Here is a 56,658-nt window from a genome sequence, read left to right as displayed (position 1 = left end):
CCTCCGGGCTGCCCATCTTCCTCGGCAACCTGGAGGAGTGCACCCGCGCGACGGAGCGGATGTACGGCACCGACGTGTGGCGCGAGGGCGACGTCTGGGTGCTCAACGACTCGTACATCGGCGGCACCCACCTCAACGACGTCACCGTCTACGCGCCGATCCACGTCCGCGGGGAACTCGTCGGCTTCGCCGCCTCCCGCGCCCACTGGATCGACATGGGTTCGAAGGACCCGGGCGGGTCCATGGACTCCACGACGATCTATCAGGAGGGCCTGCGCATGGGCCCGTTGAAGATCTACGAGGCCGGGGAACCCTGCGTCCTCACACAGGACCTGATCGCCCGCCAGGTCCGCTTCCCGCAGCCCACGCTCGGCGACATGCGGGCGCAGGTCGCCTGCGCGCTGACCGGCGCCCGCCGGCTCGCCGAGATCGTCGAACGGTGGGGCACGGAGACGCTCCTCGCCGCCCGTGACGCCATCTTCGCGCAGACGGAGCGGCGGGAGCGGGAACAGATCGCCGCCATCCCGGACGGCGTGTACGAGGCGACCGGGCAGCTCGACAACGACGGCATCGACCTCGACACCCCGCTCCCCGTGACCGTGCGCGTGACGATCGACGGCGACCGGATGACGATGGACGTCACGGAGTGCGCGGACCAGGCGACCGGCCCGGTCAACTGCGGCGCCGCGCAGACCGTGGCCGCCTGCCGCGTCGGGTACAAGCTGCTCGTCAGCGGTGAAGTACCCCTCAACGGCGGCTCGTTCAAGCCGCTCGACGTCCTGACCCGGCCCGGCTCGATGCTCGCCGCGATCGAACCCGCCGCCTGCCAGTACTACTACTCGCACCTCGGGCTCGTCATCGACCTCGTCGTGCGCGCCCTGGCCCCGGCCGTGCCGGAGCGGGCCGCGGCGGCCTCGTACGGCGACTCGATGATCGTGCAGTTCACGGGCCTCGACCCGCGCACGGGCAAGCTCTTCGTCTCCCAGGAGGCGACGGTCGGCGGCTGGGGAGCCTGGGCGGCCGGGGACGGCGAGTCCTGCCTCATCAACAACGTCAACGGCTCGCTCCGGGACATGCCGGTGGAGGTCCTGGAGACCCTCTTCCCGGTACGCGTCGAGGAGTACGCGGTACGGGAGGACTCGGCGGGCGCCGGGCGGACCCGGGGCGGCAACGGCGTGGTGCGCCAGTACCGGTTCACCGCCGACCAGGACCTCTCCCTGTGGTGGGAGCGTTCGGTGACCCCGGCGTGGGGACTGTTCGGCGGCGAGGCCGGGGCCGCACCCCGGGTGACGCTCAACCCGGGCCGGACGGATGCCCGTTCCCTGCTCAAGGTGAACGCCCTGCCGGTGCGCGAGGGCGATGTGCTGCGCTGCGAGAGCGGCGGAGGCGGCGGCTACGGCCCCGCAGCCGAGCGGGCCGCCGATGCGGTCGCCGAGGACGTCCGGCAGGGCATGCTGAGCCCCGGGCGCGCCGCCGCCGACTACCCGTCCGCGCCGTCCCGTTGACCGGTTCCGGCCCCCGGTTCCGACCGTGGTCCGGACGCCGGCTCCGACCGTGGTCCGGACCCCGCTCGCGGTCCCTCTGATCCGCCGGTCTCCGGCTCGTCGAGCAGCACCCGGCAGGCCAGGTGCAGCGGCAGCCGGAGACCGGGATCGTCGGGATCGCACCCCAGCGCCCGCAGCCGTTCGAGCCGGGCGGCCACGGTGTTGCGGTGCACCCCGAGGCGGGCCGCCGCGACGGACGGCGCCCCGCCGACATCGAGCAGCACCGCCAGGGTCCGCAACAGGGCCCCGCCCCGGTCCACGGCCAGCAGCGGCGCGAGCAGCAGGGCGGCCGGACCGCGCAGGGCCTCCCGGGGCAGCGCGGCGAGCAGCCGGGCCGGCCCCACCCGGTCGGCACGGACGACGCCGCCGAGCGGCACGACGGCGACCGCCGCCACCGCCTCCGCGAGCGCCCCGCCCAGCCCGTCGAGCCCGGCCACCGGACCCGCCACCGCCCCCGCGACCGGGGGCAGCCTGCCGGGCTCGGCGGACGCGGCCCGCAGCCGGCGCTCGGCGCGGGCGACGGGGTCCTGGTGCGCGTCCCCCGAAGCGTCGACGGCCTCCCAGGACACCCACACACCGTCGTACCGCACGAGCGGACCACCGCCGACGCCCGCGCGCGCCCAGCGGGCGGTGAGCAGCTGCCCCACGGCCGGTTCGGCCGCGTCCCCGGGCCGCAGGGCGTACACGACGAAGGGCCCGCGCAGCGGCCAGCCGAGAGCGACCGCCCCGGCGATCAGCGGATCGTGCCCCGTCGGCTCCCCGCCGTCGTCCACGGCACCGGGCCCGTCCTGGCGGGCGACCCCGCCGGAACGGTCGAGGAGTTCCCGCAGCAGGCCCGCCGCATGCCGCTCGGCGCGCTCGGCGGCGAGCCGTTCACCCGCCGCCCAGGCGGTCAGCGGCGCCACGGCGAGCCCCAGCACCTCCCGCACGGTCCCCTCCCAGCCGGCCGCCCGCGCACGGAACCGCGCCGTCAGCACCGCCAAGCGCTCCCCGCCGGGCCCCGGGACGTCGACCGTCACCGCCAGGGCGGTCCCTGCCGGGTCGTCGAGGGCGGCGGCACGACCCGCGACGAGCTCGCCCGACGGGGCGGTGAGCGCCACGGACGTGGACGGCAGGACGGCGTGGAGCGCGGAGAGGAGCCGTACCGGACGGGTGCCGGCCTCCGCGATCCTGCGCGCCGCGCCCGCGACGAGGGCGGTGCGGCCCGCCTCGGGCCGGGCGACGGCCGAGGCGATCCGGACCGCCGCGTCCAGCGCGTCCCCGGCCACGACGAGGAGCGGGACGCCGAGCCGGCCCGCCAGCTCGGCGACCGAGTCAGGATGACCCGCCTCGCGCGAGACGACCACACACGCGGCCGCGTGCTCCCAGGCCTTCCGCAGCGCCATCTCCACGGTCCAGGCGGCAGCGGCGGTCCCGGCGGTGAGGACGACGGCGGTACGGGGCTGCACCCGGTCCAGGGCGGCGAGCCGGTCGACGATGCGCACGGCCACGATCTCGGCGGCGCCGTCACCGGCCCCGTACACCTCGACGTCCCCGAGAGGACCGTCCTGGAGGAGCTCGGCCAGCGTGAGCGGACGGACCGCGGCGGCCGGTCCGCCCGTACGGGAACCGTCGTCGCCGCTCATCGGCCGCCTCCGCTTCCCGTACGGGCCAGCGCCCGCCCCTCAGGGGTGTACCAGGCTTCCGGAGCGTCGATGACGACGATTTCCACGGCCATGCCGGGCACCGCGCGCTCGACGTCCAGGACCCCTCTGTCGGTGGCGGAGAGCATCAGGATCTGATCGGGCAGGGCCGCGACCTGAGCACCGTCGGCGAGCGCCAGCAGGACCTCGTTGTGCGCTTCGAGCCGGAACCGGCGGCGCAGCCCCTCGTCCTCGTCGACGAGGACGCTCGTCGGCCGGGACGGCAGGGAGGCCCCGTAGGGGAGGGAAGCTCCGTAAGGGAGGGAAGCTCCGTACGAGGGGGACACCCCGTAAGGGTCCGCGTCCAGGCTCCCGTACGCGCCGGCCGACTGCTCCACCGCGACGATCCGCCCCTGGCACAGGCGCCGGGGCCGCCAGGCGGCGAACCGCGTACGGCCGGTGTCCGTGCCGGCGGCGACGGCCCGGCCGACGGTCCCGGGGACCAGGCACGCCGCCAGACGGGCGCCGTCCATCGGGTACGCGGCGACCACCGCCCAGCCGCCGGACGCGGACACCAGGGGACGGATCAGGTCCTCGACCTGACCGCGCCCGGACTCCAGAGTGACGACGTCACCGCCGGGGGTGGCCAGGGCGAGCGGGGCCGGGGCGGCGCCCGCGAGGGTGAACAGCGTCTGCTCCAGGAGGGGCAGCACCCGCCCGCAGCCGTCGCCGTCGACGAGCGGGAGGCCGCAGCGGGCCGCGGCCGCGAAGGCGATGAGCGCGTTCTCCGCCGCGGTGTTGAGCGGCACGACGGCCTCGGCCCGCCGCCCGACGAGACGCTCGACGGCCCGCACGGCCCTGACCGGTTCGTCGCCGAGAGGCAGCTGCTCGGCGAGGGCGGCCGAGGCACCGGCCAGCGTCACGGCCACACAGAGCCCCACGGAGTCCAGCTGCTCCGGGGAGAGCAGAGGGACCGGGCCGTGCGCGGCGAGTTCGGCGGCGGCCCAGTCCAGGGCCACGCGGTAGGCGGACTCCTCGGTCCCCGCGGCGAGCACCCGCGCACCGACGGCCAGGTGCTCCAGTTCCTCGGCCCCCAACAGGCGCACCGGCCCTCCGCCGACGGCACCGGGGCGACGCGCGGTCATCGGACGGCCCCCGCGACCGGCTCACCGGCCGCGCGCACGGTCACCCTGTGCACCCCGGCCGGCAGATAGGCGACGGGAGCGTGGGCGAGGCCCTCGACCCGTACGGAGTCGGGGGCGGCCCCGGCCGCGACACAGCGCGACAGGGCGTGGTCGCGGGCGGCGGCGAGCAGCTGGTCGAGCTCGGCGCGGCCCGCCGCCGAGACCACCTGCTCCAGCTCGACCCGGCACTCGGCGCGGGCCGCGTACCGGGCGGCGTCCGTGAGCCGCGCCGCCTGGGTGGCGGCGTCGGCGGGCGGTGCGCCCACGGACTCGGCGGCGCCGCCGGTGTACAGCGTCGCGGAGCCGGGAAGCCGCTCCCGCAGACGCGCCGCCTGTGCGGCGACCGAACCGGCCGTGCTCTCCCCGACGACCTCCACGATGTCGGGGGCGCCGAGCGCGAGCCGCACACCGAGGGGGCCGGGCACGGGGACGCGGGTGCGTTCGGGCTCCCCGTCGCGCACGACGAGGCAGCGGACGGAGCGGGCACCCGCGTCGATGACGACCGCATGGCCGAGCCCGGCGGGGGCGGGACCGGCGGGGGCGAGGCGGGAAGGGGCGGGACCGGCGGGGCCGAGGCGGGAAGGGGTGAGGCCGGCAGAAGCATGGCCGGCAGGAGTGAGGCCGGCAGGCGTGGAACCGGCAGGGGTGAAACCGGCGCGGGCGAGGGCGCCGCGCGCGCCGCAGGCCGCGGCGGGGGCCGTGGCGATCACCGGGTGGCGGCGGAAGTACTCCGCCGAGACCAGCCCGCCGTCGTCGCGGGCGAAGAAGAGCGGGGCGGACACGCCCGCCGAGCGCAGAGCCGTCCGGCAGTCGGCGACGAGCTCCTCGGCCCAGCCGCCGAGGGCCGCGTTGACGACGGTGGCGTTCTCGCGTTCGCGCAGCCCCGCCGAGCCGATCTCGTACGAGAGGCTGAGCGTCGCTCCGGGGACGGCGGCGGCGAGGACGGCCGCCGCTTCGAGCTCCGGCTCGGGCCGGGCAGGAGCTCCCGCCGCGCACACCGCGAACACCGACAGGCCGGCGTCCCGCGCGCGGGCGGCGAACGCGGCGACGGCGGCGCGGTCGAGCGGGGCGAGCGGCCGGCCGGTGACGGCGCTGCCGCCGACGACGACGGCGGTCATCGCCCCGACGGCCGCACGGGCCGCCTCGGGCCAGTCGGCGAGCGGGGCGAGAGCCGGGTGGCACGCGGGGGCGATCCGCAGGACGGCGACCGGCCGTGGCCGCGGGGGCCGGCGCGCGAGGTCGGTGACGACGGCGACGGCCCCGACGGGGCCCGGGAACGGTCCGAGGGCGGCGAGCACGCGACGGAGGCAGACGGCCGTCCGAGGGGCGCTGTCGACGACGGCCTCGGCGACGACGCGGCCGGTGGCGTCGGCGAGCGCCGCCGTGGTGGTGGCGCGGCCCACGTCGATTCCGATCCTCACGCCCCCATCCTTCCACCGGCCGCGATCACGGCGACTCGGGACCACGACGCACCCGCCTGCCCGCCCGCTCCGGTCCCCGGCCCTGGCCCCGACCCCGGTGTCCGCTACTCCAGGTCCTTGCCCTCGGTCTCCGGCAGCGGGGCCGCGCACAGCAGGGCCACGACGAGGAAGGCCATGATGAAGAGGATCGTGGACGAGTAGCCGGTGGCCCGCGCGAGCAGGTAGCCGACCACGGACGGGGCGAGCGAGGTGGCGCCGAGCTGCGCAGCGGTCGCCCACGAGTAGCCCGTCGCCCGCAGGGCCGTCGGATAGAACTCGCCGTTCCACGTGTTCCAGACGCCCCACGCACCCAGGCAGAAGAACGACAGCGCGAAGTTCGCCACGTACAGGGTGGTCAGGGTGTCGGCGTACGCGAAGGCCACGCCGGAGACGGCGGCGAGGGCGAGGTACGGCAGGAAGACCTTCCGGCGGCCGTATCGCCCGGTGAGGAGGGATGCCGAGACATAGCCGGGGATCATGAAGACGGCGCTCAGGGCCACGAACCCCAGGCTCGCCGACATGCTGAGGCCCTTCTCCTGGAGGAGCGTGGGCAGCCAGGTCTGGAGCCCCCAGTACCCCCAGTTGAAGGTGAAGTTCACGACGAGCATCAGCACCGTGATGCGCAGCAGACGCCCCCGCAGGAGGTCCAGCGGCTGTCCCGGCCGCTCCTTCCCGCCCGTGTGGGAGGTGGCGAAGACGGTCCCCTCGGGCACGTCCGCGCCGAGCCGGCGCAGCACCGCGGCGGCCTCCTCGTGCCGGCCGCGTTCGGCGAGCCAGTACGGGGACTCGGGAACCCAGGCGCGGATCGCGAGGACCCAGACACCCGCGAGACCGCTCGCGATCGCCACGACGTGCCAGCCGAGCCCGCCCACGAACCGCGTGACCGCGACGGCGAGCAGAACGCCGATCGGCCAGCCGATGGACAGGTAGACGGCGGCCCGGCCGCGCAGCCGCGAGGGCAGCAGCTCCAGGAAGTAGGGAAAGGTCACCGTGTAGATGCCGGCCAGGGCGAGACCCGAGAGGAAACGGGTCATCATCAGCACCGTGAAGGTCGGCGAGAAGGCGCTGGCCAGCGCGATCACGCCGTAGGCGGCCAGCGACCACAGACAGACCGCGCGCCGCCCGATCCGGTCGGAGACGGGCCCCCAGACGAGACTGCCGGGGATCATGCCGAGGGCGACGGCGGACAGTGCCCAGCCGATGGCGCCTTCGTCGATGCCGAAGTCGGTCCCCAGGTCCCCGGAGACGTAGACGAGGGCGAGCTGCTCCCAGGACTCGATGACGAAGGCCATGAAGAGGGCCACGGCGGCCAGCAGGTGCGCCTTGCGGAACGGCATGTCGTCGAACCAGGACCCGACGGTCCGCGCGGGCTCGACACCTCTGACGGGACCCTCTCCGGCCCCCGGTACTGCTTCTCGTACGGCGCTCATCGACTGTCCTTCCGGGCCCCGAAACAGGCTACGCGTCCCTCGACCTGAGGGGTGGCGGCACCTTAGACACCCGACGCCCCGGCGAACTGTGCTCCCCGCACGGACATCGGCCGGGCGGCTGTGCCCCGTGCACAGCCCCGGCCCGCCCTCACGCGCTGCACCGCCGGGCGGCGCTCGGCCGCGGACCGTGCGGAGCCCCCGGCGGGAGTCGGGTCGACGGCCCGGGGACCGGACCGGGACCGGGGACGGTGCGGCGACGGCGGGAGACACGGGTCAGCCGGTGCGGCGACGGCGGGCCAGAGCCGTCCCACCCAGAGTGACGGCGACGAACCCCAGCAACAGCGCCACATAGGCCCCGCCGAGACCGTTGCCGGTCCCGAGGCCCCCGTCGGCGGTGGCCGCGACCAGCCCGCCGAGGGCCAGGCCGATCGCCCCCGCCGCCACCGCGGTCAGGGCTCCGCGCGGCCCACGGGCGATGCCGGCACGACCGGCCGGGCGGGTCAGCGCCAGGACCGCGATGACCACACCGGCCAGCGCCACCAGACCGCCCGTGGTGGCTCCGGCCCGCCCGAGGCCGAAGTCGTAGACGCTGGCGGCGACGGGCCGGGTCGCGGCGTCCGCCGCCGCTGGTGCGGCAAGGCCGAGGCCTCCGAGCACGGCGGCCGCGGCGGGGACGAACAGACGACGAACAGACATGGGACGGCTCCTTCTCTTCCTGTGACGGGACGGAGCCCGATCCTGTCGCCCTCACCTCCTCCGGTCGTCTCGCGGACGCGGACACTTCGCCCTACCGCGAACGCGGCAGGCACCGCGCACGTACCGCGTGCGCGGTAGCCGGCCGCTCGTCCGCGAGCGGGATCCCACCGTCCGCGGATCTGGCTAGGGTGCGCTCATGAGCAAGGGGCGGGTCGGGGTTCCGGCCGAGGTCAGAGACCGGCTGATCGCCGTCGGAGTGGCGGCGGCGCTGCTGGTCACCGGGGGGTCCGGGCAGCACGCCGCCACGGGCCTCGATCTGTTCGGCTACGGGCTGCTGGCGGCCGGCGGTCTCGCACTGGCCGCCGGCCGTCGGGCTCCGGTCCCCGTCCTGGCCGTCACCGGCGTGTGCGCGGTGGGCTACCAGGCGGCAGGCTTCGACGTGCCCGCCGTCGCGTTCCTGTTCGCGGTGTACGCGGCCATGAGGGCGGGACACCGCGCGGTCACGGTGGTGGCGAGCGTGACCGTGCTGACCGCGCTTCCCGTCGCGGCCCTGCTCTCGGGGCTGCACGACACGGGCGAGGCGTTCGCGCAGGCCCGGGGTGCCCTGGAGATCGCCTGGCTGATCGCCGCAGGCGCCGCCGGCGAAGCACTGCGGCAGGCCGAGCGACGGGCGGACGAGGCGGAACGCACCCGTGAGGAGACCGCGCGGCGCCGGGCCGACGAGGAGCGGCTGCACATCGCGCGGGAGCTGCACGATTCGCTCACCCACCAGATCTCGGTCATCAAGGTGCAGTCCGAGGCCGCCGTCCACGTGGCCCACAAGCGGGGAGAACAGGTTCCGGATGCCCTGCTGGCGATCCGGGAGGCCGGCCGCGAGGCCGCCCGGGAGCTCCGAGCGACCCTGGAGGCGCTCCGCGACGACGACACGAGCCCTCCGCACGGACTCGACCACATCCCGGAACTGGTGGAACGGGCCGGGAGAGCCGGCCTCACGGCCACCCTGACGATCGAAGGCCCCCGGCGCGAGGTCCCGGCCACCGTGGGGCGGACCGTCTACCGGATCGTCCAGGAGTCGCTCACCAACGTCGCCCGTCACGCCGACGCCACCGCGGCGTCGGTCCGCATCGGCTACCGCCCGGACGCCGTCACCCTCCACGTCGACGACGACGGCAAGGCCACGCCGGACACCGCCCCGGTTCCCGGCATCGGACTGCTCGGGATGCGCGAACGCGTCACCGCCCTCGGGGGCCGTCTCCGGGCGGCACCACGCAGCGGGGGCGGCTTCACGGTCGAGGCCGTACTCCCGGCACTCCCAGAACTCGCCGAACGCCCAGAACCGGCCGTACTCCCAGAACCGGCCGAACGCCCAGAACCGGCCGTGCCCCCAGAACCGGCCGTGCCCCCAGAACCGGCCGTACTCCCCGAACCCTCCATGGAACGAACCCCGTGATCCGTGTCCTCCTGGTCGACGACCAGCCCCTCATCCGCAGTGGATTCCGCGCGCTCCTCGACCTCGAAGCCGACATCGAGGTCGTGGCCGAGGCCGCCGACGGGAGGGCGGGGCTGGCTCTGGCCAGGGAGCACGAGCCCGACATCGCGCTCATCGACATTCAGATGCCGGTCATGGACGGCATCGAGACCACCCGGCGCATCGCCGCGGACCCGGCGCTGGCCGGCGTGCGCGTCGTCATCCTCACCAACTACGGCCTCGACGAGTACGTCTTCCACGCCCTGCGCGCCGGTGCCACGGGCTTCCTCGTCAAGGACATCGTGCCGGAGGACTTCCTCCATGCCGTACGCGTCGCCGCGCGGGGCGACGCCCTGCTCGCACCGTCGATCACCCGCAAACTCATCAACCGGTACGTCGCCCAGCCGCTGCCCGACGACACCGGCCCGGCCCTGGAGGAACTGACCGGCCGCGAACGCGAGGCCGTCGTCCTGGTCGCGCACGGCCTCTCCAACGACGAGATCGCGGACCGCATGGTGATCAGCCCGTCGACCGCGAAGACCCACATCAACCGGGCCATGACCAAACTCCACGCCCGCGACCGCGCCCAACTCGTCGTCCTGGCCTACGAATCCGGCCTGGTGAAGGTCAGGGCCTGAGGAGGGCAGCTGCCTCGCGAGCGGCGTCGATGGCGCCGGCGCGGGCGGCCTGCCGGTCGTCGTCGCCGCGGGCGTAGGCCACGGAGATCACCATGTTGCTGCGGCGGAAGACGACCTGTGCGGTGATGTTCTTGCCGGGGACGGGCGGCCGGAAACGGAGAAAGGCCTCGTCGCCGAGGCCGATCAGGTCCTCAGGGGTGCCCTTCTCCCAGCCGGGCTCACCGTCGGTGCGCTGCTCGCGCATGTCCTCCTCGGCCAGCTCGACATCGAGCCGACTGGCGAGGAGATGAACGTTGGCCCGGTACTTCCCCTTCTCGCGCGGCGCGGCCCACGTGCAGGACGCCGTGTCCTCGCGCCCGCCGTACGCCTCGGGCACGAGCCGGTGGATCGTCTCGGGGGTGACGAGCCCGCAGTACGCCCGCGGATCGGCCGCGAACTCGCCCTCCTGCTCACCGTCCCACCACCGCCAAGCCCAGAACGCGGCCAGGGTGACGACGATCAGCGCGACAACCGACGCGAGGGCGAGACGCGAGGGCGCGGCGGACGAGGAGGGTATGGTCACCGCCGCAGCATAGGGCCACCACCGGGCCCGTCCCGCGTCCCCGCCACCTCCCGGTTCTTACGCGGGGGACCCCGGCCTCACGACAGGGCCTGCCCGCGTCGGCGGTCGAGATCGCGCTGCATGCGGGCGGAGTCACGCGCGTACGTGCGGTGCAGCAGGGTCAGGAACGCCCCGTTGACCAGCATCAGGACGACCAGGACCCACAGGAAGACGGGGCGCAGCCCGATCGCGTCGCCGAGGAAGCCGGCGCCGAGGCCGAACAGGGCCCAGGCGATCGCCTCGAAGACGGAGACGTAGAGGGTGAAGGCCGCGGGACGTAGTTCGGGCGGGACCACGGCCATGATCATCGGCCGGTTGATGCCGGGGTTGACGCCCTGGGCCACGCCCATCAGTCCGAAGAACAGCGCGTACGGACCGATGCCGCCGTAGTGGAACTGGGTACCGAAGAACGCGAGGACGGCGAAGAGGATCTGGGCCGCCTGGAGCACGGCGGGCAGGCCGTGGCGCGGGCTGAGGCGGGCGGCCCGGTCGGCGGCGAGACCGCCGAGGACCGTTCCGGCGAAGTAGCCGATGCCGACGGGCATCAGGATCACCGACGCGGTCTGGGTGGTGAAGCCGTAGACCTCGACGAGGAACACCACGGCGAAGGAGAACACGAGCAGGTGCCCCGAGAGGAGCCGGGAGACCAGGAGGACCACCAGGGTGGGGATCTTGAAGAGGGAGGCGACCTGGCGTCGGTTCACCAGGCCGGAGGCGTCCCGGGCTGCGCGGTCGAGGTCCGCGAGCTGTGCCTCGGAGGCGCCCTGGCCGGGGTCGCGCAGGTACCGCCACAGCACGAGGCCGAAGAGGATGCTGAACCCGCCGATCGCCCAGAGGCCCCAGCGCCAGCCGTCCTCGAAGCCCGCGAGCTGGCCCTTGAGCGTGCCGAAGACCGAGGACGCGAGCGCGGTCGCGCCGAACAGCATCCCGATGGCCCGGCCCCGGGACGAGCTCTCGAAGAGGTCGCCGACGATGGTGGTGATGATCGGGTGGGCTCCGGCGTAGCCCGCGGCGAGCAGCGTCGAGAACAGCAGAAGCTGGGTGAAGTTCTGGGCGAAGCCCGCGGCCACGCCCCAGACGCCCCACATGCCCGCGCAGAGGACGAGCACCGTCTTGCGGGACCAGCGGTGGGCGGCCCACACCCACAGGGGTGCGGTGATCACGCCGATCAGCTTGCCCGCGGCGGTCAGGATGCCGAGGGCGCCGAGCGAGAGGCCGAGGGCCTGCCGGATCACCGGGAAGAGCCCGCCGATCACGCCGGCCTCGGTGTTGTCGACGACCATGGCGCCGCCCAGGAGCGACAGTTGTCGCCACCGGCCGGGGACGGGGGCGGCCCGGGTCTGTCTTCTCGTGTCGGGATCGTGGATAAGCTCGGGCATGGCGCCTCGCTTCCTCTGCGTGTGTGGTCTCTTCGCTGGAGATGCACGGGGAAAGGGGAAAGGGGTGTGTCGGCCGGTGACGGGGCGGCAACCCCGGCACCGGCCACTTCGGCAGTGGCTCAGAGCGCGGCGAGTTCCTCGGCGACCGCCCTGAGTGCTTCGCGGGGTATGGCCCCGGCCGCCACCGCCGCGACGTCGATCAACGGCATGGGCCCCAGGAACTGGAGCAGTTCGGAGTCGAACAGGCTGGGCAGATGCCGGCGCAGTACGACGGAGGCGACCGGGTCGGACATCAGCGTCCGCATCGGTGTCCGGACCGACACCCGCCCGACCGGGAACTCGTCGAGCCGCGGCAGCGGCAGCGCGGCCCGCCGGGCCTGGTCGCGCTGAGCCCGGACGAGGAGATGAGCTTCGGTCACCGGGCCTTCGGCCGGCAGCCCCAGGCGTTCGTACTGACTCGGCGGAGCCTCCGTGCCTCGCATCAACTCCACCAGCAGCGTCGCGAGCCGGAGCTCCGCCTCGTCGTCGACGAGCGGGTCGAGCTGCTCGGGGTCGTTCTCCAGATCGAAGAGCAGGCTGCCGTGGTGGTACGGATTGACGAAGGTGCGGCCCGGCACCCGCAGGGTGCGGACGCCCTTGGTGAAGCCGAACGGCTCAGCGAGCTCCACGTCGGCGAGTTCGGCGGGGGTGAAGCGGCCGCGCATGTGGGTGGGCATCAACGTGTGCTCTTCCAGCGGGGCGTTGTCCGGGGAGACGGGGGCGCGCATGTAGACGTACCGGCCGTCGGTGATGTTCACGTGCCCGCCGTGGATGCCGAAGAGGCCGGCCTCGCGTACGGGGTCGTCCGCGGCGGCGACGGGTAGCGGTGCGCCCTGCATGTCGACCGGGCGCTCGACGCCGAAGTACTCCAGGAGCGTGGGAGCGAGGTCGATGGTCTGTACGAGGGTCTCGCGCCGCTCGCCCGCGCCGCCGGAGCGCGGGTCCCAGACGAACAGCGGCAGATGGACCAGCTCGTTGTACCAGGGCTGGACGGCCTTGCCCCACCAGCCCTTCTCGCCGAGCAGCAGCCCGTGGTCGGTGTTGACGATCAGGAGCGTGTCGTCCCAGAGCCCGTGCTCGTCCATGGCGTCGAGGACCCGGCCCAGCGAGTGGTCGCACATGGAGAGCAGGGCGGCGTACTCGTAACCGGCGTGGGCGACCTGCTCGTCCGTCTCCACCACCTGCTTGTAGTCGGGCCAGTCGAAGTGCGGCCCGTCGTACGCGTGCGGGTAGAGGTCCTTGAACCGCTGGTGGCTGAAGAACGGCTCGTGCGGGTCGAAGGTCTCGATCTGGACGAACCAGCGATCCGCGTCCTTGTTGGTGTGGATGAACTCCAGGCCGGCGTCGAAGGTGAGCGTCTGCGGATGCCGGTCCTCGGTCGCCATGTGCGGCCGGTTCACCCAGTCCTGCCGGTAGACGGCCGAACGCATCCGCTTCAGGTCCTCGGGCATCTGCGGATCGGCCACCTGCCCCTTCCACGGATCACCCTCCTGCCCGCGGAAGAACTCCCAGGAGTTGTAGCGGCCGTGGTAGGTGGCGCCGCCGTCCTCCCAGTAGTGCGGGTGGTCGCTGGCCAGATGCGTGTACACACCGCTCTGCTTGAGCAGTTCGGGCATCGAGTCGTCGAAGGGCTCCAGCGGTCCCCAGCTGCGGTGCAGGAAGTTGTAGCGCCCCGTGTGCAGTTCGCGGCGGGCCGGCATGCACGGCATCGATCCCGCGTACGCCCTGTCGAAAGTGACTGTCCGCTCGGCGAGGCGCGCGAAGTTCGGGGCATGCGTCCAGTCGGATCCGTACGGCGGCAGCATGCGCCTGTTGAGGCTGTCGAACATGACCATGATGGCCTTCATGCGGAAGAGTCCCTCCTGTCGGGGTCCGGCGTACCGTGCTGTTCGAGGCGGTGCCGTATTCCCTCCAGCCAGGCCACCCAGCTGTCGACCGCCGACGCTCCGTACGCGTGCAGGTCGTCGAAGATCTCCTGGGCCAGAGCCGGGTCCAGCTCGGGCAACGGATCCTCGAACCGCAGGGTGCGGTCGCGGTCGCGGTTGCGGGCGATCTGGGCGCGCCGGTAGGCGAGTTCGGTGTCGATCAGCCCGATCGCGGCCTGCCGGTCCAGCGGGGCGGTGAAGGCGAACCGGGCCAGGAAGTCAGGGTCCTGGAACCGGCTGGTCGGCTCGTACGGCGAACGCACCCACTCCCACAACACCTCCTTCCCGCGCGGGGCGAGGCGGTAGACCTTCGCGTCCGGCCGCCCCTCCCGGGGGTCGACCTCGAAGGCCACCCACTCGTCGTCCGCCATCCGCCCGAGCAGCCGGTAGATCTGGCTGTGATGGGCCCGCGACCGCAGGAACTGGCCCTCCGTCTCCACCCACCGCCCCAGATCGAAGCCGCTCCGCGGCCGCGCCGAGATCAACGCGAGCAACACGTACTCGAACTTCACCGCCCCACCACCCCTATGTGCACTGTCATCTATGTGTTCAGTGTTGTAGGTGCTGTACGGGGGGCGTCAATGGATCCGGTACGCGCTTATCAGGGCCGTATCACGCCGTTCATGATCGGCCGCCCGCCGTGCCCGCGCCGACTGATCTTCGACCGGACAGCGGTAACGCGTCCGCCCGCCCGGTCTCCGAGAGACCGGGCGGGCGGTGCAGTGACGCGCGGTGCGGCGTTACCGCGTTACGGCTTCGGCAGGGTGCAGCCCGGGCGGTTCAGGTCGATCACGTTGCCCGCGCCGACGCACGGGACGATCGTGTACGTCTCCTGGGCGTAGTTGATGCCCTGGCGGACGGTCACGGTGCCGTTCTCGTCGATCTCGCACGGGTTGTTCACGGTGCAGCTCTCACCGCTCTCGTTGCCCGTGTTGTTGACGGCGACGACCTTGCCGGTGGTCGTGTCGATGACCGGCGAGCCGGAGGTGCCGCCGATGGTGTTGCAGGAGGAGGTGTAGCGGACCGAGTCCTTCCAGGTCCAGTCGCCCTCCTTCATGCGGTAGACGAAGCCGTCGACATTGCAGCTGTAGATCCGCTTCCAGTACCCGGACACCACCTTGATCGACGAACCCTGCGTCGGGCGGACGTCGTTGAGGGTGAGGGCGCCTATGCCGTACAGGCTCTGGATCTGCGCGTAGGTCTTGGTCACCTGGTAGATCGAGATGTCCGTGTCGGTCATCGTGCCGTACGCGATCTTGCTGGCGCGCAGCGTCGCGACCTTGGTGCCGGCCGAGTTGAGCAGCGAGAACGAGCGGGTGGAGCGCACGTCCTTGACGACCTCGCCGGCCCCCGGCATGCCGGTCTCCAGACAGTGCCCGTTGGAGAGGACGAGCGCGGGGTCGTTCGGCTGGGAGCTCGGCATGCGGACGAGCGAGCCGGAGCAGTTGCTGAGCGCGACCGTGCCGGCGAAGTCGACGGCGACGGCCGCCGTGGCCCGGTCCTTGGCCGCGGGAGCCTGCGGCGGCGCGGCCGCCATGGCCGGGACCGCGGCCGCTCCGGTCAGGAGCAGCGCGAGCAGGGCGCCGACGAGAGGCTTCTTCATGTGGGGGTTCCCCTCTGATGACGTGCAACCGAAGATCCTCCGGTTGTCATGTGCATTCTTAGAACCTCGGCATCAACCCACAAGAGGGCGTACGGAAATGAGCCACCGTCAGTTCGGCCCCACCCGTCCGGCGGTCAGAGCCCCGACATGCCCGCGGCCGACCGGAACTCCCGCCGCCGACGCCCCACCGGCCGGCAGCCGTTCGTCATGCTGCCGGGCGGGTCGACGCCGTAGGCCGGGGCGGCTGGCGCCGTCCCGGCCTACGGGGAACTCGGGGAACTCGGGGAGGTCAGAGTTGCTCGTCCTCCGGGATGCTGACCAGCCAGCGGGTGTCCCGCCGGGGGCGCAGGTACAGGGCCCAGTAGAGGGTGGCGGCGGCCGTGATGCCGCCGGTCCATGCCAGGTACTTGGTGTCCTGCATGTACAGGACGTACGCGAGGACGCCGATGAGCAGGAGCGGCACGGCCGGCCACAGCGGCATGCGCCAGGCCGCGATCTCGCGGTGCGCGCCCCGGCGGCTGAACAGGGCGGCCACCGCGACCAGCAGGTACATGCCGGTGACGGAGACGCCGGTGACGCCGTACAGGGTGTCGAGGTTCACGAAGCACAGGGCCGCGCCCGGGACGCCGACGGCCAGGGTGGCCACCCACGGGGAGCCGAAGCGGCCGAGCCGGGACAGGGCGTTGTTGACGGGCTCCGGCCAGGCCTTGTCGCGGGCGGAGGCGAACAGGACGCGGGAGTTCTGGATGACCATGACGATGCCCGCGTTGATGATCGCCAGGGCGACGCAGAGGCTGATGAAGGTGCCGACGGCCGAGTTGGACCACGTGGCGATCATGCCGCTGATGTCTCCGCCGGTGAGCGTCTCCAGGTCGCCGGCGCCGAGGGTGATCGCGACGACGGGCACCAGGATCACGGCGGTGGAGATGGCGAGCGTGGCGAGCACGGTGCGGGCCACCGTGCGGCGCGGGTTCTCCAGCTCCTCGGAGAGGTAGACGGCCGTCGAGAAGCCCTGGGTGACGAAGAGGGCGATGGCGAGGCCGGATACGACCATGGCGCCGGTGACGAGCGAGTGTCCGCCGCCGGCGGACGCGACCTGGCCGTGGACCAGGGCGCCGACACCCCGCTGGGAGTGGGAGAAGCCGAGGATCGCGACGATGCCGGCGGCGACGACCTCCAGGACGAGGAAGATGCCGGTGATCCAGGCGTTGGCCCGCAGGTCGAGCAGACCGGCGAGGGTGGCGAGGACCATGACGCCGGCACCGGCCAGCGGGGCCGGGAGGTGTACGAGCGGCGCGAGGTAGTCGGCGGTCCCCATGGCGATCACCGGTGGCACGATCATCACGACCAGCAGGGACAGCACGAAGACCAGCCAGCCGGCCAGGCGGCCCGCGAGGGTGGAGACGATGGCGTACTCGCCGCCCGCGCTCGGGATCAGGGTGCCGAGCTCGGAGTAGCAGAACGCCACGCCGATACAGAGCAGCGAGCCGATGGCGATGGTCAGGGCCGCGTACGTGCCGACGCCGTCGAACAGGTCAGGGACGACCACGAAGAGGGTCGAGGCGGGTGTCACGCACGACAGCGTGAGCAGGGTGCCGCCCACGACACCGATGGAGCGCTTGAGCTTCTGCGGCACGGGGCCGGTCTGGGGGGCCAACGCGTGCGGTGCGCTGAGGGTGTCCGTCATCAGGCGGTTCCGATCGGTGCGAGCGGTGTATCTGAACGGGAGCGGTATCGCCTCCGAGGCGTCCGGTGTCAGTGGGGTCCGTGGCTCCCGGCCTGAATGGAAGCTCGGGCGGAATCGCAGGTCAATGCCCCTCCCGCTGCGGAATCCGTCGTTCCAGGACGCCGGAACGAGGCCCGGGGGCGCTAGGAACGCGATAAGACGCCGTAAACACTCCGTGCGGGAACCGCAGCGGTCCGACCAGGACTTTTCCCGCGCTTTACCCCCCGCACCCCCGCACGCCCGCACGGCCCGCCGGTCGGGCGGGCCGCGCGGGCGTGCGGGGGAGAGGGGGCCGGTCACTCCGGACGGCTGAAGCGGCGGGCGGCCCACAGCAGGGTCAGCCCTCCGACGGCGAGGAGCAGCCCGGCCTCCAGGAGCAGCGGGGGCTGCCGACCCGCCCATTCGATGCCGCCGGCGGCCGCCTGGTCCGGGACCCGCAGGGCGATGCAGCGCCGCAGCAGGTCCACCCCGTACGCGAGCGGATCGACGGTCGCCAGGCCGCGCGCCCAGCCCGGCATGGACTCCAGCGGGAAGAAGGCGCCGGAGAGGAACAGCAGGGGCATCATCAGCAGGCTGAGGAGTGTGTGGAACAGCTCGGGGCTGCGCAGCGTCACCGACAGCGCCAGGGTCATGCTGGTGAGGGCGAACGAGGCCAGGAGCATGCCGCCGAGGAGCAGCAGCAGGAGCACCGGGTCGTACGGCAGGCCGACCGCGCCGGCCAGGCTGAGCAGGACGGCGCCCTGCACCGCGGCGACGAGCGTGCCGCCGGCGCAGCTGCCCAGGAGCAGGGTGGAGCGGCTGACGGGGGCCATCAGGAGCTCGCGCAGGTAGCCGCTCTGCCGGTCGGTGATCAGCCGGATCCCCACCATGATGGCCGGGGTCTGCACCGTCATCATGAGCATGCCGGGGAAGAGGTACGTCTGGTAGCCGGTGCCCAGTGAGGCGGCGGGGATGAGGGCGGCGAGCCCGCCGCCGAGCGCGAAGAGGTAGAGCACCGGCTGGAGCAGGACCAGCACGGTGTGGGAGCGCTGACGGGCCAGGCGCAGCAGATCGCGGTGGACCAGGGCGTGGATCGCCCGCAGTTCGTGCCGCAGCCGGGACGCCCGCCCCCGCTCGGTGGCCTCGGGCGCCTGGAGGGTGAGGGCGGTCATCGGCCGCCTCCGATCGCGGCGGGGGCGGTGGTGATGCTGCGGCCGGTGTGGTGGAAGAAGACGTCGTCGAGCGTGGGCGGGGTGGCGGAGGCGGCGTGCACCGCGATGCCGTGCGCCTCCAGTGCCGCGCACAGGCGCGGGATCCACGCGCTGCCGTCGGGCACCCGCAGCCACGTGCCGTCGGCGTCCACCGTGACGGGGCGGTCCGGCGGCGCAGCCTGGGCGACGACTTTCCGCGCCCGCCCGTCGTCGCTGGTGCGCAACACCACCCGGTCGTCTCCGACCTCCGCCTTGAGCCCGTGCGGCGTGCCCTGCGCGACCAGACGGCCCCCGTCGATGATCGCGATCCGGTCGCAGTTCTCCGCCTCCTCCAGGTAGTGGGTGGTGACGAAGAGGGTGCTGCCGAGCCGGTCGCGCAGGGCCCGCAGGTGCTCCCAGATCTCGGCGCGCGCGTGCGGGTCGAGCCCGGTCGTCGGCTCGTCCAGGAACAGCACGCTCGGGGAGTGCAGCAACTGGCGGGCGATCTCCAGGCGTCGCCGCATGCCGCCCGACAGGGCGCGTACGGGAAACCGCCGCCGGTCGGTCAGTCCGGCGGGTTCGAGCACCTCGGCGGTCCGCCTGCGCACGTCGCGGCGGGGCAGCCCGTACAGGCGGGCGTGGATGCGCAGGTTCTGCTCGACGGTCAGGTCCGGGTCGAGGGCACTGTGCTGGAACAGGATGCCGACCTGGCGCCGCACGTCGTGCGGTCGGGTGGCCACGTCGAAGCCGGCCACGGTGGCGTGACCGGAGGTGGGGCGGGCGAGGGCGCACAGGAGGGCGATGGTGGTGGACTTGCCTGCGCCGTTGGGGCCGAGGAAGGCGAAGGCCTCACCCCGGCGCACGTCGAGGTCGAGGCCGCGGACCGCGTCGACGGTGGTGCCGTCCGGGCCCGGGTAGCTCTTCACCAGACCGCGCGTGCTGATCGCGTATCCGGGGTCGGGGCCGGGGCCGGGGCCAGGGTCGTGGTCGTGGTCGTGCGGAGATTCCCCCGCGCCGGGGACGGTGACCTCGGCGGTCAGGAGGGCGGCTGCGGCGAGTGCGTCGTCACCTGCGGATGGCTGCATGGGGTCCCGTCCTCTTCCTCGTCCACGTCCTCTTCCGCGTCGTCCGCACGGAGCCGGAGCCCGCTCCGGCCGGCGGCTGCTCGCGGCAACCACCGGCCGGGGGGTGCTTCGGTGTTACGCGCAGCTGATACCGATACAGATGGTGTTGGCGAGCGTCAGCAGGCCGACGCACGCGCACGTTCCGCTGAACGAGTCGCCGTCGACGCCGACCGGGTCGGTCTCCGGAAGGGCGTGCAGGTGGGCCAGCAGCTCGAGGTCCTGGTACTCCATGACAATCTCCTTCACTCGTGTGACACGTGGCGGCAGGGACTCCTGCCGCTCAGACCGGCTGCTGGACCATCCAGTGCCGGGGCTCTGTGTGGCGGACCCTCAGGAGGAACGCCAGGATTCCCGCCGATCCGTCGCTCCAGCTCGTCGAGACGTCCCCGTACTCGTTGGGGAAGACGACGTGGCTGCCGCGGTGGGACCGTTCGGAGACGAGGAGGCGGGCCAGCTCCTCGGCCCGCGCCCGGTGGGCGGGGTCGCCGGTGGCGTCGGCCATGTCGAGGAGGAAGTCGCCGTTGCCCGCCAGTCCGTGGCATTGCGTGACGGCGGCGCGGGAGGCGCGCTCGACCACGGCTCGGGTGCCACCGACGGCGAGGTCGCGGAACCGTTCGTCGCCGGTCGCCCGCCACAGCCGGACGAGGAACGAGCCGATGCCGGCGGAGCCGTGGCACCAGTACGGTGCCGTCGGCACGTCCGTGGCCTGGGCCGGCCACTGGGCCGCGTCGCCGACGGTGACGGCGTGCGTCACGAGGAGCTCGCCCGCCGCCAGGGCCAGTTCCCGGTGCTCCGGGTTCTTGGTGACGGCGGCGGCCTCCAAGAGGAAGCAGCCGATGCCGGCGGTGCCGTGGGCGAAGCCCAGGTAGCGCTTGCCGGCCTCCTCGACCACGGCCTCGGCGGGCACCGGCCAGCTCGCCCCGGACTGCTCGCGCCGGGCTGCGGCGGTCAGCCGGTCGGCGGCATCGGCGACCCGCTCGGCGAAGCGCGGATCGCCGGTGCGGTGCCACAGGTGGGCAGCGGCCATTCCGCTGCCCGCCGAGCCATGGGTGATGTCGTGGCTGGGCGTCGACTCCTGCGGTGCGAGGGCCAGGGCCAGGGCGTGGTCGATGAGCGCCCGTTCGTCGACGGCGCGCCCGGCCTCGTACAGTGCCCAAGCCGTGCCGCGGCCGCCGAAGTGCAGGCCGGGCCGTGTGGAGCGGGTGTCGGTGCGGTCCGCGATCCAGCGGCCCGCGGTGGCGATCAGCTCCGGGAGGCGGGGGTCGTCGGTGAGCTCGAAGTAGCGTGTCAGGACGGACAGCACACCGGCCGCGCCCTGCTGCACGATGCAGGCGTCGGTCTCCCCGGCCTTGACGGACACGGGCCACAGCCGCAGGTCGTCGTCGGGTGTCATGGAGTCGACGAGGTGCTCCACGATGCCGGCCACGGCGACGTCGATCGGGTCGGTGCCGGTGCCGGTGCGGGTGTCGGTACCCGTACCCGTATCCGTATCCGTATCCGTATCCGTGTCGGTGGCTTCGGTGGCTTCGGTGCCCGTCGGGCCGGTGCGAGCCGCGGCCGTACGAGCAGCCTCGCCACGTCCCCTCTCGGTGCCACTCCCCGTACGGCTCTCCCGGAGCGCGTCCCGCGCCCGGGCCGGGTCCCAGCGCGCGGCGGGGTCGTCCTTCATCAGCCCGAGGATCATCGCGCGCAGGCCGTCCGGCAGCTCCAGGGGGGCGGCGCAGGCGTCCAGCCACTCACCGAGCCGGTCCTCCGCGGGCCGGGTGGCGGGCTTCTCCTCCAGCAGGGCCGGCACCTTGCCGGTCAGGACGAAGCACAGCGTCGCGCCGAGGCTGTAGTAGTCGCCGGTCGGGGAGACGGGCGCGTCCACCAGGCGCTCGGGGGGACTGAAGCCGGGCGTGCCGACGCGGGTCGGGAGGGCGACGTCGTCGGCGAGGACGGCGAGCTCCAGGTCGATGAGGCGCAGTGCGCCGTCGGGGCGGACCATCACGTTGGCGGGGGTGAAGTCGCGCAGCACGCAGCCTCGGGCGTGGGCCGCCTCGACGAGGTCCACCAGGCGTCCGGCCTGGGCCGGCGCGTCGGTGCGGTAGCGTGCGGCGCCGGTGTCGCGGAAGTGCTCGGCGACCCAGTTGCGCAGGGGGATCCCCGGCACTTCCTCCTGGGCCAGGAACAGGTGTCCGCCGTGCTCGAACATCGCGAGCGGCTCCGGTGCGAGCCGCGTGCCCTTGAGCTTCTCCAGGGTTCGGGCCTCGGTGCGCAGCCAGTCGCGGACGTCGTTGCCGGAGGCGTCGGCCTCCACGTGGGGCCGGGTCTCCTTGATGACGACCGGGGCGCCGGTCTCGACGTCGGTGCCTCGGTAGACGCCCCCCTTGTTGGTGTGCCGGATCGCCTCCCGCACCGAGAACCGGCCGCCGAGCAGGACCGGGCGCCGCGGCGTCTCCGACCTGGGGGGTGCGACGGGCACGGAGTCGGGGAAGGGGCTGACCGCCCACGCCGGCGGCGCGTACCGGCCGGTCCGCTTGTCCTCCACGGGGTTGCCGTCGGGGTCCTCGATGTACCAGACCATCAGCCCCTCGTCCGAGAGGCGCCGCCGCCCGACGAAGGCGCCGTAGCGGTAGTGCACCAGGCTGTTGGGGGCGTACGGCTGGTCGGACAGGATGCGGGGTCCCGCCAGCCCCTCGGTCGCCGTGTGGAGGTCCTGCGCGAGGCGGGCCGCGTCGGCGTCGGAGGCCGGGTAGACCGTGATGAACTTGCCTGAGCTTCCGCGGGGCGTGGCACGGGTGTTGAGGGCGCTCACCTGCTCCAGCGAGCGGGCGAACTTGAACGCCGAGCCGTCCTTGAGCAGGACGTCCAGGGCCTTCTCGAGCACCGCCGGGGCGGAGGCGGCCGTCGCCGACACGTGCAGCTTCCAGCCCTGGTCCGGCCCGGTCCCGGAGCGGGGCGCCACCCGGCACCAGCTCTCGTTCGACTCGGTGGCCCAGCGCTCGCCCGCCCCCTTGGCGCGGAGTGTGCCATGGAGCAGGGCTTCCAGCTCGGACTCGGTGACTTGGGTCGTCATGCCCATCCCTCTCAACGGGTGAGAACCGCTGGGAGGGAGCGTGCCCAGACGTCATAGTCCGATGAACACACACGCCGCCGGATTCACTTGCTTTGGCGAGCGCACGGGTCCGTTGTGCCACCTTGTCGCGCGACCGCGCGGAGAAGGCGTACGGCCGCGCAATACGGGGCGCATTCGTGTCGGCGGACGGCACGATCACCTACCTGAGCACGGACGGGGTCGCGGCTCAGGTGGCGGAGGCCCGGAAGAGGGTGGCCGGCGGTGCCGGCACCGCTTGCGTCATCGGATTCCGTGACCACCACAAGCGGTGCGTCCAGACCACCCGGGACCGTGGCTTGAAGGCGTACGCGATCAGTGGGGCGGTGCACCGGCGAAGAGGATGGCCAGTCCCGCGTCGAGTTCGGCGGCGGCCGCGAGGAGACCGTTCATGACTCTTCCGGATCTCGCCGGGTGGCGTCGGCCGTGCGGGCGTCCAGTGGGACGCCGCCGATGCGGTAGCCGCGTTCGTCGAGCAGGTGGCCGCTGAGCTTCAGCGGCCAGAGGGCCACGGCTCGGTCGGTGATGTCAAGGCCGGGGGCGCGCTGGGCGATTCGTACCTCGAAGCGCTGGGCGTCGGCGAGGGACTTCACCCAGGCCACGACGAGGACGTTGTTCCGGCCGGTGAGACCGGCGCACAGTCGTACCTCGCGGGCGCCGGTGACGGCGCGGGAGACGCTCTCCAACTCCGCTGCGGCAGCCCTCCCCCAGAGGATCACCGTGACCGGCCACTCCGACAAGGGGCGGGCGACCTCGCAACGGGGCTGGAGCATCCCGGCGGCGAAGAGCCGGCCGAGTCGGCGACGGACGGTGTCCGGGCTCGTTCCGCAGGCGTCGGCGAGGGCGCGGTAGGTGGCGCGGCCGTTCATGGACAGGGCTCTGACGAGGGCGTGGTCCAGGTCGGTGAGGGGGAAGACGGGGGTGTCGGTGCGGGGAGTGCCGGTGTCGGCGAGGCGGGCGATCTGGGTGCGGTCGAGGGCGCGCAGCCGCCAGCGGCTGCCCTCGGTGTAGACGGTGCTCGCGAGGTGGGTCCGGGTGGCGACGATGCCCTGCATCGCGCCGATGCCGCGAGTCACCCAGTGGGTGAGCGCGGCGAGGTCTGTGGCCATCACCGTGAGCAGGAGGTCGCGGTCTCCGCTGACGTGTTCGACGGCGGTGACGTGGGGCAGCTCGGCCAGGGCCCGGGCGACGGTCAGCAGGCTGCCGCTGGCGCAGTCCACCTCGACGACGGCGAGCAGCCCCTGTCCGCTCGCGGCGAGGGAGGGGGATGGGGAGCAGCTGATCCAGGCGGCGCCGGCTTCGGTGAGCCGGTGCCAGCGGCGGGCCACGGTGACGGCGTCGAGTCCGAGTACCGCGCCGATCTCGTTCCAGCCGGCGCGGGGGGCGATCTGCAGCGCGTGCACCAGGGCCTGGTCGACGTCGTCGAGTGCCCGTACCGCCCCGTGCGCGGAATTCCGTACTGGTCCGTGGCCAGAATCCTGCGTCATTCGATGCCCCTTGCGCGTTTCCTGCGATTCGGGTCGGTTGGGCGGGCCAGGACTTCAGTCTTTCCGCACCGATGGCCGGAACCGTATCAGGAGGTTGACGCAGCATGTCCGTACTGGAACGCGCCAGGGAACTCCAGCCCGATCTCGTGCGGCTCCGCCGCTCGCTGCACCGGCAGCCGGAGCTCGGCCTCCGGCTGCCGCGTACGCAGGAGAAGGTCCTCGCCGCGCTCGACGGTCTCCCCCTCGAGATCACGCTGGGCCGGGAGCTGACCTCGGTCACGGCCGTGCTGCGCGGCGGCCGTCCCGGCGGGGCGGTGCTGTTGCGGGGTGACATGGACGCACTGCCGGTGGACGAGCTGACGGGCGTGGAGTACGCCTCCGAGCTGCCGGGACGGATGCACGGCTGCGGGCACGACCTGCACACCGCCGGACTCGTCGGCGCGGCGACGCTGCTCGCGGATCGCCGGGAGAGCCTCCAGGGCGACGTGGTGTTCATGTTCCAGCCGGGCGAGGAGGGGCACAACGGTGCAGGCGCGATGATCGACGAGGGTGTCCTGGGCGCGGCGGGCAAGCCGCTCGACGCGGCCTTCGCCCTGCACGTCTCGGCCAATCGGCTGCCCGGCGGCTGGATCGCGTCCCGGCCCGGCACGGTCATGACGGCATCCGACGTCCTGCGGGTGACGGTTCGCGGCGAGGGCGGGCACGGTTCGGCTCCGCACCACGCCAAGGACCCCGTGCCGGCCGTCTGCGAGATGGTGACCGCGCTGCAGAACTGGGTGACGCGCACCTTCGACATCTTCGACCCGGTGGTGGTCACCGTCGGGCGGCTGCACGCCGGCACGCAGCAGAACGTCATCCCGGACACGGCCGAGTTCGAGGCGACCGTACGCAGTTACTCGGAGGCCAACCACGAGCGGCTCGCCGCGGGGCTGCCGCGCCTGGTGCGCGGGATCGCGGCCGCACACGGCCTGGACGTGGAGGTGGAGTACGAGATGCTCTATCCGGTCACCGTCAACGAGCCGGCCGCGACGGCGTTCGCGCTGGACACGGCGCGCGAGCTGTTCGGCCCGGGAGAGGTGTGGGAGGCGCCGCAGCCGGCCAGCGGTTCGGAGGACTTCTCCCTCGTACTGAACAAAGTGCCCGGCGCGATGCTGCTGGTCGGCGCGGCGCCCGAAGGCGTGGACGTAGCGAAGGCGCCCCAGAACCACTCCCCGCGGGCGGTCTTCGACGACCGGGTGCTCCACCGCCAGGCGGCACTGCTCAGCGAGCTCGCGGAGCAGCGGCTCGCCGCTGGGGCGTCGGCATGACGGCCCCGCGCGGGACGGGCGAGGCGGCGGCGCCCCGGGTGACCGCCGTGGTGGGCCTGCTCGTCGTGTTCGAGCTGGTCAGCGGCTTCCTCCAGGGTTCGGCGCCGGCGCTGGTGCCGGCGGTTCAGGACTGGCAGTCCATCAGCGCGTCCCAGGCGCAGTGGTACATGGCGGTGCAGTTCCTGTCGGCCGCGGTCGCGGTGCCGGTGTTCGGGCGGCTCGGAGACCTGTACGGGCACCGTCGGCTCACCCGGGTCGCGCTGGTCTGCGTCGCGGCGGGCACCGTCCTGGTGGCTCTCGCACCGAACCTGACGGTGCTGCTGGTGGGCCGTGCCTTGATGGGCCCGCTGGCGGCGCTGTTGCCGCTGGAGATCGGGCTCGTACGGGACCGGCTCGACCTGGAGGGCGGGCGACGGGCGGTGGGGCTGCTTGTCGGCGCGCTCACCCTCGGCTCGCTCCTCGGGCATGCTCTGGTGGGCCCCCTGCTCGCCCTCACCGGTGGCATCCGGCTCACGCTCTCGGTCCTCGCCGCGCTCGCGTGTGCCTGCCTGGCCCTGTCGTACTGCGCCATCCCGGAGTCCCGGACGCTTGCGCCGGGCCGGATGGACTGGTCGGGGGCGCTGCTGCTCGGCCTCTCGCTGCTGCTGCTCCTCGGCACGACGGCGCGCGGCGCGACCTGGGGCTGGACCTCTCCGCTCACCCTGGGCGGTATCGCGCTCTCCCTGGCCCTGCTGGCCTGGTGGGTCCGGCTCGAACGGGACCGACCGCACGCCCTGGTCGACGTCCGGGCGGTGGCCCGCCGCCAGTCCGCGCCTTACTACGTCTCAGGCTTCCTTTTCGGCGCGGTGATGCTGGGCGGGCAGGCGGTCGGCATCTCGTATCTGGCCGCGTCCACGGCCGACGAGGGGTACGGGTTCGGGCTCACCACCTGGGAGATCAGCGCATGGGGCGCGGTGCCGCATGTGCTGGCGTTCACCGGGGCGAGCCTCGTCGCCCGGGTGGCGGCCCGCACCGGCTACCGCCGGATGCTGCTGCTCTCCTTCGCACTGATGGCGGCGGGGAACGTGGGGCTGATCGCCACGCACGCCGCGCTGCCACTGTTCGCCCTGGCGTCCGCCGTCGCCGGCTTCGGCATGGGCCTGGCCCTGGGCGGCCTGCCCACCCTGATCGTGGAACGCAGCGCCACGGACCGTACGGCGAGTGCTACCGCCGTCTACAACAACCTGAAGACCCTGGGCGGCAGTGTCGCGGGCGCGGGCTCGGCGGTCGTCCTCGGCTCGCTCGTCGTCGGGGGTACGGAGGTCCCGGCGCTCTCCGCTTATCTGACGATCTGGGGGCTGAGCGCGCTGCTGTGCGTGGGCGCTCTGATCCTCCAGATGCTGACCGGTCGTGAGGCGCATGCTCCGGGTGCGACGGGGAGTCCGGCTCCGGCGCGCGTATGACGGGCGGTACGGCCACGCCGGGCCTCGGTCGGACGGTTTGAACGCGACGTTCCGCCGCGGTACCGCACTCGACGGGCAGATCGCCGCCGCGCGCCGTGAACTCTCCGGCGCTGAAACGGTGTTCGGCTTCGGCCCGGCGATGGGCAGCGAGGACTTCTCCCTGCCGGCACCCGACGGCGTCCCGCGCCACTACGGGTACGTCACCTCGACCCCGGCCGACGTGTGGGAGGCGGTCCCGGCACGGACCTGGCCGAGAGGATCGGCGAGGTGCCGGGGAAGACGACGGGGGAGGCGTAGTGGACGATCACCAAGTCGAGCGCGGGGAAGCGCACGCGGCGGGGGTAGCCGTCGGGGACGCCGGAGACGATGGTCGGGGCGACGGCTTCCGGCACGATCTGGCGGTCGCCGATCGCACCGCCGCAGCGGATCATCTCGCCGAGGCGGGCCAGGTCGCGGGCGGTGGCGCTGAATCCGCCGCAGGAGACCTCGGAGCCCTCCGTGCCGAGGAGGTAGTACGCGTCCTCCTCGGTCGCCGATGCAGGACCAGACCATCTCGGACAGCAGGGCCGAGGTGGTGGTGCCGGTGACACGGCGCAGGGCCTCGACGTTGTCGTTCTCGTAGCGGAAACCGGTTCCCGGCGTGCCGGTCGCCTGTGCGGTGGCGAGGACAGCGAAGGAGCGCTGGGCTTCGAGTGCCTTGTCGTACGGGCGGCCCGCGTAACTCATCTGCGTGCCCATGTGGAGGAGGTGGTCGACCTGGGCTTCGCCGAAGGCGGTGCCGGCGAGCTCGGGGACGTACGTGTCGACCCCCGTGAGCGTGCGGGTCTGACCTCGTGGTCTCGTGAACGCGAGGCCGTCGAGGGCGCCGGTCGGCGCGGCGGGCAGTGCGGCGCCGCCTGAGCCTCGCCAGACATGGCGGCTCGGAATGAGTTCTCGACCCGAGTGGTATGCCGTCGGGCCCAGGCGGGATCCGTGTAGCCCCGCGCCCACACGAGGTCGGCCAAGGAGGGAATGCCTGCCACGCGCCCGCTCCGCTTTTTCGGTCGTGCGCCGACTGGGCTCGTTACCGTACATCTTGTCCGGTAGCTCGACCAGGCGTGACAAGGGGGAACGCGTCAGGGCGCACGGGGAAGGCGCGGCTCAGGGAGTGAGGTCGAGGGCTCCGGGGGCGTCGGACGGGGCGAGTCCGGTGGCCCAGACGCGGCCGTACACCGAGAGGTCGCGCAGGTGGGCGGTGATCTCGGCGGCGCTGTAGCCGGTGTCGTTCTCGACCCACCAGGTCAGCAGGCCGATGAGTTCACCGGTCCAGGCCCGGGCGACGACGTCGAGGGGGATCCTCGGTGTCACCGCGAGCTGCTCGGCCCGTGCGCGGAAGGCCGCTTCGGCGTGCGCGCGGATGAGGTCGGTGAACTCGCGCAGGGCCCGGCCGTCGCCCTCGCCTCGAAGGACTACCTGGTAGACGGGTTTCTCCTGCTCGGCGTGTTCGAAGATGTACTTCACCGGCAGTCCGGTGAAGCCCTCGGCGTGCGCCTGTCGGACCGCCGGCAGGAGGCGGTCCCGGTCCTCGGCGAGGTCGCGGACGATGCCGACCAGGAGGTCCTCCTTGTCGCGGTAGTGAGCGTAGAAGGTTGCCCGGCCGACGTCGGCACGTTCGGTGATCTCCTCGACCGTGATCGCGTGGAACCCCTTCTCCAGGACCAGTTCGACCAGGGCCTGGCGCAGTGCGGCCCGCGTCCTGCGGACGCGGCGGTCTCCCGCGGGCTTCATGTCCACTTCGTTTCCTTCTCGTCCGAACCGTTGACCTGACCCTAACGCTGCCTTTACGTTTCCGCACACCAAGCTTGCTACCGGACAGACTGTTCGGAAACTCTGGAGGTGCGATGAACTTCGGGCGGTACGTACGCCGGACTGCCGGCCACCAACCCGATGCCGAGGCGGTGGTCTGCGGACCCGTGAGGCTGACGTACGCGGAACTCGACGAACACAGCGACCGGCTCGCGACGGCCCTGCGCGCGCTCGGCCTGAGCCGGGGCGACCGGGTGGCGACCCTCGCGGGCAACCGCGCGGAACTGGTCGTCACGGAAGTCGCCCTCTACAAGGCCGGCTTGGCCCGGGCGCCGATCAACGCCAGGCTCGGAGCCGCCGAGGTGGCTCACCTGCTCGCCGAGTCCGACGCCAGGCTCCTGCTGGCGGACGCGGCCCATCTGGACATCGCCCGCTCCGCCGTGCCCGGCACGGCAGTGAGAACCGTCCTCGGCTACGACGGCCCGAGCGATCTCGGCCCGGGGTATGCCGAGACCCTCGCGGGCATCGAGCCGGAACCCGTCGAGACGGAGTGCGGCGAGGGTGACATCGCCGTCCTGCACTTCACCTCGGGGTCCACCGGCAAGCTCAAGGCGGCAGTCCAGACCTACGGCAACCGGCTCGCCCTGATGCGCAAGTCGGCGATGAGCGCCGACACCCGGGTGGGCCCCGGAGACCGGCAGATCCTGGCCGGGCCGGTCACCCACGCCTCCGGCATGCCGCTGATGGGCATCTTCTTCGCCGGCGGCTGTGCGATCGTGCTGCCCCGCTGGGACGCCGAGGAGTTCCTCGCCACCGTTCAGCGCGAGCGCGCCACCCATGCCTTCGTCGTGCCGACGATGGTCAACACCGTCCTCGCGTTGCCCAACGCCCGCGACTACGACCTCTCCACCCTCCGCCAGCTGATCTACGGCGCCGCGCCGATGTCACCGGCCCGGATCAGGGCCGCCTGGGACCTCTTCGGCCCTGTCCTGTCCCAGGGATACGGGTGTGGCGAGACCACCTCCGGCGTGCTCTTCCTCTCCACGGAGGACCACCGGCGGGGGATCGAGGGCGAGGACGAGGAGCTGCTGCTGTCCTGCGGCCGTCCGCTCGCCGAGGCCGAGGTCGCCATCGTCGACGACAGCGGACAGCCCGTCGCCGACGGAGAGATCGGAGAGATCGCCGTCCGCGGCCCCGATGTCGTCCCCGGCTACCACAACGAGCCGAACCTCACCGCGGAGATCTTCCGGGACGGCTGGTTCCTCACCGGCGACCTTGCCCGCCGCCGTTCCGACGGCTACGTCTTCATCGTCGACCGCAAGAAGGACATGATCGTCTCCGGCGGGTTCAACATCTACGCCGTCGAGGTGGAGTCCGTCCTGCACCAGCACCCCGGCGTCTACGAGGCCGCCGTCGTCGGCGTCCCGGACGAGCAGTGGGGCGAGGCCGTCAAGGCGGTCGTCGTGACGCGCGACGGAGCCACCCTCACCGAGGCCGACCTCATCGACTTCTGCGCCGAGCACCTGGCCCGCATGAAGAAGCCCCGCTCGGTCGACTTCGCCGCGGCCCTGCCCCACAACCCCAACGGCAAGATCGACCGCCGCGCCATCCGCGACCGCTACTGGGCGGGCGCCGAGCGCCACGTCAACTGAACAGGACCCCTGGCATGCCTTTCACCCTCGAACCCTCCTACGACGACAATCCGCGCCTCCAGGACCTCGTCGTCCGACTGCGCGCCTACCTCCGCGACGAGCTCATCCCGTACGAGCGCGAGCACGGCATCACCCCGGAGACCAAGCTCGACCGCACCACCCTCGAACACGTCTGGAAGCGCAGCGCGGAACTCGGCTTCTACGGCATCAGCCTGCCCCCCGAACTCGGCGGCCAAGGCCTGAGCTTCTACGAACTGTGCGCCCTGAAGGAGGAGATGACCGCCTCCGGTGCCGCGCTCTCCCACTCGGTCCTCGGCGACATGGGCGGTCCGCTGCGTGTCGGCGCGATCGTGAAGTACGCCACCGAGCAGCAGCGGGACCGCTATCTGATGCCCGTCGTCCGAGGCGAGCGGGCCTGCTGCTTCTCCATCACGGAGGAGGACGCGGGCTCCGACGTACGCCGCATGACGACCACCGCCACCCCGGACGGGGACACCTACGTCCTCAACGGCAAGAAGGTATTCAGCTCGGCCGCCCCCTTCGCGGACTTCGCGATCGTCGTCGCCCGCATGGCCGGCACCGAGGAGGCGTACAGCGCGTTCCTCGTCGACCTGGACACCCCCGGCTGCACGGTTCTCGAAGGCGAAGTGCCCATGTCCGGGCAGCAGATGGAGGGCGACCTCGTCTTCGAGAACTGCCGGATCCCCGCCGGCAACCTCCTCGGTGAGGTCGGTCAGGGCCTGCGCATCGGCATCGGCCGCATCACCCTCAACCGCCTGCTGCACTGCCCGTCCCTCATCGGCGCCGCCCGCCGCGCCTGGGACCTGTCGGTCGAGTACGCCACGAACCGCGTCGTCTTCGGCCAGCCGCTCCTCGCCCATCAGGCCATCCACCACAAGATCGCCGAGATGGCCACCGAGATCTACGCCGCCCGCGCGATGGTGATGAACACCGCAGCGAAGGCCGACCGGGGCGACAACGTCTCCGTCGAGGCCAACATGTGCAAGCTCTTCACCTCCGAGGCGTCGTTCCGCGTCGCCGACCAGGCGGTCCAGATCCATGGCAAGGCCGGGCTCACCCGAGGCCACGAGGTCGAGCAGATCTTCCGCAGCCTGCGGATGTTCCGGATCGTCACCGGAACCACCGAGATCCACAAGAACGCCATCGCCAAGGGCCTGATCTGACCGACCCCTTGGCGCCCAGGGCGGTGCCGCGGGCCCCCGCTTCGGCGAGCGGGTCCGCGGCCACGGGGACAACCGCCCACCTGTACGAACCCCTGCTCCACCCGCATCCGCAGGAGTCGCCCCATGGCACCCCGTACCGCCGCCGCGCAGTCCCGGCACATCGCCGCCCCGGCACCCGACCGCCGCAGAGCCTGGCTGATCATGGCGATGATCGTGGCCTTCATGGTCATCAACTACGCCGACAAATCGGTCCTCGGCCTCGCCGCCGTCCCGATCATGGAGGAACTCGAGCTCAGCAACAGCACCTACGGCCTGATCTCCAGCTCCTTCTTCTTCCTCTTCAGCGTCTCGGGACTCCTCGTCGGATTCGTCTCCACCCGGATCTCCAGCAGGGTGCTGTTGCTCGTCATGACCGTGTTGTGGGCCGTGGCCCAGCTCCCGGTACTCGTGGTGGCCACGGTCCCGACCCTGATGGCCGGCCGCATCCTGCTCGGCGCCGCCGAGGGACCGGCCGCGTCCATGTCCATGCACGCTCTCTACAAGTGGTTCCCGCCGGAGCGCCGCGCCCTGCCCTCGGCCCTCCAGATCGGCGGGGCGGCCCTGGGCACACTCATCGCGGCGCCCGTGGTCACCTGGCTGATCGACGGCTTCGGCTGGCGCTCCGCGTACGCCGTCCTGGCGGTCGTCAGCGCCTGCTGGGCGCTGGTGTGGTGGCGCGTCGGCCACGACGGTCCGTACGACCACAAGCACATGGCCGCCGGATCCGGCGGGCTCCGGCTGCCGTACCGCAAGATCCTGCTGACGGGCACCGTGCTCGGCAGCATCGCCAGCGCTTTCGGAGCGGCGTGGGCGCTGTCCCTCAGCCACGCCTGGCTGCCCGCCTACTTCAGGACGCAGATGGACATGTCGGCGGCGGCCTCCGCGACCGCCATCAGTGTCATGTCCGGCTTCGGACTGGTGCTGCTGCTGGCGGTCTCCCCGTTCGTGGACGCGTTGAAATCCCGTGGTGTGAGCAGCCGTTGGTCCAGCGGGGCGGCGCAGAGCATCGCCGTGTGCGTGGCCGGGTGCGCGATGACGGCGTTCCCGTTCGTCGACGCGTCCGGCCCCCGGCTGGTGCTGATCGCGGTGGCCTTCGGCGGTACCGCGATCGCCGTTCCCCTCCACTACATGACGACCGCGGAGGTCGTCCCTCCTGCCCAGCGCGGAGCCGTCTTCGGCATCGTCGCCGGTATCGGCACCTTGCCGGGACTCGTGGCGCCGTTCCTGGCCGGCCACCTCATCGACACGGCCGGCACCCCGGCCGCCGGCTACACCACCGCCTTCCTCGTCGCAGGCGCGGTGATGCTCGCGGCCGGCGTCTTCGCCCTGGCGGCCATCCGCCCGGACCGGGACGCCGTACGCCTGGGGCTCGGCGCCGGGCCGCAGTCGTTTGGATAGGCCGCCTCGCCCGCCCACAAGTTCAGCAATCACCTCAGGCGACAGCCACCGCCCAGGTGGCGCCGGGTTGTCACTGTCTGTGATGTGTCACAGAGGGCGGCGACATAGCGCGGTAGCGTCGAACGCAAGCGCCGGCAGGCTCCTTGCGGGAAGCGGAAGGCGCGGGCTGCCACTCGCTTCTCCCTGATTCTCCCCAGCGCTTATCGGAGGCCAAAAGCCCTGTTCAGGGGCGTGCCAGGGGCAGGGCGAGGAGATCACCCGGATCGCTTCTCCCCAGGGACTCCCCAGAGGCCGAAATGGGCGGTTCGTGCAGCAGGTGCAGAAGCAAACCGCGTGCGTGGCGCAAGTGGGGTCGATCGCTCCCTAGAGCCAGTCCCGCCGCTTGAAAATCACGTACAAACCGGTGCAAACAAGACCCATCAAGCCGATCGCGAACGGATAGCCGCCCGTCCAGTGCAACTCCGGCATGGAGTCGAAGTTCATGCCGTAGATGGTCCCAACGAGCGTGGGTGCAAAGAGAATTGCGGCCCAGGCCGAGATCTTCTTGATCTCCTCGTTCTGTTCGAAGCCGGCTTCCGCCAACGCGCGCATTTCCGCGTTCTGTTGTTGGGTGACCAGGGTCGCGTTGACCGTGAGGATGTCCGTCAGGGCCTGGCGGAAGCCGTCCACGCGTTCGCTGGTGTGGGTGACGTGGTCGGCGACGTCGCGGAGGTAGCGCTGGAGTTCCTCGTCCGTGCCGTACTTGGCGAAGCCCGCCATCAGGCCGTGGAGCATGCCCACCAGGGGGCGGGTGGCTCGTTGGAACTCGACCATTTCGCGGGAGAGTTCGTAGATGCGGCGGGAGACCGCCGGGTCGCCGCCGAAGACCTCCGTCTCGATCTCGTCGATGTCGTTCTGGACGCCCGCCACCACCGGGGCGTAGCCGTCGACCACCGCGTCGAGGATCGCGTACAGGACCGCTTCCGGGCCGAGGGCGAGGAGGTCCGGGTCCTCCTCCATGCGGCGGCGGACCGTGGAGAGGTCCGGGGCCGCGCCGTGGCGGACCGTGATGAGGAAGTCCGGGCCCACGAAGATGTGGAGTTCGCCGAATTCGACCTCCTCCTGGGCGTCCAGGTAGCGCGCGGCCCGCAGGACGACGAAGAGGGTGTCGCCGTACCGTTCCAGCTTGGGGCGCTGGTGGGCTTCCAGGGCGTCTTCCACGGCCAGTTCGTGGAGGTCGAACTCCGCTGCCAGGGAGTGGAGTTCCGCCTCCGTCGGGCGTTGCAGGCCGATCCACGCCATGCCGTCGGGGTGCTCGCGCAGCTGGCGGAACGTGTCCGCGAGCGTGGCGGGGGAGGAGACCCGCCGGCCGTCGCGGTAGAGGGTCGCCTGCACCACGCTCGGCTGGTCGGTGGCGCGCGGCGCCGACTCGGGCTCCAGCGGCGGTTCCGGATGGCGGCGCCAGGCCGCGCGGGGACGGCGGTCGGACACGGGCCTTCGCCTCCTATGAGTCGTGTGTGCCGTGGTGGTGGTGGTGGGCGAGTGTGGGGGAGAGTCTGCGGGGCTTTCGGCATGATATATGGCGGTTGTCGGTGCGGCTCGGGCTGTACTTCGGTATTGCGGACCGAATCTGTCCGCAAGGCCCAGTAGTTTCCTCGTATGGCCTCCACGACGAAGCACCCGGTCCTCTCCTCCCGCGCGCTGAACCGCGCCACCCTCGACCGTCAGCTCCTCCTCCGCCGTGCCCCGCTCGGCGTCGAGGACGCCGTGGACCGCCTGCTCGGCCTCCAGGCGCAGAACACCAAGCCCCCGTACTACGCGCTCGCCGCCCGCCTAGACGGGTTCGCGCCCGAGCAGCTGTCCGCGCTCATGGAGTCCCACGCCGTCGCCCGCATCGTGACCATGCGCTCCACCGTGCACACCCACACGGCCCGGGACGCCGTCGCCCTGCGCCGGCTCGTGCAGCCCGGGGCCATCGACCGGGAGCTCGCCATCTTCGTCGGCCGCGGGGGGCTCGACGGCGTCGACCTGGAGCGGCTCGCCGTGCTCTCCCGCGAGCTCGTCGAGGAGCGGCCCCGTACCCCCAAGCAGCTCCGCGACGAGCTCCTCAAGGAGTGGCCCCACGCCGACCCGCAGTCCCTCTCCCTCGCCGCCCGCTGTCTCCTCCCCCTCGTCCAGGCCACCCCGCGCGGCCTGTGGGGCCGTGCCGGGCAGGTCGCCCTCACCACCACCGACGTCTGGTTCGGGGACGCCGTCCCGGCGGAGGCCGCCGACACCGACGAGACCGTGCTCCGCTACCTCGGCGCCTTCGGGCCCGCCTCCGTCAAGGACATGCAGACCTGGTGCGGCCTGACCGGCCTCCGCGAGGCCTTCGACCGCCTCCGGCCCCGGCTGCTGGTGTTCCAGGACGCGCGCGGCACCGAGCTCTTCGACCTCCCCGACGCGCCCCGCCCCGACGAGGACACCCCGGCCCCGCCGCGGTTCCTGCCCGAGTTCGACAACCTGCTCCTGTCGCACGCCGACCGCACCCGGGTCGTCAGCCCCGAGATCCGCTCCCGCACCTGGCAGGGCAACCGCGCCTTCTCCGTCTTCCTTCTCGACGGCCTCGTCGCGGGGCTCTGGCGCCTTGAGGAGACGAAGGAGCGCACCACGCTCACCGTCGAGCCCTTCGCGGCCGTGACCCGCGCCCAGCGCGCCGAGCTCGCCGCCGAGGCCGAGCGGACCCTCCGGGTCATGACGCCGCCCGGCACTCCGTACGACATCGTCCACAAGGAGATCACGCACGATCGGGGCTGATGGAGGGGGTGGGTGGTGAAGGAGGGTGGTGAAGGGCGGGGAGTGAGGGGCGGGGAGTGAGGGGGCCCTACGGCAGCGCCCCCGCCCTGCGGGCCGCCACCACCGCCTCCAGGCGGGTGTGCGCGCCCAGCTTCCGCATCGCCGAGCGCAAGTAGCCCTTCACCGTCTCCGGCCGCAGCCCGAGGCGTGACGCCGCCGCCGCGTTCGTCGCCCCCGAGGCCACCGCCGCCAGGACGTCCTTCTCGCGCGACGTCAGCGACACCACCGGGCCCGCCGTCCCCGGGACCGGCGACGCCGCCGTGACCGAGGCCGACTCCAGACGGCCGCACACCGCGAGCAGCCGCTCCCGCAGCTCCGGATCCGCCACCCGGGGAGCCAGCGCGCGCAGCTCGCCGTGCGCCTGCCGCACCTCCTCCCAGGACGGTTCCGAGGGCGGCGGGGCCAGCAGCCGGCGGGCCTCGTCCCGTACCGCGAGCGCCTGCTCCACGTCCCGCGCCGCCGCCACCGCCGCGTCGAAGACCCGCTCGCCGATCGGCAGCGCGTCGCGCAGCGCCCCGTACAGCACCCCGCGCACCGTGCGCCGGACCACGACCGGTACGGCGATCACCGACCGCAGCCCCTCCGCGGAGACCGGCACGTCGTACTCGTGCGTGATGTGCCGGGCCGAGGGGTAGTCCGTCACCGCGCACGGCCGCGAGAGCGCCAGGCACTTGCCCCCGAGCCCCGAGCCGGCCGAGATCGCGAGCCCGTGCAGCGCCGGGGTCACCGCCCCGGTCAGCTCGGCGATCCGCAGCACGCGGCCGTCCTGGAGCAGCCCCCCGAACACCACCGGGAGACCGGTGGCACGGCGCATCCGCAGCAGCGCGCCGCGCAGCTCCACCGATTCGACGTGCTCGCGCACCGTTCACTCCCCGTCGTCCGTTGGGCCGGTCGGCTGGTTCACCCCCGAACGGGGGTAGTGAGACCTGGGTCACCGATTACACGATGTCCGGGACCTGTCCCGCAACGAGGAGGACACATGACCGCAGCGAGCGCGGCCGACGCGACGGAGACGTTCCGGGCGGCCCGGGACTTCCTGCTCCACCATCGCGAGGACTACGACACGGCGTACGAGGGCTTCGCCTGGCCCCGCCCCGACCGTTTCAACTGGGCGCTCGAATGGTTCGACGTCGTCGCCGCCGGCAACGACAGAACCGCCCTGCACATCGTCGAGGAGGACGGCTCCGAGACGCGGATCGGCTTCGCCGAGATGTCGGCCCGCTCGAACCGCGTCGCGAACTGGCTGCGCGCCCAGGGCGTGCGTGCCGGCGACCGGATCATCGTCATGCTCGGCAACCAGGCCGAGTTGTGGGAGACCATGCTCGCCGCGATGAAGCTGCGCGCCGTCGTCATCCCCGCCACCCCCCTCCTCGGCCCCGCCGACCTCCGCGACCGCGTCGAGCGCGGCCGCGCCCGCCACGTCATCGTGCGCGCCGAGGACACCGCCAAGTTCGACGACGTCCCCGGCGAATACACCCGCATCGCGATCGGCGGCGACGGGGTGAACTGGCTCGGCTACGAGCACGCCGCCCGGGAGTCCGCCGACTTCGAGCCCGACGGCGTGACCCTCGCCGCGGACACGCTGATGCTGTACTTCACCTCCGGGACGACCGCCCGGCCGAAGCTCGTCGAGCAGACCCACACCTCGTACCCGGTCGGGCACCTCTCGACGATGTACTGGATCGGCCTCAAGCCCGGGGACGTGCACCTCAACATCTCCTCGCCCGGCTGGGCGAAGCACGCCTGGTCCAACCTCTTCGCGCCGTGGAACGCGGAGGCGACCGTCTTCATCCACAACTACACGCGCTTCGACCCGGCCCGTCTGATGAGCGAGATGGACCGGCACGGCGTCACCAGTTTCTGCGCCCCGCCGACCGTGTGGCGGATGCTGATCCAGGCCGACCTCGGGCAGCTGAAGACCCCGCCGCGCGAGGTCGTCGCCGCCGGCGAACCCCTCAACCCCGAGGTCATCGAGTCGGTACGGCGCGCCTGGGGCGTCACCATCCGGGACGGCTTCGGCCAGACGGAGACCGCCGTGCAGGTCTCCAACAGCCCCGGCCAGCGGCTCAAGGAGGGCTCCATGGGCCGCCCCAGCCCCGGCTTCCGCGTCACGCTCGTCGATCCGGTGAGCGGCCGGGCGGACGTGGAGGAGGGCGAGATCTGTCTCGACCTGTCGGCCAACCCGGTGGGCCTGATGACCGGTTACCACGGCGACCCGGAGCGTACGGCCGAGGCGATGGCGGGCGGCTACTACCGCACCGGTGACATCGGCTCGCGGGACGAGGACGGGTACATCACGTACATCGGACGCGCCGACGACGTCTTCAAGGCCTCCGACTACAAGATCAGCCCCTTCGAGCTGGAGAGCGCCCTCCTGGAGCACGAGGCCGTCGCCGAGGCGGCCGTCGTCCCCGCCCCCGACCCGCTGCGGCTCGCCGTCCCCAAGGCGTACGTCGTCCTCGCGGCGGGCTGGGAGCCGGACGCGCGGACCGCGCAGGCCCTCTTCGACCACTCGCGCGCGGTCCTCGCCCCGTACAAGCGGATCCGGCGGATCGAGTTCGCCGAGCTGCCCAAGACCGTCTCCGGAAAGATCCGGCGCGTGGAACTGCGCCGGCTCACCGCCGAGGGCGGCGGCACGGAGTACACCGAAGGAGACCGGGGATGACGAACGCGCGGACCACGGAACTCTCGTACGCGCACGGGGTGTCCGGCACCGCCCTCCTCGGCGACACCGTCGGCGCCAACCTCGACCGGGCCGTCGCCGCCTGGCCCGACCGCGAGGCGCTCGTCGACGTCCCCGGCGGACGCCGCTGGACCTACGCCCAACTCGGCGCCGACGTCGACCGGTTGGCCGACGCGCTGCTCGGCAGCGGCGTCCGGAAGGGCGACCGGGTCGGGATCTGGGCGGTGAACTGCGCCGAGTGGGTCCTCGTCCAGTACGCCACCGCCCGCATCGGCGCGATCATGGTCACCATCAACCCCGCTTACCGCTCCCACGAGTTGGCGTACGTGCTGAACCAGGCGGGCATCTCCCTGCTCTTCGCCACGCTCGCCCACAAGACGAGCGACTACCGGGCCATGGTCGAGGAAGTACGCGGAGAGTGCCCGGAGCTGAGGGAGGTCGTGCACTTCGGGGACCCCAGCTGGGACGTCTTCCTCGCGCGTACGGCGGGGGAGCTGCGCCCCGAGCCGCTCTCCTGCGACGAGCCGGTCAACATCCAGTACACCTCGGGGACCACCGGCTTCCCGAAGGGGGCCACGCTCTCCCACCACAACATCCTCAACAACGGTTACTTCGTCGGGGAGATGATCGCCTACAGCGAGCAGGACCGGATCTGCATCCCCGTGCCCTTCTACCACTGCTTCGGCATGGTGATGGGCAATCTGGCCGCCACCTCGCACGGCGCCTGCATGGTGATCCCCGCACCGTCCTTCGAGCCCGCCGCCACCCTCCGGGCCGTGCAGGAGGAGCGCTGTACCTCGCTGTACGGGGTGCCGACGATGTTCATCGCCGAGCTGAACCTCCCCGACTTCGCCACGTACGACCTCTCCACCCTCCGCACCGGCATCATGGCCGGTTCGCCGTGCCCGGTGGAGGTGATGAAGCGGGTCGTCGCCGAGATGAACATGGCGGAGGTGTCGATCTGTTACGGCATGACCGAGACCTCGCCCGTCTCCACCCAGACCCGGCGCGACGACGACCTGGACCGCCGCACCGGCACCGTCGGCCGGGTCCTGCCGCACGTCGAGGTCAAGGTCGTCGACCCGGCGACCGGACTGACCGTGGAGCGCGGCGCGGCGGGGGAGCTCTGCACCCGCGGCTACAGCGTGATGCTCGGCTACTGGGACGAGCCGGAGAAGACCGCCGAGGTGATCGACGCGGGCCGCTGGATGCACACCGGTGACCTGGCGGTGATGCGGGACGACGGCTACGTCCAGATCGTCGGCCGCATCAAGGACATGATCATCCGGGGCGGGGAGAACGTGTACCCGCGCGAGATCGAGGAGTTCCTCTACGGGCACGCCAAGATCGCCGACGTCCAGGTCGTCGGCGTGCCCGACGAGCGGTACGGCGAGGAGATCCTGGCCTGCGTGATCCCCCGCGACCCGGCCGACCCGCCGACCCTGGAGGAGGTGACGGCCTTCTGCCGGGACCGGCTCGCCCACTACAAGATCCCGCGCAGGGTGGAGATCCTCACCGAGTTCCCCATGACGGTCAGCGGCAAGGTGCGGAAGGTGGAGCTGCGGCAGCGGTACGGGGAAGGTCGCTAGGGGGTGTCTTGCCGATCAGGCCGGGCTCGCGACGCCTGGCACCGCGCCTCGCCGCGTTGTCGTCGGTCGCCAACGCTCCGCGTTGACTCCCTCCTCCGCCTTGCGAGGCACGGCACCAGACGCCGCTCCCTGATCCGGCCTGATCGACAAGACACCCCCTAGGGCCTGTCCGGCGGATCATGGCCGGGGCCAGGGTGCTCGGTCGTGCGTGCGAAGGTGCGGTTACGCTCGGCGACATGCCGAACCGTGTTCCGTTCCATGAAGCGCTGCTGTCCACCGTGGGCACCCCCGAGCAGGTCACCCTCCTGGACAGCAGTCCGCGGTCACGGGTGTGGCGGGTGCGGCTGACCGGCGGGCGGCCGGTGATCGTCAAGCAGGTCACCGACGACGGGGACGCGGGTGCCGACGCGCACACGCGCTTCGAGCGGGAGCTCGCCGGGCTGAGCCTGGCGGGGCGGGCCTCCGGGCCCGCCGTGGCCCCCGAGGTGCTCGCCACGGACCCGTCCTCGCGGGTCATGGTCCTGGAGCACCTGGACGACCTCGGCAGGACGGACGACTGGATGCCGGGGTACGCCGAGTCGCTCGCCCGGCTGCACGCCCTGACCGGGCCCGCCGACGCGGGCGCACTCCCGGTCTGGTCGGGGCCCACCGCCGCCGACGCGGAGTCCTTCCTCGCCCTGGCCAGGGCGCTCGACGTGCCCGTACCGGCCGGCGTTCCCGAGGAACTCGCCGGTCTCCTGGAGCGGTTGGACCCCACCCCGCACCACGCGCTGCTGCACGGCGACCCCTGCCCCGGCAATGATCTGCGCACCGCCGACGGCGTCCGCTTCGTCGACTTCGAGCGGGCCTCCCTCGGCAACGGCCTGATCGAACTCGCCTACTTCCGCATCGGCTTCCCCACCTGCTGGTGTGCGATGTCGGTGACCGCGGCCCCGCTCGCGGAGGTCGAGGACGTCTACCGGACCACCTGGCGCGGCCTCACCGGGAAGGACGTGCCGGGTGACCTCGCCGACGCGTGCGCGGGCTGGCTGATCCAGGGCGACGCGCTCGTCGAGCGCGCCCACCGCGGGACGGCCGACCAGCTCGCCCGGGTGCCCGCCGAGGACTTCGAGTGGGGTTACGTCTCCGCCCGCGAGCGGCTCGTCCACCGCCTGGGCGTGGTCGCCGACATGACCCGCGACCACGATCACCTGCACGCCGTCGGCCGTCTCGGCTCCGCCATGGCCGACCGCCTGCTCGTCCGCTGGCCGAAGCTGCGTCCGCTGCCCACGCCCGACGCCCGCCCTTGGTTCTAGGGGCGGCGGGCGAGGGCGGGGGCGGGGAGCTTGAGGCGTAGGCCGGGCAGGGCCTAAGGGGCTTCCTGGGCCTCTTGGAGCTCTTGGGCCCCTCGGGGCTTGTGAACCCCCGGAGTCTCCTGGACCTCCCGGGACTCCTGAACCTTCGGGGGCTCCTGGACCTCCAGCGGCTCCTGGACCTCCCGGCGCATGCACACCCGGGGCCAGACCGACAGGCCGTGTGCCGCCTCCGCGTGGCTGATGGCGCGCAGCCCGTCCGTGAGCGCCGGGTCGGATTCGGCGAGCGGGCGGAAGCCGAGCCGGGTGTAGTACGGGGCGTTCCACGGGACTTCGGTGAAGGTCGTCAGGGTCAGTGCCGTCAGGCCCTGCTCCCTGGCGGCCGCCGCCAGGTGCTCGATCAGCGCCCGGCCGACGCCCCGGCGGGCGGCGTCCGGGTGCACCGACACCTGCTCGATGTGGGCGGAGCCGTCGACGGTGTCGGCGAGCAGATAGGCGACCGGACGGTCGGCCGCGTCCACCGCCACCCAGGCCCGGCCCTCGCAGCGGTACGCCTCCAGGACGTCCAGGGGCAGGGGGTCGTCGTCGGCGATCGCCGCCATGCCGAGAGAACGGAACGGCTCGCCCGCCGCCCGTTCGATGTCCTGGAGCAGCGGGAGTTCGGCCGGAGCGGCCGCTCTGATGCGCATACGACAGTATGGCGCGAGGTCAGGGAACGGTGCGGCCCGTCCCCCTGCCCGGCTCCGGGGGAGGCCTGATCTCGTCCGCCTCGCGCGGGCGGTCGAGCAGCCCGCCGTCCCGGGAGAACCGGGGCAGGAACAGGGCGAGCGCCGGATCCCCGTACAGCGCGACGTACAACTGGACGAGACGCCCGTCCGTCACCTCGCGCCGGTGGGCCGGCAGCGGATGCCGCTCCCGCAGGCCGGCGAGCAGGTGCCGCGCGGCCCGCGTCGCCGGCGGCAGGCGCAGCAGCGCCGCCGCGAGGAGGACCGGGAGCAGGGCGACCGCCACGACCACGATCAGGCCCGCACCGCCCGGTCCGCCGTCGCGCCCGTGGCGCGCCCAGCCCACGAGCAGTCCGGCGCCGACCGTCAGCGGGACGCAGGCGAGCAGGACGCGCGCGGCCCGCAGCCGGGCGGGCGGCCGCAGCAGACCGGCCCGGCCGAGCTCGCCGTGCAGGGCGTCCACGGCCCGCCGCGCCTCGGGCCGCAGGGCGAGCGCCCGCAGCGCCAGCGCCCGGTGCAGCGCCCCGTGCACCCCGAGCTGTACGGGATCTCGGGTCCGGCCCGGACCTCCGTTGGCCCGAATCGTACGTTTACGTCCCGCGGCGACCGCCCCGCGCTGGTGGAGCGCCACGAGCGCGACCGTGACGGCCGCCCGGCGCCCTCCCCGCAGCAGCGCGAGGGCCTGTGGCGGCGGCTCGTCGCCCGCGGTCCACGCCCCGCTTTCCTGGCTGCGGGTTCGCAACAGCGCGGCGGCGAGCGCCAGTTCCGCGCAGGCCACCCCGATGAACCACCACATCGCCGTCGACATGACGCCACCCCCCGAGGGTGTTGTGCCCGGGGGACCGTGATCGTCACGCGTGAATGGCCGGTTTCGGATGGCGAGGTGTTGTGGGCGGGGCTCGGCGGGGTGGGTTGAGGTGCGGTGGGGTGCGTTGGGGCGGGGACGGCGCCGGACGGGAGGGTCAGGCGCCGTCGGCGGCCAGCTCGTCGGCGGCGAGGTTGACGGGCTGCGGGGTGCCCGTCAGGTCGAGGACGAAGAGCGGGAGGCCGATCTCGGCGGCCCGCTTGCGCGCCTCCGGGGTGTAGCCGGCCAGCGAGAAGAACACGCTCACGCTCGTGGTGGGGGTGCTCAGGCCGTTGAGCCAGAGGCATTCGACGGCCCGCAGCCCGGCCGGCCGCGTGCTCGGATCCACCTGGGCGACGAGTCCCGGCGCCCGCAGGTCCACGCCGGAGGCGGGGCGGTCCTCGGGCTGGACCACGTCCCGGAAGCCGAGCCAGCGGAGGTACCCGGCGGCCGCGGCCACCGCGTCCCGCGCGGTCCGGATCGTCACCGGCCGGAAGGTACCCCGCATCGGAGCCGGGCGCGGGGCCGTGGGCGGCAGCGGGATGTGCGCGGGGTACCGCTCGGCGAACGTGCGGTGCGCCCGGGCCCGGGCCGGGACGTCCAGGCCACCCGGGACGTCCAGGCCACCCGGAACGCCGTCGCCCGAGACGCCGTGGTCCGGAGCCCCGTCGCCGGAAACGCCGTCGTCCCGGCCGGTCGGGCCCGAACCGAACCACTCCGAGCCGTGCTCGAACGCCCGGGGCCTGGCCGGACCGCCGGGGGCCTCCGGTTCCGGTCGGGCGCCGAAGGTCCCGCCTGCGGCCGTCGGCGGCGTGAGCCCCGGACCGCCGGGGTCACGGGGTGCCGCGTCCGGCGCGGTCGACCCGGCACGGCCGGGAGCCGAGGAGGGGAACGGGGACGGGGACGGCGACGGGGCGGTGTGCGGGGAGGAGGAAGGACCGGCCGGGGGAGGCGGGCTCTGCGGCGGACGCTGGGTCCGCGAGCTCGGCGCGGTGTGCGCGGTCGACGGAGTATGCGGCGTCTGCGGACCGTGCGGTGTCTGCGCACCGTGCGGGGGCTGTGGCGCCTGCGGGCTGTGCGGAGCCCGCGCCCCGGCGCGTCCGCCGCCCTCGGCCGGGTGCTGCGCCCCCGCCCCACCGTTCCCGTCGGACTCCGTGCCCACCGGCTGGACGGGGACCCGGAGGACCGTGCCGCAGGCGCAGCCGAGCTCCGGGTGGGGCCAGTCGTCCTCGCGGCCGCAGGCGCCGCAGCGGACGGTGACCCATTCGTCCGTCCAGTTCCGGTGCGTGATCGGCTCCGCCGTCGCGCCCGCCGTCACCGGAGGGGCGACGGGGCTTCCGCACGCGCAGGGAAAGACGGGCGCCGTGTACGCCTGCGTCCGCTGGCACTCCGGGCAGCGCACCGGTACCGACTCACCCACCACCGCGACCCCCTGTCGTTCCGCCCCCATCGTCCACCCATCGGCCACCTCGGGGGAGGGAGTTCGGCCACTTCGGTGATCCCGCGGGGCGGACTTCTCTTGACGGTTCTCCGGGACCCGACCTACATTGCTTCCGTATAGCAGAACAGTATTTCCGCATTACGGAAACAAGCCTCCCGGGCTCCCCGAGCCGCCGGGCACGCTTGCCTCCGACCGGCCGAAGCAGGAGCACTCCCATGCCTCGTATGACCGCCGCCGCAGCGGCCGTTGAGATCCTCAAGCGCGAAGGCGTCACCAACGCGTTCGGCGTGCCTGGCGCGGCGATCAACCCCTTCTACCGCGAGCTCAAGAACGTGGGCGGCGTCAGCCACACGCTCGCTCGTCACGTCGAGGGCGCGTCGCACATGGCCGAGGGGTACACCCGGGCCAAGGCCGGCAACATCGGCGTCTGCATCGGCACCTCCGGCCCCGCCGGCACCGACATGATCACCGGCCTCTACTCGGCGATCGCGGACTCCATCCCGATCCTCTGCATCACGGGCCAGGCCCCGGTCTCGAAGCTCCACAAGGAGGACTTCCAGGCCGTCGACATCGCGTCCATCGCCAAGCCGGTGACCAAGGCCGCGACGACCGTCCTGGAGGCCGCGCAGGTCCCGGGCGTCTTCCAGCAGGCCTTCCACCTGATGCGCTCCGGCCGCCCCGGCCCGGTCCTCATCGACCTCCCGATCGACGTCCAGCTGACCGAGATCGAGTTCGACCCGGAGACGTACGAGCCGCTGCCGGTCTACAAGCCGCAGGCCAGCCGCGCCCAGGCCGCGAAGGCGCTGAGCTTCCTCCTGGAGTCCGAGCGCCCGCTGATCGTCGCCGGCGGCGGCATCATCAACGCCGACGCCACCGACCTCCTCGTCGAGTTCGCCGAGCTGATCAACGTCCCGGTCATCTCCACCCTCATGGGCTGGGGCACCATCCCGGACGACCACGAGCTCGCCGCCGGCATGGTCGGCGTCCAGACCGCGCACCGCTACGGCAACGCGACCTTCCTGGAGTCGGACTTCGTCCTGGGCATCGGCAACCGCTGGGCCAACCGCCACACCGGTTACAACATGGATGCGTACACCAAGGGCCGGAAGTTCGTCCACGTCGACGTCGAGCCCACCCAGATCGGCAAGATCTTCGCCCCGGACTACGGCATCGCCTCCGACGCCAAGGTCGCGCTGGAGCTCTTCATCGAGATCGCCAAGGAGCTGAAGGCCGCCGGCAAGCTGCCGGACTTCTCCGCCTGGTCCGCCTCCGCGCAGGAGCGCAAGGCCACCCTCCAGCGCCGGACGAACTTCGACAACATCCCGATCAAGCCGCAGCGCGTCTACGAGGAGATGAACAAGGCGTTCGGGCCGGACACCCGCTACGTCACCACCATCGGCCTCTCCCAGATCGCGGCCGCGCAGTTCCTGCACGTCTACAAGCCGCGCCACTGGATCAACTGCGGCCAGGCCGGCCCGCTCGGCTGGACCATCCCGGCCGCCATCGGTGTCGCCACCGCCGACCCGGAGACCCCGGTCGTGGCGCTGTCCGGCGACTACGACTTCCAGTTCATGATCGAGGAGCTGGCGGTCGCCGCCCAGCACAAGGTCCCCTACGTCCACGTCCTCGTGAACAACGCGTACCTCGGCCTGATCCGCCAGGCGCAGGGCAACCTGGGCATCAACTTCGAGGTCAACCTCGAGTTCGAGAACATCAACACCCCGGAGATCGGCGTCTACGGCGTCGACCACGTCAAGGTCGCCGAGGGCCTGGGCGTCAAGGCCATCCGCGTCACCGACCCGGACAAGCTGGGCGAGGCCCTCGAAGAGGCGAAGAAGCTCGCGGTGGAGTTCCAGGTCCCGGTCGTCGTCGAGGCCATCCTGGAGCGCATCACCAACATCGCGATGAGCAAGACGGTCGACATGAGCGACGTCACCGAGTTCGAGGAGCTCGCGACCGAGCCCGGCCACGCGCCGACCGCGATCAAGCCGCTCAAGGTCTGAGACCTCAAGGCCCGAGACCTGAGGGTCTGAGGCTGAGACCTCAAGGCCCGAGACCTGAAGGTCTGATCCGGGAGCACTGACACGGCCCCCGTCCCGAGGAGCACCGGGACGGGGGCCGCCCCATGCTCATTCCCCAGGTCGCTCTCCGCCTCGCGCTCACCCCCGGTCGCCCCCGCCCCGCGCTCACCCCTGGGCCGCCACCAGCACCGCGCCCGCCTCCGTCCACTCGTACAGGACGGACCGGCCCGCCCGTCCCCGCCGGACCAGGCCGGCGTCGAGCAGGACCTTCAGGTGCCGGCCCACCGACCCGAGGCCCTGCCCCGTCAGCGCCACCAACTGGCTCGTGGACTTGGGCGTTCGGAGCCGTACGAGCACACCCGCCCGTGCCGCGCCGAGCAGCGCGCCGAGCGCCTCGGGCGGAACGGGACCCGAGCCGTCCGCAAGGGCGCCCGCGCACGGGTACACCACCGCGGACCGCTCCGTCCCCTCCCACGACACCCATCCCGTGCTCGCGGTCACCGGCACGAACAGCAGACGGCCGCCGTCCACCGAACGCGGTGGATAGTCCCGGGAGTTGACCTGGAGCCGGCCGTCGCCGAGCCACCGCATCTTCCCCGGGCAGAGTTCGTCGAGGGCCGCCGCCCAGCCGCCCCGGACCAACTGCGCGGTCCGCGCCACCACATCGGCTTCGAGGACCCGCCGGCGCCGCGGCCACTCCGGCAGCACGCTCTCCCGCCACACCCACGTCAGGACCGCGGCCATCCGCTCCGGAAGATCGCGCGCCGAGCGCAGCGGCTCCGGTACGGGACCGTCGAGCGCGACCGCCAACTGCGGTACGGCGGCGGCCGGATCGGCCGTGCGGACCGCTTCGACCTCCTCCTCGAAGGGCTGCTCGCCCTCGCCGAGCGGCGTCGGGGTCAGGAAGTCCGCGTTCCACGTCCGCCCGAGCGCGGCCCCGACGAGCAGACCGTCGAGCGGAGCGGCCGCCAGGCGCGCCCGGTAGGAGGGGAGGTGCCGGGCCAGCCAGGCCTGTTCGCCCGGGTGGGAGCCCGAGCCCGTGTGCAGGATCTTGAGCGCCGCGATCGTCTCGCTCAGCGGCGAGACGACGAAACGGCTGCCCGCGAGCGAGTCCGTACCGATCTGCCACCAGCCCATAGACGACGACCGCCCTTTCGCCACGAGTCCCCACGAGCCCGTTGGTTTCGCCCCGGAGCGAAACAGTATCGCCGTCGCCGGGCGCCCCCGAGACTGCCCGCATGCCCCGCTACCGCGCGCTGTTCCGTACCCCCGAGTTCACCCCGCTCTTCCTCGCCGGCTCCGCCCAGGTCGCCGCCCAGATGGTGGCCGGACTCGGCCTCGCCACCCTCGTCTTCCGCGCGACCGGTTCCCCGCTGCTCTCCGCCCTCGCGCTCTTCGGGCCCTCGCTCGCCCAGCTGGTCGGCGCGACGACCCTGCTTTCGGCGGCCGACCGGCTCCCGCCGCGCACCGCGATCGCCGGGCTGGCGCTCTTCTTCGCCCTGTGCACGGCGGTCCTGGCGCTCCCCGCCCTGCCGGTCTGGGCCGTCTTCGTGGTCCTCTTCGCGCAGGGGCTGGCGGCCTCGCTCGGCGGCGGAGTCCGTTACGGCCTCCTGAACGAGATCCTCGCCCGCGAGCAGTACCTCCTCGGCCGCTCGGTGACGAACATGGCGGTCGGCGTCTGCCAGATCGCTGGCTTCGCGACCGGCGGCGTCCTGGTCGCGTTCCTCTCCCCGCGCGGCACGGTCCTCGTCGGCGCCGTGCTCTACCTCGCCGCGGCCCTCGTCGCCCGCCTCGGTCTCACCCGGCGGACACCGCGCGCCACCGGCCGGGCCTCCGTCGCCGAGACCTGGCGGACCAACGCGCGCCTGTGGGCCTCGCCCGCCCGCCGCCGCTGCTACCTCGCCCTGTGGGTGCCCAACGGGCTGATCGTCGGCTGCGAGTCGCTCTTCGTGCCGTACGCCCCCGAGCGGGCGGGGCTGCTCTTCGCCTGCGCCGGCCTCGGGATGCTCGTCGGGGACACGGCCGTCGGCCGCTTCGTACCGGCGCGGCTGCGCGAGCGGATCCGCTTCCCGCTCCAGGCGCTGCTCGCGGCCCCGTTCCTGGTCTTCGCCCTCGACCCGGGGCTGCCGCTCGTCCTCGCCCTCGTGACCGTCTCGGCCGTCGGGTACGGGGCGAGCCTGCTGCACCAGGAACGGCTGATGGCCCTGGTGCCGGAGGAGCTGAGCGGCCACGCCCTCGGGCTGCACACCTCCGGGATGCTCGCCCTCCAGGGAGTGAGCGCGGCGCTCGCGGGCACCCTCGCCCAGTTCACGTCACCGCGTACGGGCATGGCGCTGCTCGCGCTCGCCTCGCTCACCGTCACCCTGGTACTCGCCCGGGCCGACCGCGAGGCCGAAGCGGCACCGCCCGACGAGGCGCCCTCGAAGGCGGCACCGCCCAGTCGGACACTGCCTAGCGAGGCGCCGTAGAGCGGTGCACGACCGTGTCCTCGCACGGCCCGTCGGCGAACAGCTTGAGCGCCTCCACCTCGTCCTTGTCGGCGGACAGGCCCCAGCGGAGCTTGGTGCTCACCCACTCGCCGACGTATCGGCAGTAGCGGGTGGAGTCCACGGGCACCCACTCGGCGGGGTCGCGGCCGGCCTTCTCCTTCCGGCTGCGGGCCGTGACGGCGACGAGGGTCGCGGCGGCGCCCTGGTCGTTGGCGTACTGCTCGCGCCGGGCGGCCGTCCAGCCGGAGGCCCCGGACTGCCAGGCCTCTTCGAGGGCGACGAGGTGGTCGACGCGGAGCCCCGCCGGGTCGGTGACGTTCTGCCCGTCGTAGAACGAGGTCCACCGGCCCCCGGTCAGCGCGCAGCCCGCACCGGTCTTCGGGGCGTCGACGGCCTCGGCGACGAGGACCTCGGAGCGGGTGTCACAGCCGTCCGCCGGGTCGAGGCCCTGGTTCCAGTGGCGGAACGCCGACTCCTTGTAGCCGTCCGGGTCCTCGGATGCCTCGGTGAGCTCGGCCAGCGCGTCGGGGAAGAGGACGACGCCGGCGGAGAGGGCGGGGGAGGGGACGGCGAGCGGGGACAGGATCAGCGCGAGCGGTGCGAGACCGCGCATCAGGTTCTTGATCATGTACCGATGGATAGCCGCGGGATCGGGGCGCGTGGGGCCCGAATCGCGGAGCGCTCCTCCGAGCGGGTGCGGATCTTCACCGCAGAAACGATGCGCTGGGCGCCCGTACCGCGTCCACCCGTACATACGAAGAAGAGCGCGGAACCAAGGACCGTAAACCTGGTTCCACGCTCTCCCGTTGTGCCCGTCCGACGGCACGAGGCTGGCGCGACAGGACGTTCGCGCCGCCGGACGGAGTCTGTGGGTGTACCTGCGTTCGGGGCCGGCGGACGGAGTCCGACGCAGCCGTCCGAAGCCTGCGAAGCAGTGCGAGGGCGGCGTCGAGAGTGGGTCGTTCGCGCCGCCGGACGGAGTCTGTGGGTGCAGCTGCTTTCGGTGCCCCCGAGGGGAAGGGGCTGGGCGATAGGACCGCGGCGGCGGCGACGGGCGTGCCGGCTGTCCTCTTCTTTCAGGTCAAGAAGGGGGGCCCGACGCCCTTACCACCGCACTGGCTCGACGCCGCCGCGGTCCTCACGCTTGTCCGGTCCGCCGACCACCCCTCATCCGGGCCGGCGATCCGGACCGCGTACGGCACTGACCTCCCGTCAGGCGCCGTACGCAGTCTGGGTGCTGCTGTGCGGTCAGTCCTCGCGCAGGGCGCGGACCGCCTCGGCCACGCGCTTGCCGTACTCCGCGTCGGCGGCGGCGAAGTGCGCGAGGTTCTTCTCGATGACGTCCTCGCGGGACACCTGGGACAGACCGCCGGCGATGTTGGCGATCAGGCGGCTCTTCTCCTCGGCGGACATCAGGCGGTAGAGCTCGCCGGCCTGGAAGAAGTCGTCGTCCTTGGTGTGCGCGGGCGCCTCGTGGGTGCCGGTCCAGCCGTGGATCGCGAGCGGCGCGGAGAGCGCGGCGTCGGTCTGGGCCGGGCCCTGGTACGAGTTGGGCTCGTAGTTCTTGTCGTGGCGCGAGCCGTTGCGGGTGGCCATGAAGCCGTCGCGCCCGTAGTTCTCCGCGGTGGTCGCCTTGGGGGCGTTCACCGGCAGCAGGGTGTGGTTCACACCGAGGCGGTAGCGGTGGGCGTCCGCGTAGGCGAAGAGGCGGCCCTGGAGCATCTTGTCCGGCGAGGGGCCGATGCCCGGGACGAAGTTGTTCGGGGAGAAGGCGGCCTGCTCGACCTCGGCGAAGACGTTCTCCGGGTTGCGGTCGAGGACCAGGCGGCCCACGCGCTGGAGCGGGTAGTCGCTGTGCGGCCACACCTTGGTGAGGTCGAACGGGTTGAAGCGGTACTCGGCGGCCTCGGCGGCCGGCATGACCTGGACGTACAGGGTCCAGCTCGGGTTCACGCCGCGCTCGATGGCCTGGAGCAGGTCGGTCTGGTGCGAGTTCGCGTCCTTGCCGACGAGCTCGGCGGCCTGGTCGGCGGAGAGGCTGCGGATGCCCTGGTTCGTCTTGAAGTGGTACTTGACGAAGAAGGCCTCGCCCGCCTCGTTGGTCCACTGGTACGTGTGGGAGCCGTAGCCGTTCATGTGGCGGTACGAGGCGGGGATGCCGCGGTCGCCCATGAGCCAGGTGATCTGGTGCGTCGCCTCGGGGGCGTGCGCCCAGAAGTCCCAGACGTTGTCCGCCTCCTGCTTGCCCGTGAAGGGGTCGCGCTTCTGGGAGTGGATGAAGTCGGGGAACTTGATCGGGTCCTTGATGAAGAACACCGGGGTGTTGTTGCCGACGAGGTCGTAGTTGCCCTCTTCGGTGTAGAACTTCAGGGCGAAGCCGCGGGGGTCACGGACCGCGTCCGCGCCGCCGAGCGAGTCGGCCACGGTGGAGAACCGGATGAAGGTCTCGGTCTTCTTGCCGACCTCGCCGAGGAAGTCCGCCTTGGTGTACGCGGTGACGTCGTCGGTCACCTCGAAGTAGCCGTACGCACCGGAACCGCGGGCGTGCACCACACGCTCCGGGATCCGCTCACGGTTGAAGCGCGCGAGCTTCTCCAGCAGGTGCTGGTCCTGGAGGAGGATGGGGCCACCGACGCCGGCGGTGGCGGAGTTCTGGTTGTCGGCGACGGGGGCGCCGGACTCGGTCGTAAGCACGCGCTTCGACATCGTGACCTTCCGTACGGGAACTCTGCTGACGGTGCGAGGAGCCTAGATTCGGCCGGAACGCGACGTCAACAGTTTGTTGAAAAGGAAGTGTGGTGTTCCGGTCGGCGGCGACGCCTGGGCGCGACAGGACAGGTGTCAGCGCCGCCGCCGACCGGAAATCAGGGGCCCCGGTGAAGGGGCTGAGGGGTGACCCGCAAGGCACCCCCTGGGGGTCAGACCTGCTGGCCGGAGAGGCGCTCGACGGCGCGCAGCAGGGCCGAGTGGTCCAGGCCGCCGTCACCCTGCGCACGCAGGGAGGCGACGAGCTGGGCCACGACGGCGCCGACCGGGAGGGCCGCGCCGACGTTGCGGGCGGCGTCGGTGACGATGCCCATGTCCTTGTGGTGCAGGTCGATCCGGAAGCCGGGCTTGAAGTCCCGGTTCAGGAAGTTGTCCTTCTTGCGGGTCAGGACCGTGGAGCCGGCCAGACCGCCGTTGAGGACGTCCAGGGCGGCCTGGAGGTTCACGCCGGACTTCTCGAGGAAGACGACGGCCTCGGCGCAGGCCTGGATGTTGACCGCGACGATGAGCTGGTTGGCGGCCTTCACCGTCTGGCCGGAGCCGTGCGGGCCGCAGAGCACGATGGTCTTGCCGAGGGTCTCCAGGATCGGGAGGGCCTCGTCGAAGTCGGCCTGCTCGCCACCGACCATGATCGAGAGCACGGCCTCGATCGCGCCGGCCTCGCCGCCGGACACCGGGGCGTCGATGACGCGGATGCCCTTGGCGGCGGCGTTCTTCGCCAGGTCGACGGAGGTCTGCGGGGTGATCGACGACATGTCGACGATCAGCGCGCCCTCCTTGGCGTTCTCCAGGATGCCCTCGGGGCCGTAGGAGATGGCCTCGACCTGCGGGGAGGCGGGCACCATCGTGACGATGACGTCGGCGTCCTTCACGGCCTCGGCGATCGACGAGGCGGAGGTGCCGCCGGCCTTGGCCAGCCGCTCCAGCTTGTCCTGCTCCAGCGTGAAGCCGGTGACCGCGTAGCCGGCCTTCAGCAGGTTCTCGGACATGGGGGAGCCCATGATTCCGAGGCCGATCCAGGCAATCTTGGGAAGGTTGCTCATGAGGGTGCCTCTCAAAAACTGGTGGTACGGGGAGAAGTCGCTGGTCAGCGGGCCGGGCGGGCCTCGACCGGGAGCCAGGCGAAGGACGCGGCGGCGTCGGCGGCCTTGTACTCCAGGCCGACCCAGCCGTCGTAGCCGGCCTTCTTGAGCTCGTCGAGGAGCTGCTCCAGGGGGAGCTCGCCGGTGCCCGGCGCGCCGCGGCCCGGGTTGTCCGCGATCTGGACGTGGCCGGTCTTGGCGGCGTACTCCGCGATGACCTGGCTGACGTCCTCGCCGTTCATCGACAGGTGGTAGATGTCGAGGAGGAACTTGGCGTTGCCGAGACCGGTGGCCGCGTTCACCTTGTCGATGACCTCGATCGCGGAGGGGGCGCTCACCAGCGGGTAGAGCGGCGACTCCGGCTTGTTGAGGGTCTCGACGAGGAGGATCGCGCCGATCCGGTCCGCCGCGCGGGCGGCCAGGACCAGGTTCTCCAGGGCGAGGGTGTCCTGGATCTGCGGGTCCACCCCCTCGACGCGGTTGCCGTAGAGCGCGTTGAGCGCCTTGCAGCCGACCGAGGCGGCGAAGTCGGCGGCCACCTCGATGTTGGCGCGGAAGCGGTCCGACTCCTCTCCGGGTACGGAGAGGGCGCCGCGGTCCGGGCCGGGGAGCTGTCCGGCGTAGAAGTTCAGACCCACCAGCTGGGTGCCGGCGTCCTCAAGGGCTTTCTTGAGGGCGTCGAGCTCGCTCTGCTCGGGGGTGGCGGTGTCGATCCAGGGCCACCACAGCTCGACCGCCGTGAAGCCCGCCGCGGCGGCGGCCGCGGGGCGCTCCAGGAGCGGGAGTTCCGTGAAGAGGATCGACAGGTTCACATCGAAGCGCTGGTCCGTGTATCCCATGAGGGGCGGCGCTCCTTCCGTATCGCGGAAGTAAGTTTCTGTCTGACGGAATGTTGCAAGCAGGTCGTCCTCCTTGTCAAGAGGTCCCCGCAGGTCCGGGGCTCCCGTACGTCGGGGTGGGGCCGTACTTTGGGTCCATGGTGCGTTTGAGAGTGGAGTTCACGACCGAGCCGTTCGACCTCGACGAGGCGCCGGCGCACGCGGTCGTGGCCCGTGAGGTCATCCAGTCGGCCGAACTGGACGCGGTCGACGTCGGCCCCTTCGGCAATACGGCGGAAGGCGGCGCCGACGAGGTGCTCACCGCGGTCGACGCGCTGCTGCGCAGATCGCTCGCGGCCGGTGCCACGCGGGTCTCGCTCCAGGTGAATGTGATCGGGGAGGGCGAGAAGTGACCGAACATCCGCTGATCGCGGCGGTGAAGCCGCTGGTCGACGCCATGGGCGCGGAGCTGCTGGGTCCCACGCAGGCGGAGGGTGACGACGTCGTCCTCTCCTGGGAGGGGGAGGACGTCCTCGCCGTCCGGCTGCCGCAGCTGTCCGATTCGCTGGATCACATCCTCGCGGCGATGGAAAGACGGCACGGGATGCCGCTGGCCGAACTGGACCGCAAGGCGAAGCAGGAAGCGGTGCGCGTTCTGGAGGCACGCGGTGCCTTCTCGGTGCGCCATGGGGTGGAGACGGTGGCGGGGGCGCTGGGCGTCAGCCGCTTCACCGTGTACAACTACCTCAACAGAGAGACCGCCCTGAGCAGGGAAAAGGCCGCCGAGAGCAGCTAGTTGATCTTGTTGTGACCACAAGCCGTCGTCCAGATGTCGGGACGACGGCTTTTGTGTGGCCGACTTTTCAACAAAGTGTTGACGTTGTGTTGCGGAGGGCGTTAGCTATCCGCAGCCCGTCCGACGCACAGCGAAAAACAGCCACGGAGGCTTCCCGTGACTTCAGGTACGACACCGGGTCTCACCCGGTTCAACACCTCGGCGGACAGCGAGGCTCTCGCCGCGCTCCACGAGGTGTGCTCCAGCTCGGCGTGGGGGAGCAAACTGCTCGCCCAGCGCCCGTACGCCACCGCCGAAGCCCTCTTCCTCGCCAGTGACGCCGCCATGGCCGAGCTGACCGTCGAGGACCTGGCCGACGCGATGGCGGGCCACCCGCCGATCGGTCGTCCGAAGGCCGGGGACCCGACCTCCTCCCGCGAACAGAGCGGGATGGCCGGCGCCTCCGCGGAGCTCAAGACCGAGATGCTCGAACTCAACCTGGCCTACCAGGACAAGTTCGGTCATGTCTTCCTCATCTGCGCCACCGGCAGGACCGGCGAGCAGATGCGCGACGCGGTCCGTGAGCGGATCGGCAACTCGCCCGAGGAGGAGCGGGAGATCGTCCGCACCGAACTGGGCAAGATCAACCGCATCCGGCTGACCCGTCTCGCAGAGGAAGAGAGCTCCGAATGAGCACCGACACCACGGCCTCGGTGTCCACGCACATCCTGGACACCAGCATCGGCCGCCCCGCCGAGGGCGTGGCCATCACGCTCGCGGCCCGCAAGGGCCTCGACGGCGCATGGGTCACGCTCGGCGGCTCCGCCACCGACGCGGACGGGCGCTGCAAGGACCTGCCGGCGCTGCCGGAAGAAACCACCCACGTACGACTCGACTTCGAGGTCGAGGAGTACTTCTCCAAGAAGCAAGCCGAGGCGCAGCAGGACGCCCCCCGCGTAAGGGACAGCGGTGCGTTCTTCCCGGAGGTGGCGATCACGTTCGCCGTCAAGCCGGGCGAGCACTATCACGTACCGCTGCTGCTCAACCCGTTCGGCTACTCCGTTTACCGAGGGAGCTAGCAGACATGCCCACGATTCTCGGCCAGAACCAGTACGGCAAAGCAGAGAACCGCGTCGTCAAGATCACGCGGGACGGCGACACCCACCACATCAAGGACCTGAACGTCTCCGTCGCCCTCTCCGGCGACCTCGACGACGTCCACCTCACCGGCTCCAACGCCCACTGCCTCCCCACCGACACGACGAAGAACACCGTCTTCGCGTTCGCCAAGGAGTACGGCATCGAGTCCGCCGAGCAGTTCGGCATCCACCTCGCCCGCCACTTCGTGACGAGCCAGGAGCCGATCAAGCAGGCGCGCATCCGGATCGAGGAGTACTCCTGGGAGCGCATCGCCTCCTCCGACGCCAACTCCAAGTTCATCGGCGCCGAAGAGGTCAACCACTCCTTCGCCCGTAAGGGCCAGGAGACCCGCGTCACCCAGGTGACCTACGACGGCGAGAAGTGGGAGGTCATCTCCGGCCTCAAGGACCTCGTCGTCATGAACTCCACCAACTCGGAGTTCTGGGGCTACATCAAGGACAAGTACACGACGCTCCAGGAGGCGTACGACCGCATCCTGGCGACGCAGGTCTCCGCCCGCTGGCGGTTCAACTGGACCGACGACGACCAGCGCATGCCCAACTGGGAGCGGTCCTACGAGCAGACCCGCAAGCACATGCTCGAGGCCTTCTCGGAGACGTACTCGTACTCCCTCCAGCAGACGCTGTACCAGATGGCCACGCGCATCATCAACCACCGCTCGGAGATCGACGAAGTCCGCTTCTCGCTCCCGAACAAGCACCACTTCCTGGTCGACCTCGAGCCCTTCGGTCTGAAGAACGACAACGAGGTCTACTACGCCGCCGACCGCATGTACGGCCTCATCGAGGCCACCGTCCTCCGTGACGGGGCGACGGCGCAGATCCCGGTCGACATGACCAACCTCTAAGCGCCATCTGAGTGACGGCCCCGCCCGCCCGCAGTCGGGCGGGGCCCGCACCAGCCCGGAGGAACTCCCATGGCACAGCCTGCAATGGGGCCGGCATCCGCCGAAGGCCCGTGTTCCACCCCACCGGAGACCGCACACCAGGTCCACCCGGTGGACGAAAAGCTTCCCGCCTCGCGGCTCGTGCCCGCGGCACTCCAGCACATCGCCGCCATGTACGCCGGCGTCGTCACCCCTCCGCTCATCATCGGCCAGGCCGTCGGCCTGGACGCGGCGGGGATGACCCGGCTCATCGCCGCCGGCCTGCTCATCGCCGGC

The 56,658-nt window shown here is 72.1% G+C and carries 47 protein-coding genes and 1 pseudogene (2 of these 48 only partly in view); 20 read left to right on the top strand and 28 right to left on the bottom strand.

Translation table 11 applies throughout. The features are described from left to right. Positions 1-1,505, top strand: the 3' portion of a protein-coding gene (locus ACZ6K0_RS36665) for a hydantoinase B/oxoprolinase family protein (protein WP_469235730.1). It extends 220 nt beyond the left edge of the window; 1,505 of the gene's 1,725 nt are visible here — the last part of the coding sequence; the start codon falls outside the window, past its left edge; its stop codon occupies positions 1,503-1,505. Here the strand turns inward: ACZ6K0_RS36665 and ACZ6K0_RS36660 are convergent. From ACZ6K0_RS36660 to ACZ6K0_RS36640, 5 genes are all read right to left on the bottom strand, one after another. Then, the gene (locus ACZ6K0_RS36660) at positions 1,481-3,169 is read right to left on the bottom strand and encodes a PucR family transcriptional regulator (RefSeq protein ID WP_469235728.1); all 1,689 of its coding nucleotides are present in this window, start codon (positions 3,167-3,169) and stop codon (positions 1,481-1,483) included. The genes ACZ6K0_RS36665 and ACZ6K0_RS36660 overlap by 25 nt on opposite strands. Then, on the bottom strand, positions 3,166-4,311 hold the full coding sequence (locus ACZ6K0_RS36655; RefSeq protein ID WP_469235726.1) for a DUF917 domain-containing protein: 1,146 nt from the start codon (positions 4,309-4,311) through the stop codon (positions 3,166-3,168). Before ACZ6K0_RS36655 ends, ACZ6K0_RS36660 begins: the two co-directional genes overlap by 4 nt. Next, positions 4,308-5,771: a hydantoinase/oxoprolinase family protein gene (locus ACZ6K0_RS36650; RefSeq protein WP_469235724.1), complete on the bottom strand. Its 1,464-nt coding sequence runs from the start codon at positions 5,769-5,771 to the stop codon at positions 4,308-4,310. Before ACZ6K0_RS36650 ends, ACZ6K0_RS36655 begins: the two co-directional genes overlap by 4 nt. Positions 5,772-5,875: 104 nt before the next feature. Then, positions 5,876-7,240, bottom strand: a complete 1,365-nt coding sequence (locus tag ACZ6K0_RS36645) for an MFS transporter (RefSeq protein ID WP_469235722.1) — start codon at positions 7,238-7,240, stop codon at positions 5,876-5,878. A 273-nt stretch (positions 7,241-7,513) separates the two neighbouring features. After that, on the bottom strand, positions 7,514-7,936 hold the full coding sequence (locus tag ACZ6K0_RS36640; RefSeq protein ID WP_469235720.1) for a DUF6223 family protein: 423 nt from the start codon (positions 7,934-7,936) through the stop codon (positions 7,514-7,516). Positions 7,937-8,132: 196 nt separating this feature from the next. Here ACZ6K0_RS36640 and ACZ6K0_RS36635 point away from each other — a divergent pair, with 196 nt between their 5' ends. Both ACZ6K0_RS36635 and ACZ6K0_RS36630 read left to right on the top strand, forming a co-directional pair. Further along, complete coding sequence (locus tag ACZ6K0_RS36635; protein WP_469235718.1) at positions 8,133-9,386, top strand: sensor histidine kinase; 1,254 nt, start codon at positions 8,133-8,135, stop codon at positions 9,384-9,386. Next, on the top strand, positions 9,383-10,042 hold the full coding sequence (locus ACZ6K0_RS36630; RefSeq protein WP_376412225.1) for a response regulator: 660 nt from the start codon (positions 9,383-9,385) through the stop codon (positions 10,040-10,042). The genes ACZ6K0_RS36635 and ACZ6K0_RS36630 overlap by 4 nt, the downstream gene beginning before the upstream one ends. Here the strand turns inward: ACZ6K0_RS36630 and ACZ6K0_RS36625 are convergent. The 11 genes from ACZ6K0_RS36625 to ACZ6K0_RS36575 all read right to left on the bottom strand — a co-directional run bounded on the left by ACZ6K0_RS36625 (position 10,032) and on the right by ACZ6K0_RS36575 (position 24,189). Further along, entirely contained in the window at positions 10,032-10,604 is a 573-nt protein-coding gene (locus ACZ6K0_RS36625; protein ID WP_469235715.1) for a hypothetical protein, read from the bottom strand. The genes ACZ6K0_RS36630 and ACZ6K0_RS36625 overlap by 11 nt on opposite strands. 77 nt (positions 10,605-10,681) lie before the next feature. After that, complete coding sequence (locus tag ACZ6K0_RS36620; protein WP_469235713.1) at positions 10,682-12,022, bottom strand: MFS transporter; 1,341 nt, start codon at positions 12,020-12,022, stop codon at positions 10,682-10,684. Positions 12,023-12,141: 119 nt separating this feature from the next. Next, positions 12,142-13,908 carry a sulfatase gene (locus tag ACZ6K0_RS36615; protein WP_469235711.1) on the bottom strand — a complete coding sequence of 589 codons (1,767 nt, stop codon included), beginning with the start codon at positions 13,906-13,908 and terminating at the stop codon, positions 12,142-12,144. Beyond that, a complete protein-coding gene (locus tag ACZ6K0_RS36610) occupies positions 13,905-14,498 on the bottom strand; it encodes a PadR family transcriptional regulator (RefSeq protein WP_469235709.1) in 594 nt (197 codons plus the stop codon). Before ACZ6K0_RS36610 ends, ACZ6K0_RS36615 begins: the two co-directional genes overlap by 4 nt. Positions 14,499-14,734: 236 nt before the next feature. After that, positions 14,735-15,589: a S1 family peptidase gene (locus ACZ6K0_RS36605; protein ID WP_469235708.1), complete on the bottom strand. Its 855-nt coding sequence runs from the start codon at positions 15,587-15,589 to the stop codon at positions 14,735-14,737. Between the two features lie 289 nt (positions 15,590-15,878). Beyond that, complete coding sequence (locus tag ACZ6K0_RS36600; RefSeq protein ID WP_376412208.1) at positions 15,879-17,276, bottom strand: APC family permease; 1,398 nt, start codon at positions 17,274-17,276, stop codon at positions 15,879-15,881. 335 nt (positions 17,277-17,611) lie between these two features. After that, entirely contained in the window at positions 17,612-18,466 is an 855-nt protein-coding gene (locus tag ACZ6K0_RS36595; RefSeq protein WP_376412205.1) for an ABC transporter permease, read from the bottom strand. Continuing rightward, entirely contained in the window at positions 18,463-19,569 is a 1,107-nt protein-coding gene (locus ACZ6K0_RS36590; RefSeq protein WP_469235705.1) for an ABC transporter ATP-binding protein, read from the bottom strand. Before ACZ6K0_RS36590 ends, ACZ6K0_RS36595 begins: the two co-directional genes overlap by 4 nt. Positions 19,570-19,683: 114 nt before the next feature. Continuing rightward, a complete protein-coding gene (locus ACZ6K0_RS36585; RefSeq protein WP_376412199.1) occupies positions 19,684-19,839 on the bottom strand; it encodes a VenA family class IV lanthipeptide in 156 nt (51 codons plus the stop codon). A 49-nt stretch (positions 19,840-19,888) separates the two neighbouring features. Further along, entirely contained in the window at positions 19,889-22,666 is a 2,778-nt protein-coding gene (gene lanL, locus ACZ6K0_RS36580) for a class IV lanthionine synthetase LanL (RefSeq protein ID WP_469235702.1), read from the bottom strand. 425 nt (positions 22,667-23,091) lie between these two features. Continuing rightward, positions 23,092-24,189 (bottom strand): Lrp/AsnC family transcriptional regulator, encoded by a 1,098-nt coding sequence (locus tag ACZ6K0_RS36575; protein WP_376412193.1) that lies wholly within the window; start codon positions 24,187-24,189, stop codon positions 23,092-23,094. A 104-nt stretch (positions 24,190-24,293) separates the two neighbouring features. Between ACZ6K0_RS36575 and ACZ6K0_RS36570 the strand changes: the two genes are divergently transcribed. Together ACZ6K0_RS36570 and ACZ6K0_RS36565 are read left to right on the top strand one after the other, a co-directional pair. Beyond that, positions 24,294-25,496 carry a M20 metallopeptidase family protein gene (locus ACZ6K0_RS36570; RefSeq protein ID WP_469235700.1) on the top strand — a complete coding sequence of 401 codons (1,203 nt, stop codon included), beginning with the start codon at positions 24,294-24,296 and terminating at the stop codon, positions 25,494-25,496. Continuing rightward, positions 25,493-26,938: an MFS transporter gene (locus ACZ6K0_RS36565; RefSeq protein ID WP_376412187.1), complete on the top strand. Its 1,446-nt coding sequence runs from the start codon at positions 25,493-25,495 to the stop codon at positions 26,936-26,938. The genes ACZ6K0_RS36570 and ACZ6K0_RS36565 overlap by 4 nt, the downstream gene beginning before the upstream one ends. A 189-nt stretch (positions 26,939-27,127) precedes the next feature. Here the strand turns inward: ACZ6K0_RS36565 and ACZ6K0_RS36560 are convergent, their stop codons facing one another. Then, positions 27,128-28,012, bottom strand: coding sequence for a serine hydrolase (locus ACZ6K0_RS36560; protein ID WP_469235760.1), 885 nt, complete (start codon positions 28,010-28,012; stop codon positions 27,128-27,130). 66 nt (positions 28,013-28,078) lie between these two features. Continuing rightward, positions 28,079-28,705 carry a TetR/AcrR family transcriptional regulator gene (locus tag ACZ6K0_RS36555; RefSeq protein WP_469235698.1) on the bottom strand — a complete coding sequence of 209 codons (627 nt, stop codon included), beginning with the start codon at positions 28,703-28,705 and terminating at the stop codon, positions 28,079-28,081. 113 nt (positions 28,706-28,818) lie between these two features. On the opposite strand from ACZ6K0_RS36555, the gene ACZ6K0_RS36550 reads away from it, so the two are divergent. The 3 genes from ACZ6K0_RS36550 to ACZ6K0_RS36540 all read left to right on the top strand — a co-directional run bounded on the left by ACZ6K0_RS36550 (position 28,819) and on the right by ACZ6K0_RS36540 (position 32,996). Next, the gene (locus ACZ6K0_RS36550; protein ID WP_469235696.1) at positions 28,819-30,375 is read left to right on the top strand and encodes an acyl-CoA synthetase; all 1,557 of its coding nucleotides are present in this window, start codon (positions 28,819-28,821) and stop codon (positions 30,373-30,375) included. Positions 30,376-30,389: 14 nt separating this feature from the next. Further along, on the top strand, positions 30,390-31,559 hold the full coding sequence (locus ACZ6K0_RS36545) for an acyl-CoA dehydrogenase family protein (protein WP_469235694.1): 1,170 nt from the start codon (positions 30,390-30,392) through the stop codon (positions 31,557-31,559). Positions 31,560-31,682: 123 nt separating this feature from the next. Then, positions 31,683-32,996 (top strand): MFS transporter, encoded by a 1,314-nt coding sequence (locus tag ACZ6K0_RS36540; protein WP_469235692.1) that lies wholly within the window; start codon positions 31,683-31,685, stop codon positions 32,994-32,996. 363 nt (positions 32,997-33,359) lie between these two features. On the opposite strand, the gene ACZ6K0_RS36535 is transcribed toward ACZ6K0_RS36540, so the two are convergent. Beyond that, positions 33,360-34,466, bottom strand: a complete 1,107-nt coding sequence (locus ACZ6K0_RS36535; RefSeq protein WP_469235690.1) for a magnesium and cobalt transport protein CorA — start codon at positions 34,464-34,466, stop codon at positions 33,360-33,362. A 168-nt stretch (positions 34,467-34,634) separates the two neighbouring features. Between ACZ6K0_RS36535 and ACZ6K0_RS36530 the strand changes: the two genes are divergently transcribed. Beyond that, entirely contained in the window at positions 34,635-35,771 is a 1,137-nt protein-coding gene (locus tag ACZ6K0_RS36530) for a winged helix DNA-binding domain-containing protein (RefSeq protein WP_376407977.1), read from the top strand. 67 nt (positions 35,772-35,838) lie between these two features. Here ACZ6K0_RS36530 and ACZ6K0_RS36525 read toward each other — a convergent pair whose 3' ends face one another. Continuing rightward, the gene (locus ACZ6K0_RS36525; RefSeq protein WP_469235758.1) at positions 35,839-36,624 is read right to left on the bottom strand and encodes a helix-turn-helix transcriptional regulator; all 786 of its coding nucleotides are present in this window, start codon (positions 36,622-36,624) and stop codon (positions 35,839-35,841) included. Positions 36,625-36,789: 165 nt separating this feature from the next. Here ACZ6K0_RS36525 and ACZ6K0_RS36520 point away from each other — a divergent pair, with 165 nt between their 5' ends. The 3 genes from ACZ6K0_RS36520 (at position 36,790) to ACZ6K0_RS36510 (ending at position 41,377) form a co-directional block, all read left to right on the top strand. Next, entirely contained in the window at positions 36,790-38,475 is a 1,686-nt protein-coding gene (locus tag ACZ6K0_RS36520) for an AMP-binding protein (protein ID WP_469235688.1), read from the top strand. Next, positions 38,472-40,082: an AMP-binding protein gene (locus ACZ6K0_RS36515; RefSeq protein ID WP_469235686.1), complete on the top strand. Its 1,611-nt coding sequence runs from the start codon at positions 38,472-38,474 to the stop codon at positions 40,080-40,082. Before ACZ6K0_RS36520 ends, ACZ6K0_RS36515 begins: the two co-directional genes overlap by 4 nt. Positions 40,083-40,318: 236 nt before the next feature. Then, positions 40,319-41,377: a phosphotransferase gene (locus tag ACZ6K0_RS36510; protein WP_376407970.1), complete on the top strand. Its 1,059-nt coding sequence runs from the start codon at positions 40,319-40,321 to the stop codon at positions 41,375-41,377. A 53-nt stretch (positions 41,378-41,430) separates the two neighbouring features. Here the strand turns inward: ACZ6K0_RS36510 and ACZ6K0_RS36505 are convergent, their stop codons facing one another. From ACZ6K0_RS36505 to ACZ6K0_RS36495, 3 genes and pseudogenes are all read right to left on the bottom strand, one after another. Further along, positions 41,431-42,063, bottom strand: coding sequence for a GNAT family N-acetyltransferase (locus ACZ6K0_RS36505; protein ID WP_469235684.1), 633 nt, complete (start codon positions 42,061-42,063; stop codon positions 41,431-41,433). A 19-nt stretch (positions 42,064-42,082) separates the two neighbouring features. Continuing rightward, on the bottom strand, positions 42,083-42,907 hold the full coding sequence (locus ACZ6K0_RS36500) for a TIGR04222 domain-containing membrane protein (RefSeq protein WP_376407965.1): 825 nt from the start codon (positions 42,905-42,907) through the stop codon (positions 42,083-42,085). A 154-nt stretch (positions 42,908-43,061) separates the two neighbouring features. Continuing rightward, a pseudogene (locus ACZ6K0_RS36495) lies at positions 43,062-43,520 on the bottom strand (hypothetical protein); the annotation flags it as partial. A 1,079-nt stretch (positions 43,521-44,599) separates the two neighbouring features. Between ACZ6K0_RS36495 and gcl the strand changes: the two are divergent. Continuing rightward, positions 44,600-46,387 carry a glyoxylate carboligase gene (gcl, locus tag ACZ6K0_RS36490; protein ID WP_376407960.1) on the top strand — a complete coding sequence of 596 codons (1,788 nt, stop codon included), beginning with the start codon at positions 44,600-44,602 and terminating at the stop codon, positions 46,385-46,387. Positions 46,388-46,570: 183 nt separating this feature from the next. On the opposite strand, the gene ACZ6K0_RS36485 is transcribed toward gcl, so the two are convergent. After that, positions 46,571-47,542: an ArsR/SmtB family transcription factor gene (locus ACZ6K0_RS36485; RefSeq protein ID WP_376407958.1), complete on the bottom strand. Its 972-nt coding sequence runs from the start codon at positions 47,540-47,542 to the stop codon at positions 46,571-46,573. 101 nt (positions 47,543-47,643) lie between these two features. Here ACZ6K0_RS36485 and ACZ6K0_RS36480 point away from each other — a divergent pair, with 101 nt between their 5' ends. Then, a complete protein-coding gene (locus ACZ6K0_RS36480; protein WP_469235680.1) occupies positions 47,644-48,873 on the top strand; it encodes an MFS transporter in 1,230 nt (409 codons plus the stop codon). On the opposite strand, the gene ACZ6K0_RS36475 is transcribed toward ACZ6K0_RS36480, so the two are convergent. From ACZ6K0_RS36475 to ACZ6K0_RS36460, 4 genes are all read right to left on the bottom strand, one after another. Next, entirely contained in the window at positions 48,857-49,522 is a 666-nt protein-coding gene (locus tag ACZ6K0_RS36475; RefSeq protein WP_469235678.1) for an HNH endonuclease, read from the bottom strand. The two genes, ACZ6K0_RS36480 and ACZ6K0_RS36475, sit on opposite strands and share 17 nt — an antisense overlap. 620 nt (positions 49,523-50,142) lie before the next feature. Next, positions 50,143-51,600 carry a catalase gene (locus ACZ6K0_RS36470; protein WP_376407952.1) on the bottom strand — a complete coding sequence of 486 codons (1,458 nt, stop codon included), beginning with the start codon at positions 51,598-51,600 and terminating at the stop codon, positions 50,143-50,145. A gap of 212 nt (positions 51,601-51,812) precedes the next feature. Beyond that, positions 51,813-52,703 carry a 2-hydroxy-3-oxopropionate reductase gene (locus ACZ6K0_RS36465; RefSeq protein WP_376407950.1) on the bottom strand — a complete coding sequence of 297 codons (891 nt, stop codon included), beginning with the start codon at positions 52,701-52,703 and terminating at the stop codon, positions 51,813-51,815. 44 nt (positions 52,704-52,747) lie between these two features. After that, positions 52,748-53,581, bottom strand: coding sequence for a TIM barrel protein (locus ACZ6K0_RS36460; RefSeq protein WP_376407948.1), 834 nt, complete (start codon positions 53,579-53,581; stop codon positions 52,748-52,750). Between the two features lie 140 nt (positions 53,582-53,721). On the opposite strand from ACZ6K0_RS36460, the gene ACZ6K0_RS36455 reads away from it, so the two are divergent. The 6 genes from ACZ6K0_RS36455 to ACZ6K0_RS36430 all read left to right on the top strand — a co-directional run. After that, on the top strand, positions 53,722-53,973 hold the full coding sequence (locus ACZ6K0_RS36455; protein ID WP_078627122.1) for a YkoF family thiamine-binding protein: 252 nt from the start codon (positions 53,722-53,724) through the stop codon (positions 53,971-53,973). Between the two features lie 44 nt (positions 53,974-54,017). Continuing rightward, on the top strand, positions 54,018-54,356 hold the full coding sequence (locus ACZ6K0_RS36450; RefSeq protein WP_376408033.1) for a helix-turn-helix domain-containing protein: 339 nt from the start codon (positions 54,018-54,020) through the stop codon (positions 54,354-54,356). Positions 54,357-54,512: 156 nt separating this feature from the next. Next, positions 54,513-55,028 (top strand): 2-oxo-4-hydroxy-4-carboxy-5-ureidoimidazoline decarboxylase, encoded by a 516-nt coding sequence (uraD, locus tag ACZ6K0_RS36445; RefSeq protein ID WP_376407946.1) that lies wholly within the window; start codon positions 54,513-54,515, stop codon positions 55,026-55,028. After that, positions 55,025-55,414, top strand: coding sequence for a hydroxyisourate hydrolase (gene uraH, locus ACZ6K0_RS36440; protein ID WP_376407944.1), 390 nt, complete (start codon positions 55,025-55,027; stop codon positions 55,412-55,414). The genes uraD and uraH overlap by 4 nt, the downstream gene beginning before the upstream one ends. Before the next feature lie 5 nt (positions 55,415-55,419). Beyond that, positions 55,420-56,343 (top strand): factor-independent urate hydroxylase, encoded by a 924-nt coding sequence (gene pucL / locus ACZ6K0_RS36435; protein ID WP_125742494.1) that lies wholly within the window; start codon positions 55,420-55,422, stop codon positions 56,341-56,343. A gap of 69 nt (positions 56,344-56,412) precedes the next feature. Then, positions 56,413-56,658, top strand: partial view of a nucleobase:cation symporter-2 family protein gene (locus tag ACZ6K0_RS36430; protein ID WP_469235675.1) — the beginning only. Its footprint extends 1,161 nt past the window's final position; the window shows 246 of its 1,407 coding nt (coding positions 1-246); the start codon lies at positions 56,413-56,415; its stop codon lies off the right edge, out of view.

This window comes from Streptomyces sp. NPDC042346 (assembly GCF_055581845.1).
The sequence above is the reverse complement of the archived record's forward strand: the minus strand, read 5'-3'. Positions and strand labels throughout refer to the sequence as shown.

Coding starts and splice junctions, on each gene's coding strand:
- ACZ6K0_RS36660 (WP_469235728.1), bottom strand. CDS start 3,169: ATGAGCGGCGACGACGGTTCCCGTACGGGCGGACCGGCCGCCGCGGTC.
- ACZ6K0_RS36485 (WP_376407958.1), bottom strand. CDS start 47,542: ATGGGCTGGTGGCAGATCGGTACGGACTCGCTCGCGGGCAGCCGTTTC.
- ACZ6K0_RS36590 (WP_469235705.1), bottom strand. CDS start 19,569: ATGCAGCCATCCGCAGGTGACGACGCACTCGCCGCAGCCGCCCTCCTG.
- lanL (WP_469235702.1), bottom strand. CDS start 22,666: ATGACGACCCAAGTCACCGAGTCCGAGCTGGAAGCCCTGCTCCATGGC.
- ACZ6K0_RS36570 (WP_469235700.1), top strand. CDS start 24,294: ATGTCCGTACTGGAACGCGCCAGGGAACTCCAGCCCGATCTCGTGCGG.
- ACZ6K0_RS36460 (WP_376407948.1), bottom strand. CDS start 53,581: ATGGGATACACGGACCAGCGCTTCGATGTGAACCTGTCGATCCTCTTC.
- ACZ6K0_RS36505 (WP_469235684.1), bottom strand. CDS start 42,063: ATGCGCATCAGAGCGGCCGCTCCGGCCGAACTCCCGCTGCTCCAGGAC.
- ACZ6K0_RS36575 (WP_376412193.1), bottom strand. CDS start 24,189: ATGACGCAGGATTCTGGCCACGGACCAGTACGGAATTCCGCGCACGGG.
- ACZ6K0_RS36555 (WP_469235698.1), bottom strand. CDS start 28,705: ATGAAGCCCGCGGGAGACCGCCGCGTCCGCAGGACGCGGGCCGCACTG.
- ACZ6K0_RS36560 (WP_469235760.1), bottom strand. CDS start 28,012: ATGTACGGTAACGAGCCCAGTCGGCGCACGACCGAAAAAGCGGAGCGG.
- ACZ6K0_RS36520 (WP_469235688.1), top strand. CDS start 36,790: ATGACCGCAGCGAGCGCGGCCGACGCGACGGAGACGTTCCGGGCGGCC.
- ACZ6K0_RS36595 (WP_376412205.1), bottom strand. CDS start 18,466: ATGACCGCCCTCACCCTCCAGGCGCCCGAGGCCACCGAGCGGGGGCGG.
- ACZ6K0_RS36605 (WP_469235708.1), bottom strand. CDS start 15,589: ATGAAGAAGCCTCTCGTCGGCGCCCTGCTCGCGCTGCTCCTGACCGGA.
- ACZ6K0_RS36645 (WP_469235722.1), bottom strand. CDS start 7,240: ATGAGCGCCGTACGAGAAGCAGTACCGGGGGCCGGAGAGGGTCCCGTC.
- ACZ6K0_RS36525 (WP_469235758.1), bottom strand. CDS start 36,624: ATGCGCCGTGCCACCGGTCTCCCGGTGGTGTTCGGGGGGCTGCTCCAG.
- ACZ6K0_RS36635 (WP_469235718.1), top strand. CDS start 8,133: ATGAGCAAGGGGCGGGTCGGGGTTCCGGCCGAGGTCAGAGACCGGCTG.
- ACZ6K0_RS36475 (WP_469235678.1), bottom strand. CDS start 49,522: ATGATCAAGAACCTGATGCGCGGTCTCGCACCGCTCGCGCTGATCCTG.
- ACZ6K0_RS36480 (WP_469235680.1), top strand. CDS start 47,644: ATGCCCCGCTACCGCGCGCTGTTCCGTACCCCCGAGTTCACCCCGCTC.
- ACZ6K0_RS36500 (WP_376407965.1), bottom strand. CDS start 42,907: ATGTCGACGGCGATGTGGTGGTTCATCGGGGTGGCCTGCGCGGAACTG.
- ACZ6K0_RS36545 (WP_469235694.1), top strand. CDS start 30,390: ATGCCTTTCACCCTCGAACCCTCCTACGACGACAATCCGCGCCTCCAG.
- ACZ6K0_RS36510 (WP_376407970.1), top strand. CDS start 40,319: ATGCCGAACCGTGTTCCGTTCCATGAAGCGCTGCTGTCCACCGTGGGC.
- ACZ6K0_RS36550 (WP_469235696.1), top strand. CDS start 28,819: ATGAACTTCGGGCGGTACGTACGCCGGACTGCCGGCCACCAACCCGAT.
- ACZ6K0_RS36515 (WP_469235686.1), top strand. CDS start 38,472: ATGACGAACGCGCGGACCACGGAACTCTCGTACGCGCACGGGGTGTCC.
- ACZ6K0_RS36465 (WP_376407950.1), bottom strand. CDS start 52,703: ATGAGCAACCTTCCCAAGATTGCCTGGATCGGCCTCGGAATCATGGGC.
- ACZ6K0_RS36540 (WP_469235692.1), top strand. CDS start 31,683: ATGGCACCCCGTACCGCCGCCGCGCAGTCCCGGCACATCGCCGCCCCG.
- ACZ6K0_RS36600 (WP_376412208.1), bottom strand. CDS start 17,276: ATGACGGACACCCTCAGCGCACCGCACGCGTTGGCCCCCCAGACCGGC.
- pucL (WP_125742494.1), top strand. CDS start 55,420: ATGCCCACGATTCTCGGCCAGAACCAGTACGGCAAAGCAGAGAACCGC.
- ACZ6K0_RS36585 (WP_376412199.1), bottom strand. CDS start 19,839: ATGGAGTACCAGGACCTCGAGCTGCTGGCCCACCTGCACGCCCTTCCG.
- uraH (WP_376407944.1), top strand. CDS start 55,025: ATGAGCACCGACACCACGGCCTCGGTGTCCACGCACATCCTGGACACC.
- gcl (WP_376407960.1), top strand. CDS start 44,600: ATGCCTCGTATGACCGCCGCCGCAGCGGCCGTTGAGATCCTCAAGCGC.
- ACZ6K0_RS36530 (WP_376407977.1), top strand. CDS start 34,635: ATGGCCTCCACGACGAAGCACCCGGTCCTCTCCTCCCGCGCGCTGAAC.
- ACZ6K0_RS36565 (WP_376412187.1), top strand. CDS start 25,493: ATGACGGCCCCGCGCGGGACGGGCGAGGCGGCGGCGCCCCGGGTGACC.
- ACZ6K0_RS36615 (WP_469235711.1), bottom strand. CDS start 13,908: ATGAAGGCCATCATGGTCATGTTCGACAGCCTCAACAGGCGCATGCTG.
- ACZ6K0_RS36640 (WP_469235720.1), bottom strand. CDS start 7,936: ATGTCTGTTCGTCGTCTGTTCGTCCCCGCCGCGGCCGCCGTGCTCGGA.
- ACZ6K0_RS36470 (WP_376407952.1), bottom strand. CDS start 51,600: ATGTCGAAGCGCGTGCTTACGACCGAGTCCGGCGCCCCCGTCGCCGAC.
- ACZ6K0_RS36655 (WP_469235726.1), bottom strand. CDS start 4,311: ATGACCGCGCGTCGCCCCGGTGCCGTCGGCGGAGGGCCGGTGCGCCTG.
- ACZ6K0_RS36450 (WP_376408033.1), top strand. CDS start 54,018: ATGGGCGCGGAGCTGCTGGGTCCCACGCAGGCGGAGGGTGACGACGTC.
- ACZ6K0_RS36620 (WP_469235713.1), bottom strand. CDS start 12,022: ATGCCCGAGCTTATCCACGATCCCGACACGAGAAGACAGACCCGGGCC.